Genomic DNA, 45,788 nt, shown 5'->3' with positions numbered 1-45,788 from the left:
AGACATCTCCACTAAGCCCGGAGGTCCTCCCTTCTCACAGCCAAACCGTCAACAACGTCCCTGCCGGGTACACCTAGCGCGCGCACACCAAGCAAGAGGCGCGGGAAAAAACGCCGAAAAAGAGAGACCGAAAGCCGCAACCTCTGTGGCCTCTCGCAGTGACCGCACACGTGCGGGATCCGCGCCTACCACAACCTAACCGCGCCACTGGCACGTTCGCAAGATCACCGCGCATACCGTAACGCCACCAACGACACCAGACCCATCTCCCGATACAACACCTCCGGCGGCAACTGCCGGAACCCACGCACTCCCGGCGCTCCCGTCGCCGCCTGCGCAATCTTCCGCGCGATCCGGTAATCCAAATCCTTCAGCGACCCACGGTCCGTCACCGTGTCGAGCAGCGCCGACACCCCCGCCACCGCGAACGGGCTAGACACATCGAGCATCACATTCGTCGCCGCCACCAGATGACCCGCCCGCTCCCGCACCGTCATCCCCGACAACGTCGGCGCCGCGGCGTCGATCCGCGCCGCAATCCGAGCCACGAACCGGCGCAACCGATACGGGCCCAACGTCACCGTCCCCGCAGCCGTGACCGACATGCCCAGACAGTCGATCCGGTCCCGGCCCCGGTACGCCGGATCAACCTCACACGGCCGGCCGTGCACCGACAGCGCCGTCCGCAACTCCTTACTCATCTTCCGCTTGACACCCAACTCCGCGACCAGCCCGTCGATCCGGGCATCCACCTCGTGGAGCACCGCGAGATCCCCATGGGCGACCATGAAGTCGTCGTTGTAGCGGGCGTAGAACACCCCGTCGATGTCGGTGATGGCCCGGTCCATCGGCACTACCGCCAGATTACCGAGCACCGGCACCAGCGGCGTCCCCATCGCAACCCCGTTCAGGCGGGTGAACTCGGTACCGTCCTCGTCACGCACCACCGGCCGGATCAGCGTAGTGATCAGATCCCAAGCACCACCGCTGATTTCACCGCGCGCGCTCCCGAGCGACGCCACCTCCCGCAGGGTCTTCCACAACACAGCGCCCGGCCCGACCGGCAGATTGTCGCCGTACTTCTCGAAATCAGACTGCAACACATACAGCGGCCCACCCCTCGGGCCCACCCGCTCCCGGTGGGCGCGGATGAACGCCGCGAACGCCCGCATCGCGCCGACGTTCGTCACCCCCGGCAGATACGAGTACACACCCGGTAGGCCGTAGCAGCGGGCGTTGTGCGACAACAACTTGAACAACGCCGACCCCACGATGTGATCGACGAACCCCGGCATGTGCGCGGCGCGGCGCTTGCCGCCCCGCTCCAGGAACCACAGGTCGACCGGCTGCGGCTCATAGCTGCCCTCGGCGATGCTCGCAGCGATAGCGCGGGACAATGTCTTGCGGTCGGCCGCCGCGTCGAAATACGTGACGCCGTCGGCGATGTCGTGGAATCCCATCCCGCGCTCGTTGCGCTTGGCGTAGATCCGCAGGATGGTCGACTCATAGGTCGCCGGGTCAATGAGGCATGCGTCGATGTCCACCGGTTCAAGCGCCATGGACGGCGACCTCCCGCTCCCAGTGCCCGAGCCGCCACGCCCGCAGCGTCCGCAGCCAGCGCTGGAACCGCGCCGGCTCGGGATGCGGCGGCAGCAGGAAGATCATCCGCACCTTATTGTCGTGGAAAATGGGCGATAGCCACCGCCCCGCCACCGACACCACCAACGCGTCGTCGTCGAGGCTCTTCATGGCCGCTGGCAGGATTGCGGGCACCAGGTCCTCGTCGAGCGTGCGCATGGCCTGCGTGCCCGCGCGGGTGTTCAGGTCGGCCACCACCCCGTCGGGAAACAACGCGAGAAACTCCGGCGCCAGGCATTCCGGGCTCTGCGGCTCTCGTGGCACACCGGCAATCGGAGTGAGCCACTGCGCGGCCATGATGCGGTCCAGCGCTGCACGCCCGTCCGGGGCCGGATCCCGCCAGTACTGAGCACGATTGGCCGCGCCGCCGGTGGCGGTCTGCACCTCGAGATGCGGCTCACGCGCGAGGTCCCTGCGCGTGTAGAACACCAGCGTCGTCGCCGAACAGAACGCCAGACATCCGTTGCTCGCCAACGAAGAACGCATCAAGTCGATCGCGGCGGCGCGCTGCCGCTGCGGGATCCACTCCGGCACGGTGATCGTCCCGGCACGCACCGGCCCCGGCTCGGCGGCCAGCGCCCGGATCCAGTCCCCGAGCGGCAACTGGCTGGGCGAGGGCGGGATGCGGTCGCGCAGGTGCTGCAGGTTGATGTGCACGATCAGCAGCGTGAGCATCGCCGCGGTGAGCTCGACGAGATCCGAGGCCGGGTTCGCGTCGATCCACACCAACGCGAACAACACCGCCGAGAACGCGATGGTGAGGTTCAGCGCGCGGAACTGCCCCTCGGCGAACAACCGGACCTGATAGGTGCCGATGAAGCTGCGCACGATGAACAACGGCAGCAGCGCGAGCAGGAACGTGAACGGGATGCCGGGCAGCACGAACAGGCCCAGCATCACGGCGAGTCCCCAGAAGTACAAAGTGACCACCGGCGTGACGATCAGCAGTCGGTGGAAGAACCACACCCGGTACTCGCGCAGCGCCGGAATGCGCCGCAGCCGAACGAAATCGAAGTAGAACACCGCCGTGGCCTCGTAGGCGCCGCGCAACAGCGGCAGCACCAGGTAGAAGAACTGGAAGGCGTCGATGTCGCGCCACGCTTCGAACCCGGCGGTCAGGTCGAAGGACCGGGTGCTGGTGCCGTAGATCCCGGCGATCGCGAGGACGGCGATCGCGTCGAGCCGCAGGCCCAGTCCGGCCACCGTGGCGTCGAAGCCCTGGCGAATCGGGATGCGCGGCAGACGATCCCGCAGTGACCGCGCCGTCCGGAGACGCGGCGAGACGCCGTTGAGGCGGTAGAGGCGCAGGGCGAAGTGGATGGTGATCCCGATCGACAGCGCGTTGGAGACGATGATCGCGAGGACCACCGCGGCGGCGGGGTAGAAGAACACCCCGGCGCCGATGACCACCATCTGCACCGCGGTCGGCGCGAACAGCGTCCACAGTGGCCGGTAGATCCGTCGGGTGGCATACATGCCGGAATGCAAGACCCGCACCGGCATTCGCAGCGCGAGCTCGAGGACCACCAGCAGCGCGTACAGCAGTCCGAGCGGATCGTCGGTGGAGGGCAGCAGCGACAACGCCACCGCCGCACCGGCGACCGCCACCGCCGTCGCCGCGATCAGCGACAACACCAGCCAGCTGCTGATCTCACGCTCGACGGCGTCGCGGTCGCGGGTCAGCGAGAGTCCGCGGAGGCGTTCGCGCATCACCTCGAGCAGACCCCACCAGGCGCCGCTGACGATGAAACTGCCGACCCGCAGGATCATCACCGTGAACGCCGCGAGCCCGCCGAGACTGGTGAGGATGATCAGGAACTCGGCGACGTGGACGACGAACGTCGCGCCGTCGACGATCAGCGCGTAGCGCAGGCGGTAGCGGAAGTACTCGAACATCCTGCCGGTCAGCAGGCAGCCGTACAGGGACACCGTGCGGTGCCGGCGGCGGCCGGTGCGCTCGAACCAGCGGTCGATGTCGTTCACCGCGAGGTACCCGGCCACGTCCACACGTGCGCAGCACCTTTCGTCGGCGATCACGCAACGCCGGCGCATCGTTGTGAGACGCTGTTGCCGTGCAGCGCGGTGATGGCTGCTCTCCCTGGTGAAAGGGTGCACCATGCGGCGAGGCGACGTAGCCGTATTGTCGATTTCCGCGGCGCTGGCCGCGATCGTCGTCGCCGCCGTCACCTACAGCATCACCGCCCTCGACAAGACGCCGAATCCGTCCGCGCTGGTGTCCGACGACGCCGCGTCCAGCTGGCTGGTGCTCACCTGGGCGCCCAGCTTCTGCACCGCCGAACCGGAGAACGCGGCGTGCGAATCCGACGAGGTCACCAGGGCGGGACAGACCCTGGTCCTGCACGGTCTGTGGCCGCAGCCGCGCGACCGCCAGTATTGCGGTGTGCCGCAACAGTTCCGCGACCGCGAGTCCGCGCTGCCACCGGTACAGGTGTCTGACGACCTCCGTGCCCAACTGGGCTCGACCACCGTTGACACCGCATCGCTGATGCACCACGAGTGGTACACCCACGGCACGTGCGCGGGCGTCGCGCCGGACACCTACTTCGGCGATGCGGCGACGCTGACCGGTGAGGCGCGCACCGTCCTCGACCCGGTGCTGCGGGAGGCGGCCGGTGGCCGGGTGACGTTGAGCGCTCTCCGCAACCGCGTCGACGAGGCGTTCGGTACGGGAGCGGGGGAGCGGGTGGCGTTCGGATGCCGGACGGCGCCGGGTGAGGGGTCGGTGATCGTGGAGGTGCGGCTGTCGCTACCGCCGGTCGTCGCCCTGCGCGACGGCGGCGAGCTGGCGCCGCTGGGGACGCTGCTCGGCGACGCTCCGCCGATGCCGGTGCAGTGCCGGCACGGCAGCGTGCCGTGACGGCGGTCTACTCCTCGTCCGCCCGGTCGCGAGATCGCCTCTTGCCGAACAACTTCGAACCCTCCCGCGTCGTTTTCGACAGGAAGCTGCTGACCGCGGTGTAGCCTTCGGTGGCGGCTTCGAGTGCCTGCGTCGCCGCGACGGAGGCCTTGTCGGCGGCGGCCTGCAGGGCCTCCTTCGGGGTGGGTGCGTTGATCTCCGACCATTCCAAGGCTTGCGCGCGACGGGCGTGGGCGAAGCGGTCGAGATCCTCGCGCAGCTTGGGCAGGTCGCGGGTCAGGCCCTGGACGGACCAGAAGCGGAACCCGTCGATCGCCTCGGTTCTCGCGACGGCGTCGAGCACGGTCTGCGCCCGCCGGTACAGCTCGCCGTCGGCGGCCATCTGGTGGGCGAGCAGCTCGCGCGCGTCGTCGAGCACTTTCTGAAGGTGTTGCGGCTCAGTAGCTTCCACGCGCGCGATGCGCAGCCGCTGCCACTGGAACAGCGACTCCTCGGCGACGACGAGCAGGCTCAGCGTCTCGCCCAGCTGCTGGTTCTCGACCGCGTTGACGACGAATTCGGCGCGGTCCTGGATCGGTCGGGAGGGGTCGAAGGTCTTGAGCGTAGCGAGGGCGTGCTGACGCAACTGCTCGACCGTCCGGTTCAGGCCCGGCCCGACACTCGAGATCCAATCCCAGTCGGTGTCCGAGAACGACCCGTGCGTGTCGAGGTAATTGACCATGCGGTCGATCGACAGGCGGTCGCCGAGGACATCACCCGAGCGGGTGGCCTGCGCGAGGCGCAGGACTTCCTCGACCTTGTTCTCGACGCGCTGGACGGCGTCCTCGACCTCGCTGATCGCTGTCTTGAGGGCGATCTGCACGGCGAGCATCTGCGCCGACATGAGCTTGGCCGGGTTGACGTTGGTCTCCCGCCACTGCAGTTGGCGAAGGAACTTCCCGTCCGGGCCGCGCGTCATCATCCGGTTGAACCCGTGTGTCCCGGGGACGAGCCGCTCGGCGTTGATCGCCTTGACGCTGTCGGGGTGCAACTGCACGAATTTCGCGGACTGTCCGAGGATGGACGCCGCACTGGCGGCCAGGCCGGTGGCATTGCCGAGGGACGCCTTGTCGAGCCCGACGACCTGGACGGCGTACCCGGCGCTCTCGGTGAGTCGCTGCAGGTAGGACTCGACGGCCTCGGGGTCACCGCCGACCAGGAGCCCTTCGGGCTGCGTGGACACCACCACCTCGCCGGGGCCAGGTTCGGCGGTCGCGGGCAGGTTGTCCGTCCCGTCCGCTGGTGTGGTGACCTCGCCGTCCGTCATCGTCGCCCTTCCGCGTCGCCCGCCAAGTCTTCATCGCCGCTGTTCGGTCGCGCTTCCAGTGTTAAGTTGCCGGTCCTCCTGGGGAGGCAAACATCGGCAGGGTGGATTCGGCAATTGGTGTGTAGGAACGGCTACGCGGCGTGACCCGCGCGGAATGACCGACCAATGAAGATGTGTGTACATTGTGTGTATGGCTCGGCTGAACGTGTATGTGCCCGATGACTTAGCCGAGCAGGCCAGAGCGCGCGGACTGAACATCTCGGCGCTGACGCAAGCCGCCATTCGCGCAGAACTGGAGTATGCCGCGACCGACACGTGGCTCGAGAGCTTGGACGCCAGGAGCACAGGTGCGCGGCATGACGACGTGTTGGCCGCCCTCGACGCCGCCCGCGAAGAACTGGGGACATGAGCGCGCCATCGGCGCCCCGGAAGCAGGTGGTCATCGACGCGAGTGCCATGGTCGACCTCCTCGCCCGCGCAGGCGATCGGTACTCGGCGGTGCGAAAGCGGCTGGCGCGGACGGTGATGCACGCGCCGGCCCACTTCGATGCCGAGGTGCTGTCGGCGCTTGGACGGCTGCAGCGCGGCGGTGCGCTCACCGTCGCGCAGGTCGATGCCGCGCTCGACGAACTCCGGCGCGCGCCGGTGACCCGGCACGATCTCACGCCGCTGGTGGTCGGAGCATGGGCGCGCCGCGACACGCTACGACTGGCCGATGCGCTTTACGTCGAGTTGGCAGATACCGCTGGTCTGAAGTTGTTGACCACGGATCAGAGGTTGGCACGTGCCTGGCCGTCGGCTGAGGCGATCGTCTGAGTCAGTCCTTCACCACGTCCCGACTCGAAATGGTCTGTGTCCGCTTGTACATCCAGAAAATGACCGCCGCGAACCCGACGAGCCCGATGATCGACGCGAGGTTCCCGTCGTTGCCGGTGAAGATCGCGAACGGGTCCTCGTTGCCGGTCCCCGCGACGAACCCGGCGAAGATGACGCCGTAGAGGCTCTCACCCACGATCAGCCCGGTCGCCAGCAGCACCCCGAGCCGCTTCTTGCGCTCCACATCCCCGCCGCTGCGTTGCGCCCACCGGTTGTAGAAATACCCGATCACCGCGCCCACCGCGATCACCAGGATCAGGCTCATCGGCAGGTACATGCCCATACCAACGGCCAACGGCGGCAACGCAAACCGTGTGGTGCGATGCAGGACCTCGTCGACCAGGACCACTCCGACACCGATCGCGGCGCCCAGCCCGATCAGCCCCCAGTCCAACGACCCGCCGAACACCCCCTTGGCCAGCGACGAGATCAACGCCGCCTGCGGCGCCGCCAACGCGTTCTCCGACGCACCGGGCGCGCCGAGGAACCCGAACGCCGTCTGCATCAACTCGAGCACCGGCGGGATGATCGCCGACCCGAACAACACACCAATGATCAACGCCACCTGCTGTTTCCACGGCGTCGCCCCGACCAGCTGACCCGTCTTCAAGTCCTGCAGATTGTCATTCGAGATGGTCGCCACCCCGAACGTGATCGCCGCCGCGAACAACGTGAACGCCACCAACGCCGTGGCCTGATCGTCGTTCGTCGGCCCGAACACGAGCTTGATCAGCAGCGCGGCGATCAGCACCGTCAGAATGCCCACGCCGGAGATCGGGCTGTTCGACGACCCGATCAGCCCGGCCATGTACCCGCACACCGCCGCGATCACCAACCCGATGACGAACACGAACACCAGGCTCGCCACGATGATCCCCGCCGAACTGCCCTGCAGCACCGTGCCGCGGCTGAAGTCCCACAGCAGCACCGCAATCGGCAGCAGCATCACCACGATCGTCGCCACCACGATGGGGAACGGGATGTCGCGCTGGGTGATGTCGACCAGCTGCCCCTGCCGCCGGTCGCGGGCCGACTTCAGCGCGTCGGTGATGCCCTTGACGATCGGGCGCAGGATCTTCAGCAGCGTCCACACCGCGCCCACCGCGATCGCCCCGGCGCCGACGAACCGCACCTCGCTGGCGAACGCGGTGGAGACGACGTCGGAAACGGCCTCGCCTGAGGCGAAGTCCCCGATGGTGCGGATCGGCAGGATGATCCCGATCGAGATGACCATTCCGACGAGCATCGCGAACCCGACGGCCATCCCGACCAGGTGACCCACGCCGATCAACGCCAGCGACAGGCTGGCCCCGAACATCGAGCCGCCCGCGCCCACCCGGAAATACGTCGAGATCGAATTCGCCAGCACCTTGAGGTTGGCCAGCAGCGCGAACCCGGCCGACACCAGCGCCCCGAGCGTGATGATCCGCAGGCCGATGCGGTTGTCGGCGGCGCCCTCGGTGCGCTCGCCGACCTTGAGCACCTCGGCGGCCGCCACGCCCTCGGGATAGGGCAGATCCGACCCGGTCACCAGCGCCCGACGCAGCGGGATCGAATACATCACGCCGAGGATGCCGCCGACCGCGCACACCGCGACCGTGATCCAGTACGGGAAGCCCGTCCAGTAGCCGATCATGATCAGGCCGGGCAGCACGAAGATGATCGCCGACAGCGTGCCCGCCGCCGACGCCACCGTCTGCACGATGTTGTTCTCGACGATGGAGTGGTTGGCGAAGTTGCGCAGGATCGCCATTGAGATCACCGCGGCCGGGATCGCTGTCGCAAACGTCAATCCGACCTTCAGACCCAGGTAGACGTTGGCGGCGGTGAACACCAGCGTGATCACCCCGCCGAGCAGGATTCCCCGGACGGTCAGTTCCCGCAGCGTGGGCGTGGCGGGCGTGTCGACGGTCACTCGGCTTCCTCTCGGTCGCGCACCGGGCCGGCGGGTCGCGCGGCCATCCGGCACTACACGCTATGCCTCCAACCTGGAAGTCCGCGCCCGGACCGCGGTGTTTCGCTGTCGCGACCGTGTTGCTCAATAGGCAACGGGCTTTGTGGGTATGAGGGCGTGATCATGGATGTTCACAACCTCGCTTTCGAATGGACAGAAACCAACAAACACTGGCTGATCGAAGTCCCCATCCGGGTTGTCGCCTACGTCGTCGTCGCGCTGATCGTCCGCTACCTGCTCCACCGGATGATCGACCGTGCCGTCACCGGGCGGCGAGGCAAATCCCACGACACGACCGTCGAGTCCAAGAAGCCGCCGCTGCTCCGCCACCTGCGTGATCGCGCGCCGTCAGGCGTGGCCGCCAAGACCGCCGAACGCCGGCAGCAGCGCGCCCAGACCATCGGCTCGGTACTGAAATCGACCGTGTCCATCGTCATGCTCATCTGGGTCGTGCTGGCGATCCTGAACGTGCTCGGCGTGAACATCGCCCCGTTCATCGCCTCGGCCGGCGTCGTCGGTCTCGCCATCGGCTTCGGTGCGCAGAACCTGGTCCGCGATTTCGTCACCGGAGTGTTCATGCTGCTCGAGGACCAGTACGGCGTCGGGGACACCGTCGACCTCGGCGAAGCCGTCGGCGAGGTGGAGAGCGTCGGCCTGCGCGTCACCACGGTCCGCGACATCGACGGCACCCTCTGGTACGTCCGCAACGGCGAGATCGCCCGCGTCGGCAACATGAGTCAGGACTACGCCGTCGCCCGCATCGAGATGCCCGTCGCGCTGACCGCCGACGTCCCCAAGGCCGAGAAGGTGGCCGTCGAGGCGGCCGAGGAGGCCCTTGAGGATCCGGCGCTCAAGGCCAAGGTGCTCGGCGAACCCGACATGCTCGGTGTGCAGGAGCTGTCCCCGGACCTGTTGACGCTGCGGATGACGATCAAGACCCGCCCGAACGCGCAGTGGTCGGTGCAGCGTCGACTGCGCCGCGAGATCCTGCGCGCCTACGACGAGCACGACATCGAGCTGCCGTCCCGCGGACGCGTCTACGCGATGGCCGACGAATAGCGCAGGTGCTCGCCTAGCATCCACAGCGAAACCGCGCGAGGGGGAGGCCTGTGTCGATCACGCCCGACGAGCATCCCCGCCTCAAGAGTTCCGAACGCAGCACCTATGCGGCGCTGATCGACCAGCTCGAGCCCAACGACCTCGTCGTGCCGGGCCAGCGCGTCACCGACCACCTCAAGGACCACGAGGTCGACTTCGTCGTCGCCATCGAGGGCGCGGGCATCGTGTGCATCGAGGTCAAGGGCGGTGAGGTCTGGCACGACGGCGTCGGGTGGCGGCAGATCCGCGGCGGACGGCAGTTCACCATCGAACCCGTCCGCCAGGCGCGCGAGGCCTGCTACGCGCTGCGCGACTTCGTCGAGAAGGACCCGCGGTGGACGCAGGGCCGGCTGCGGTGGGATCACGTCATCGTGCTGCCCAACGTGGAGCTGCCCGACGATTTCGGGTTGCCGGACTGTCCGCGGTGGAAGGTCGTCGACCGCACGGAGCTGCCGAAGCTGGTCGAGCGGCTGCGGTATGTGCTGGTGCGTCAGGAGCTCGACCGGCCGCTGCTCACCAAGGACGGAATCGACCAGCTGAACACGGCGCTGTCGGGGCGCGGGCTGCCGCAGCGCGACGTCGTGGCCCGCGCGCTGGCCAACGAGGACGCCGCCGACGCGCTGACCGAGCACCAGGCGATCGTGCTGGACGCGATCCGCCTGCTGAACCGCGTGGAGGTGCGCGGGGGAGCGGGCAGCGGGAAGACGTTCCTGGCCATGGAGCAGGCGCGCCGGTTGGCGCAGCGCGGGGAGCGGGTGGCGCTGGTCTGCTATTCGCACGGGCTGGCGTCGTATCTGGAGCGGATCGCCGAGACGTGGCCGCGTCGGCAGCGGCCGGCGTATGTGGGGGAGTTCCACGCGCTCGGGGTGCGGTGGGGTGCGCCGGAGGGGCCCGACGAGGCGTTGCGCACCGAGGAGACGGTGCAGTTCTGGGAGCACGATCTGCCGCTGCAGATGGCGTCGCTCGCCGAGGGATTGGAGCCGGGGCACCGCTTCGATTCGATCGTTGTCGACGAGGCGCAGGACTTCGCCGACGCGTGGTGGGATCCGCTGCTCGCCGCGCTGCGGGATCCGGTCGAGGGCGGGCTGTATGTGTTCAGCGACGAGGGGCAGCGGGTGTTCAATCGTGTTGGGTCACCGCCGGTTCCGCTCGTCCCGCTGATTCTCAACCACAATCTGCGCAACACGCGGCAGATCGCCAATGCGTTCCAACCGCTGGTGGACCACCCGATGCGGTTCCTCGGCGGGGAGGGCCCGGCGGTCACGTTCGTGGCGTGTGACCGTGCGGACGCGCTGGATGCCGGTGATGACCAGATCGACGCGCTGCTCGAACAGGGTTGGCGGCCCGAGGATCTCGCGTTGCTCACGACGGGTAGCCGCCATCCGGAACAGGCGGAGCGGCAGAAGGAAGGGCACAAAGCGTACTGGGATTCGTTCTGGGATGCCGATCAGGTGTTCTACGGGCACGTGCTCGGGTTCAAGGGCCTCGAGCGCCGGTGTGTGGTCCTGGTGGTCAACGAGGAGGGCAAGTTCGAACGCTCGCGGGAACGGCTCTATGTCGGGTTGTCCCGGGCGCGCGATCAGCTCGTCGTGTGCGGTGATCCGGACTTCATCCGTGAGGTGGGTGGGCCGGACCTGGCGCGACGGTTGAATGTGCCGGAGGGTCGGCACGGCGAAACTGATTGCGCGCAACCTCGAGCGTGCCCCGAGGCGAACCTCTGAGGTGTCGACTCATCTAGTACCTGTTTCGGTACCTAAACAGGTAGCCTTGTTGTGTGCCTTCGCTCAACGTGGACTTCGATGACGCCGAGATGGAGCAGATCCGGGCTGCGGCGAAGCAGGACGATGTGTCCCTGAAGAAATTCGTCCACGCCGCGGTCATGCAACGCGCGAGCATGCACAAACGCAGAGTGGCAGAGGCGGCACGCGTGGTGGCCGAGCGCTCCGCTGAGCTCAACCGTCGTCTGGCGTGACGGACTACCTCGACCGCGATGACGTTCTGACCGCCGGCTCTGTCGCCTTCGGCGCGGAATTAACGGTGCGTGACTACGGCTTGCTCGATGCCGCCGTGGCCCGACCCAAGGCGACCGTGTTCGGAGTCGATGCGTACCCGCAGGTGTGGGAGAAAGCCGCCGCGTTGTTGCAGTCGCTGGCCCGCAATCACGCCCTCGTTGATGGGAACAAGCGCACCGCCTGGGCTTCGGCGTGGACCTTTCTCCATATCAATGGCTTTCAGCTTGCCGAAGACTTCGATGTCGACCGCGCCGAGGAATTCGTGAACGACGTGGCGACCCGCGATCGCGACCTCACCCATATTGCAATGATGTTGACGACCTTTGCCGCGTCAGCACCCGGTGAGGCTTGACCCGAGGCATGATCTCTCCGTCAGCTTCCTGGTTCTACGGGATGGCGCATTCACACCGGCCGTCTGGGTGTAGGGCGCCTCTCACTCCGCGACGACGTACACCTGCTTGTTCACGAACTCGTCGATACCCAGCGCACCCAGCTCGCGCCCGAAGCCCGACCGCTTCACACCGCCGAACGGGATGTCCGGGCCTTCTCCGGCCGGGGTGTTCACGTTGACCATCCCCGCCTCGAGCCGCTGCGCCACCTTCTCCGCGCGCGCGACATCGGTGCTGAACACCGATGCGCCCAGCCCGAACGCCGACGAATTCGCCAGCGCCACAGCCTCGTCCTCGTCGCGCACCTTGTACACCACCGCGACCGGGCCGAACAGCTCCTCGGTATAGGCCCGCATCTCGGGCGTGATCCCAGTCAGCACCGCCGGGGTGTAGAACGCCGCCGGACCGTCGGCGAGGACCCCACCGGCGTGCAGCGTCGCGCCCTTCTCCACCGCGTCCGCGACCTGCCCGGCGACCGTCTCCGCTGCCGCCCGCGAGGACAGCGGCGCGACGTCGTCGGGCCCGAGATCGGCGGCCAGCTTCGTCAACTCGGCGACGAAGTCGTCATACACCCCGTCGAGCACGATCATCCGCTTGTTCGAGTTGCACGCCTGACCCATGTTGTACGTGCGGAAATCCCAAGCGGTGCGCGCCAATTCACCGGCGTCGCCGTCCAGCACGATGAACGGATCCGACCCGCCGAGCTCCAGCAGGCACTTCTTCAGCGCCCGCCCGGCTGTCGCCGCCACCGCGGCGCCCGCGCGCTCCGACCCTGTCACCGACACACCCTGCACGCGCCGGTCCTCGATCATCGTCTCCACCTGATCGAACGTCGCGAACAGGTTCGTGTACACACCCGCGGGCACACCGGCGTCGCGCAGCACGTCGGCGATCGCCAACGCGCACTGCGGCACCGACTCCGCGTGCTTGAGCAGAAGAGCGTTGCCCAGCACCAGGTTCGGCGCCGCGAAGCGGGCCACCTGGTAGAAGGGGAAGTTCCACGGCATCACGCCCAGCAGCACCCCGACCGGACGGCGGCGAACCATCGCCGTGCCACCGTCGAACGTCGGGATGGGCTGATCGGTCAGCAGCGTCGCGCCCTGATCGGCGTAGAACTCGAAGATCGACGCCGAGAACTCCACCTCGCCGACGGCCTCGTCGAGCTTCTTGCCCATCTCCAGACGCGCCAGCTCACCGAGTTCGGTCGCGCGCTCCCGCAGCAACCGCCCGACGTTGCGCACCACCTCCGTCCGCGTCTGCAGCGGTTCCTCACTCCAGGCGCGGTAGGCCTGATCGGCCGTGGCGAGCGCGGCGGGGATGTCGGCGTCGGTGGTGGTGTCGAACGTCGCGAGCACCTCACCCGTGGCGGGGTTCAGTGTCCGGTATGGCGGTTGCGTGGCGGTCACGTGTGTCCTTCTTCTACTTCGAGGTGGGGATGGCGTCGGCGTACGGCGCGGTGCTCTTACCGTGCAGCGGATGAATTGTCATGTACAGCAGGCCGACTCCGATGACGACGGCGGCCGACAGCGGGACGATCCAGTTGTCGTACCACGGCGCGTCCGGGGTGCGGGGCCACGCCATGTTGACCATCGCGATCACACCGTAGACCAGTGCGGCGACGTTCACCGGCACGCCCCACTTGCCGAGGCTGTACTTGCCGCTGGGCACCCAGCCCTTCAGGCGGGCCCGCAGCGCGGCCAGCACGACCATCTGGAAGCCGATGTAGATCCCGAGCGCGGCGAAGCTGATGATCTTGGTGATCGCGTCGGTGGAGAACTTCGACCCGATGATGATCACCGCGGGCACCGCGGCGGCCAGCAGCAGCGCGTACGGCGGGACGTGGCGGGTGGCCGAGAACTTCTTGAGCAGCGCATGGCCCATGATCATCTCGTCGCGGCCGTAAGAGTACGCCAGACGGCTCGCGGCGGCCTGCAGGCTCATCGCGCACGACAGGAACGACAGCAGCACGATCACCAGGATGATCTTCGAGCCGACCGGGCCGAACGCCTCGGCGAGCACGGTGCTGACCGGATCGGTGTCCTCCCCGGCGATCACGGCGGGGATGTCAGCAACGGCAAGCACGAGCGACAGGCACACGAAAGTGGCTGCGGCACCGCCGATGTAGATGGTGCGGCGCATGGCCTTGGGAATCAGGCGGCCCGGATCGGGCACCTCCTCGGCGACATCACCGCAGGCCTCGAACCCGTAGTACTGGTACAGGCCGATCAGCGCGGCCGCGGCGAACGCCCACATGTAGTTGCCGTCGCCGCCGGCGCCGAAGCTGTCGAAGATGACGCCGAAGTTCTGCTCACGGTGCGCGATCAGCAGCCAGCCGCCCACGACGAGCGCACCGATGATCTCGGCGGTGAAGCCGATGATCGCCGCTTTGGCAAGCACTTTCGTACCCATGAAGTTGATGACGGTGGCCAGCGCGAGCAGCACCAGCGAGAACACAATGACGTTGTTGACCGTGGCCTCGATACCGAACGCGGCGGCGATGAACGGCCCGGCCCCGTAGGTCACCGACGCGATCGTCACCAGCAGCGCCGCCAGATACACCCACCCGGTCATCCACGCGTACCGGCGGCCCCACAGCCGTCGGGCCCACGGGTACACCCCGCCGGCCACCGGGTACTGCGCCACGATCTCGGAGAACACCAGCGCCACGAGCAGCTGCCCGACGCCGACGATCAGCAGGCTCCAGATCATCGGCGGTCCGCCGGTGGCCAGCGCGAACGCGAACAGCGTGTAGATGCCGACGACGGGCGACAGGTAGGTGAAGCCGAGCGAGAAGTTCGCCCACGGGCTCATGTCCCGCTTGAACTCCGACTGGTAGCCCAGAGCGTGCAGATGCGCGGCGTCGGATTGTTCGGCGAGCGAATGAAGGGGATCGTCACCGCCACTTCGGGCGCTGGAGGTGGGTTGAGTTGTGGACATCAGCCTGCTTTCTGCCAAGTGGGTACGTGCAGGAACCCGGGTGTGCGGAAAACTACAGTCCTATGGTTTAGGCGGCAACAGGAACGGCGAAATTCGCCGACATTCCTGTAAATTCCGGTGACGGGTTCGCCGGATCGCGGAGGAGGGGTGGCCGTGTCGTCGTTGTCGCCGCTCGTCGCTGCCGAGGCGCCGGTGGGCCGTGCCGACGAGATCGTCCAACGCATCACCGAGGCCATCCACCTCGGCCTGCTCGACGACGGCGAGCGTCTCCCCGTCGAGATCGACCTCGCCGCCCAGTTCGGCGTCGCGCCGATGACCGTGCGCGAAGCGCTGGCGACGCTGCGCGAACAGGAGCTCGTCGAGACCCGCCGCGGACGCAGCGGCGGCTCGTTCGTGCGCCGCCCCGCCGGACCTCCGGTGGACAAGCTCACCGCGCGCCTGGCCGCGATGAGCGCCTCTGACCTGCGCGATCTGTTCGACGAGCACACCGCGATCTCCGGGCAGGCCGCCCGGCTGGCCGCCGAACGCGCGGCGCCCTACGCCGTTCGTCGCCTGTTCGCGCTGACCGACCAGCTCGGCTCCGCGGCGACGCTGGGGGACCGCATCCGCGCCGACAGCCGCTTCCACATCCAGGTCGCGATGGCCTCGCAGTCGGCGCGGCTGGCCCGCCGCGAAGCCAATCTGCAGGCCGAGGTGGCCGGGCTGGTGTGGCTGCCGATCCACCCGGAGATCGACGTCGACGCCCACGTCGAGGAGCAGCACGCGATCGCCGCCGCGGTGGCGTCGGAGAAGGGCGAGGAAGCGCGCAGGCTCGCCGAAGCGCACGTGATGGGCCAACTCGCGCGCCTGACCCAGGTCAACCTGGACCTCACCACCCAAGCGGGACCGCAATCATGACAACGCAATCGCCGGCCGCACTCCTGGCCGAGGCCGCGTCACAGTCGCTGACGCCCTTCTACGACCTGCTCGAAGAGGTCGCCGACGAGGTGCTGCGCTGCCGCCCGCCGCGGGCCGCGCTGAGCGAGGCGCACCTGACCAAACTGCACCGCCAACTGGCCGACCGGCTGCGCGACGAGCACGCGGTGTGGGGGATGGGCTTCGTCGCCGCGCCGTTCGTCGTCGAGGGCATGGAGCGCTACATGGCCTGGTGGCAGCGCACCAACGACCGGGTGGCGCGGCTGCGGCTGAACTTCGACCCGACCAGCATCGACGTCTACGACTACCTGCAGATGGACTGGTACCGGCTGGCCAAACGCGGTCAGCAGCGCGTGGCCTACGGCCCCTACGTCGACTACAGCGGTTCCGACATGTACACAATCACCGCGACGGTCCCGATCGTCGTGGGCGAGACGTTCCTCGGCGTCGCGGGTGCGGATCTGGTGGTCGGGGAGACCGAACGGCGCCTGCTCGACGTGCTGCGCCAAACCGACGAGAACGCCGTCATCGTCAACACCGAACGCCGGGTCATCGCCGCCAACACCCCGCGGTGGATCGTCGGATCGCGGCTGCCCGCCATGCCCGCCGCCGGCGACGATTTCCGGGATGTCGCCGAAATGCCCTTGGGCACCGGCTGGGTCGTGGCGATCGCGGGCCCCGAGACGGCGTAACGGGTTTTTAACGAGCAATCTCGCTCCAGCTGTTGACTTAAAGAACCCACTTCTAGAGTATTTAGTGACCAATCGGTCGCACTCTTGGAGGTAGCACTGATGTCGTCGGCCATTCTCGATTCCGTTCCAGAATTCACAGTCAGCGATCCGGGGTTCTCGATCACCTCGGACGAGGTGCACGCCGCCCGTGAACAGAGCTGGTACGCGACCACCGAATACGGGCTCGCCGTGCTGCGCTACGAGCAGGTGAACCGTCTGCTCAAGCATCCGAAGCTGCGGCAGGGCAGCGCGGCGTGGCCCGCGCACAACGGCGTCACCGAAGGGCCGTTCGCCGACTGGTTCGCCAGCTGGATCCTCAACAAGGAGGGCGAGGAGCACCACCGGCTGCGCCGGCTGATGAATCCGGCCTTCTCGCACAAGCTGATCGGCGGACTGGTACCCCGGTTCCAGGCGCTGGCCGAAGAACTCATCGCCGGGTTCGCCGAACCCGACCGCTGCGAATTCGTCAGCGAGTTCGCCGAACCCTATGCGGCCCGGGTCATCGCGATCATGCTCGGTATCCCGGAGAGCGAATGGCAGGTCATCGCCCGTGAATCGGCGACTATCGGCCTCGCGCTCGGCGTGACGATCCGCGAAGACCTGCCCCAGATCGAGGCCGCGCTGCAGACGCTGTACGACTACTGCGACGCGCTCATCGCCGACCGCCGAGCCAACCCGCGCGACGACTTCGTCACCACGCTGGTCAACGCGTCCCGGCCGGAGGACGGCCGGCTCAGCGACACTGAACTCCGAGATGCCATGGTGCTCTTGATCTTCGGCGGCTTCGACACCACCCGCAACCAGCTCGGCCTGGCGATGCAGACCTTCATGGCCCACCCCGACCAGTGGCGGCTGCTCGCCGAGCGTCCGGACCTCGGCGGCAAGGCCGTCGAGGAGGTCATGCGCGTCAACCCCACCGTGCGCTGGGTGACCCGCGAAGTGATCGAGGACTTCGAGTACGAGGGCATCACGCTCACCGCGGGCACCACCGTGCACCTCTACAGCGAGTCGGCGGGCACCGACCCCCGGGTCTTCGAACCAGGCTTCGACATCACCGCAGAACGCAAGCCGCACGCCGGTTTCGGTGGCGGAGCCCATCACTGCCTCGGCCACTTCGTCGCCCGCTCGGACATGAGCGAGGCGCTGCCCCTGCTCGCCCGCAGGCTGCGCGACCCCCACGAACTGCCCGGTGCCACCTGGTTGCCCGACTCCGGCAACACCGGTCCGATCACGTTGCCCATCGGCTTCACCCCCGCCCCCTGAAAGGAACGCCGACATGCACATCACCGTCGATCTCGCGAAATGTCAGGACCACGGCCAGTGCACGATCGCCGCACCCGCCGTGTTCACCCTCAACGACGAGGGGAACCTCGAATACAACGGCAGCCCGGATGATTCCGAGCGGGCCTACGTCGAAGACGCGGCCGACGTGTGCCCCGTCCAGGCCATCTTCATCGAGGACTGATCCGCGATGACCATCACCCCGCTCGACCTGCATCGCGAGGCCAACGCCTCCAGTCCCGACCTGGCCGAGGTCCTGTCCACGATCGCCGAGCGCGGTGTGGAGTTCGTGTACTTCCAGGCCATCACCATCACCGGCCGCGTCGTCGGTAAGGTCGCTCCCGCACGGCATTTCGAGCGGCTCGCGGTGCGGGGCGTGCAGCAGCATCAGACCGCGATCGCCAACCTGCAGGGCACCCGCGAGGGCATCCTGCTCGCCGGCGGGGTCAACGCGCCGGAGTACACCGCGATCCCGGATCTGGAGACCTTCGCGGTGCTGCCGTGGGACACCCGGTTTGCGCGGGTGTTCTGCCGCCTCTACGAACCCGACCACCTGCCCGAGCGGGCCGGCGCCGAATTCGCCTGTGACACCCGGGGACTGCTGCGCCGGATGCTCACGCGGTTCACCGACCGGACCGGGCTCGAGCTGCGGACCGGCTGCGAACCCGAGATGACCTGGCAGGGTGAGGGTCTGGAGGCGCAGTTCCGGCCCGGGTCGAGCCCGGCGTACCACATCGAGCACCTCGAGCGGAACCGGCCGATCGTCGCCAAGGTCGTCGAGTACGCGCAGGCACTCGGCCTGGACATGATCGAGGGCGACTACGAGGACGAGTTCCAGGTCGAGCTCAACTTCATGTACGACCGCGCCGACCTCACCGCCGACCGGCTCACCACCTACCGGCAGATCTGCAAGCAGGTGGCCCGCGAACTCGGCATCGAGGCCAGCTTCATGCCCAAACCCGCCACCGGCATGATGGGCAACGGCTGCCACCACAACTTCAGCTTCTGGCGCGACGGGGTCAACGTCCTCGCCGAACCCGGCGTGACCGAACTGCACTTGTCCGACCTCGGCAAGCACGCGCTCGGCGGGCTGCTCGCGCACTCCGCGGGTGCGATGCTGATCAACGGCTCGACTGTGAACTCATACAAACGCTATTGGGATGCCGGACAATTCGCGCCGTCGCGGATCAACTGGGGCCTGGACAACAAGACGTGCACCGTGCGGCTCTCGGCGGTCGGCCGGCTCGAATACAAGCTGCCCGACGCCGCGGTCAACCCGTACCTGTCGCACGCGGTGATCCTGGCCGCCTGCGAGGACGGGATGAAGAACGCGATCGACCCCGGCCAGCCCACCCAGGGTTCGTCCTACGACGCGCCGGTCGACGACCGGTTCCCGGCGCTGCCCCTGACACTCGGGGAGGCCATCGGCGCCTTCCGCGCCGACGAGGTGCTCAACCAGGCGTTCGGACCGGAACTGTCGGCATTGCTCGTCGACTTCCACGCCGACGAGTGGGCCCGATTCTGTGGACATGTGACCGAATGGGAGCGCGAAATGTATTGGAATGACACGCCATGACGAAACCCCTCAAGCTGGCCTGCCTCGACGCCGAAGCGCCGCCGCTGTTCTCGCTCTGGACCCCCGAGAACGGGCGCCAGGGCTACGAACCCGGTGTCGCCGAGGTCTTGGGCGCCGAACTCGGCCGGCCCATCGAATGGGTGCGGGTGCCGTGGGTCGACATGATCCCGTCGGTGCAGCGCGGCGACGCCGACGCGGTGCTGTGCGGTCAGGGCATCACCGCCGAACGGCAGGCGCAGGTCGACTTCACCCGGCCGTACGCGATCTTCCACGAGGGGGTGCTGGTCCGGCGCGGCTCGGGCATCCACGCCCCGGAGGACCTCGTCGGCCGCAAGGTCGCCGCGATCGAGAACAGCACGAATATGGCGCTGGCACAGACGTTCACCGGCGCAGAGCCCGTGCCGTTCGGCGCCGGGTCGGACGACGTGTACGCCGACATGCTCGCCGCGCTGCTGGCCGGTGAGGTCGACGCGGTGGTCGACGACGACGTCGTGTTCGTCCCGCTGGGCGCCACCCACCCCGATTACGAACTGGCGTTCACCGTGCAGACCGGCAACCGGTGGGGGATCGCGGTCTCGAAGGACCGGCCCGACACGCTCGCCGAACTCGACGGGGCGCTCGGTCGGCTCATCGAATCCGGGCGGCTGCGCAAGGTCTGGGAGGAGTGGTTGCCGACCCTCGACTACCCGTTCGCGGGGGACTGAGTGACCCGACCGCTGGTGGCGGTGGTGGGTCGCCGGGCCGCGCAGGTGCCGATCCTGCGCTTCTCGGCGACCCTCGCCGCCGAGGCCATCTGCGAAGCGGTGTGGGCGGCCGGCGGGGAACCGGTCATCCTGCACGGCCCCGCCGCCGACCCGCTGACCGAGATGCCGCACCGGCTCGCACGTTTCGACGGGGTGCTGCTGCCGGGCGGCGCCGACGTGGAGCCGCGGCGCTACGGCGCCGAGCCTGTCCCCGAGACGACCGGGACCGTCGCGTTCCAGGACGACTACGAACTCGGCGTCACCCGCGCGGTGCTCGAGCTCGACCTGCCCACCCTGGCGATCTGCCGGGGCATGCAGGTGCTCAACGTCGCGCTCGGCGGCACGCTGACCCAACACATCGTCGAGACATCGACGTTGCATCACAACGCGATTCACGATGTCCACGTCGAGCGGGAGTCCCGGCTGCACGGCATCGTCGGAGCCCAGACCATCGACGTCTCGTCGTACCACCACCAGGCCGTCGACCGGTTGGCGCCCGGCCTGGTGGTCACCGCCCTCGCGCCCGACGGCGTGATCGAGGCGGTCGAGCACCGTCACGCGGACATCGTGGCCGTGCAATGGCATCCCGAGGACCGCCACGCCGCCTCGGCGACCGACGCCGCGCTGTTCACCGACCTGGTGGACCGCGCCCGGAAACGAAGGGACTCCACGACATGACCGCCGAGACGGTGCGGCTGGAGGACGTCACCCCGGAGCGACCCGCCCCGGAGCACCCGCGCGCGCACGTCTGTGTGCTGGCGTCGCTGAACTTCCCCGACATCAGCGCCGAGGACGTCGCGCTGATCCGGCGGTTCACCCGCGTCGCGCTGGGCACCCTGGTCGACCTCGGCGCGTCCTACGAACTCTGGGACACCACCACGGCGCTGGAAAACCCGACGGCCGCGGGCGAATTCGACGGCTTGTTGCTGCTCGGCGGCGGTGACATCGACGCCTCCTGTTACGGCGGGGCGGCGCAGCACCCGAAGTCCTACGGCGTCGACGCCCGCGCCGACCGTGACGCGTTCGCCGCGATCGCCGCCGCCGAGGCAGCCGGCCGGCCGATCTTCGGGATCTGCCGCGGCTCGCAGTTGCTCAACGTCGCCCGCGGCGGCACCATCATCGGCGACATCGTCGACTACGCGCTGCACCACGGCGCTCCGGGCGAACCGGAGTTCGTCGACGAACCGGTCGACATCATGCCGGGCACACGGCTGGCGTCGATCCTCGGCACCGACCGGGTGACCGCGCGGTCCGGGCACCACCAGGCCGTCGACACCGTCGGCCGCGGCCTCGTGGTCGCCGCCCGCGCGCTCGACGGAATCACCGAAGGCGTCGAGGACCCCGAGAAGTTCTACCTCGGCGTGCAGTGGCACCCCGAGGACGACGACGGTCCCGAGGACGACCGGATGCGGCTGTTCGGGGCGTTCGTCGACGCCGCCGACGACGCGCGGCTCGGCCGCGTCGCGGTCGCCGCGCAGAGCTAGTTCTGCGGCCACCCCGTGAGCGCGAGATCCGCCACCGCGTGCAGTTCTTCGCGGGTGGCGCCGCTGCGGGCCTGGATCGCGATGCCCTGACACACCGCTGCGATCCAGCGCGCCAGAAGCAGTGTGTCCGTGTGGGAAAACGCATCGTCGGCATCGAAGCGTTCGGCGAGCCGGTGCACGGTCGCGTCGCGCCACTCGGCCAGACCGGGCGCCTCGCCGACCGTCATGCAGCCGTGGACGTCGCCGCTGACGGTCTCGGCGGCGCCGTGCACCATCGCCTCGGCGACCTCGCGGGCCGTGGACCGCGTCAGCGCTTCGGCCGTGTAGGCGCTCGGCCCTTCGAGGTAGCGCTGGAACGCCCGGTCGAACAGATTCTCCTTCGACCCGAACTCGGCGTAGATGCTGCGGCGGTTGACCCCGGTCGCGGCGGTCACGTCGGAGATGGAGACTGCGTCGAACCCCCGCTCCCAGAAGAGTTTCATCGCCGCCTGCTCGACCTGGTCAGGGTCGAATTCGCGTGGCCGGCCGATCGTCATTCCGGAACCACCCTTCTGTGATGCCAGTCACATCGGGAATGCCCCGCTTAGGAACCGGCTTGACCTCAGCGTACTAAGTAACACAGCGGTTCGTAATTACGAGGAGGCCATCGACATGACCACAGAACCCCTGACCGGGCGGCGCGCCCTGGTGACCGGCGGGTCCCGCGGGATCGGCGCGGAGATCGTGCGCCGACTGGCCGCCGACGGCGCCGCAGTCGCGTTCACGTACTCGGCCTCGGGCACGAACGCGGACAAGCTCGTCGCCGAGGTGACCGCGGACGGCGGCACGGCGGTGGCCATCCAGGCCGACGCGGCCGATCCCACCCAGACCGTCAGCGCCGTGGAGCGCGCCGTCGCCGAACTCGGCGGCCTGGACATCGTGGTGAACAACGCCGCCGTCGCGCACATGGCCGCGATCGACGACTATCCGGGCGAGGAGTTCGACCGCCAGGTTGCGATCAACATCGGCAGCATGTTCTGGACGACCCGCAGCGCGATCAAACACCTCGGCGAGGGCGCCCGGATCATCAACATCGGCAGCATCAACGCCGACCGCATTCCTGGGCCGGGGATTTCGGTCTACGGCATGACCAAGGGGGCGGTGGCGTCGTTCACCCGCGGGTTGGCACGCGAACTCGGGCCGCGCGGCATCACGGTGAACAACGTGCAACCGGGTCCGATCGACACCGATGCCAATCCCGCCGACGGGGGTGAGTTCGCCGAAAGCCTCAAGGCCGTCACCGCGCAGGGGCGGTACGGCCAGACCACCGACGTCGCCGCGTTCGTGAGCTTCCTCGCCGGCCCGGAGTCCGGGTACATCACCGGCGCCAACCTCAACATCGACGGCGGCTTCACCGTCTGAACCCTCTACGGCGCTGCGGCACTGGGATTCTCCTGGTGCCGCAGCGCCGACAGTGGACGTCTTCCGCACCCGGAAATGTCATACCGTGCTGGGAGAATCGGTAGGTGACGCAAACGATCCACCACCGCCTGCACATCATCGAGGCCGCCGACTGGAAAGACGGCATCATCACGCTGCTCGAGCCCCGCTCGCCGTACCGTCCGTGGCGGTATGCGTTCGCCGCAGCCCGTCCCGGCGACTACGCCCTCGTCATCCTGGGCACGGACCCGGTCTCGGCGCTGACCGTGCTGCCCCGCATCGGTGATGAGGGATTCGGCGGCGCGGTGGCCGCCTTGTGGGGGTACCGCGTCGACCTCGTCGATGTCAGCACATTGGCGCGCGTCCTCGACCTCGAGGACAACCTGTTCATGACGTGGCGCCTCGACGATGAGGACGCCGAGCGGGTGATCCTCGCGCTGCACGAGAGCCGGGTGATCGGTGACCCGTACGATCGGCTCGGACACTCGTCGCTGGTCGCTGCGCGAAACCTGTTGCGCTTCAGCGAAACCTGTCACGGGTGCGGGGACGAGATCGACTTGACGGGGGACGACGCCCGCGACCGGATCCACGTGCACACCGTCGCCCCACCTCGTCGCCCCGAGCCGGACTCGCCGATCCGGAGCATCGGCGACGCACCGGTTCGTTGCGCTCCGCCCTGGCTCAGGACCACCGCCACCGACTGGCCGGCCGTGGTCTGCCGCCGCTGCCGGGACGCCATGCGCGACAGCGGACGCGACAACTTCATCGAGTTCCGCTTCGCCGAACACCCGCAGTGCCCCTATTGCCACGGGCGACGGACACAACGAATCCAGTACGGGATGCCGGCGGAGCCGTGGGCGTGGGGACCGTGGCTCGCGATCGGCGGGTGCTGTCCCAAAGACGACCAGTGGCGTTGCACGCTGTGCGACCACGACTGGTGACGGCTCGACCTACGGAATCAGTGGCGAAAGGCTACGTGTTCATGCGTCAAACCGACTCAGGCCCGCTCAATTAGTTGCGTAACCAAAGTTTTACAGATCTATCCGTATTGGAAACAACTGTTCGAGTTACGTTCTAGGGGTCGCAGCAGTGCCCGGTAGTCAGGGCGGCGACGACGACATCGCTTCTCTCAACCGGCGCAACGATGCGCCCGTCGACTCCCCGGACGGAGAACCATGAAGGTCGCCATCGTGTGTGGCAATCCCAAAGCCGGATCCCGCACTCTTGCTGCGGCCAGGGCACTTTCATCCCGCCTGGCCGACGACGCCGACATCACCGTCATCGAGTTGAGCGACTTCGCCGCCGAGCTCTTCGACTGGACCTCCGAGCGGGTCGCCGCGGCGAAGCGGCAGGTGCTCGCCAGTGACGTCGCCGTCGTCGCATCGCCGACGTTCAAGGCCAGCTACACCGGCATGCTCAAGGCCTTCCTCGACCACTTCGAGGCCGGCGAACTGCGCGGCATCTTCGCGGTGCCGTTCATGACCATCGGATCGGACAAGCATTACCTCGCCGCCGAAACGCAACTGCGACCGGTGCTCGTCGAACTCGGCGCGACCGTGGCCACCGAGTCGTGCTGTATCAGCATGGCGCAGCTGGCGGACCTCGACGAGGTCGTCTACGGCTGGCTGGAGCGAAACAGCCACGGCGTGAGGATCTTCGCCGTCATGACCACCGTCGAGAAGCACTGACACAGCCGGCAACAGGCTCCACCACGTCCGCCGACCGCCACCGCAACGCCGCGGGGCCGTCGACCCCGCCCTCACCCCGCCCCTGAAGGAAGTCCTAGACGTGACCTTTGGTACTCGACTGCGCCCAAAAACTGCTCTGCTGGCCGCCATCGTCGCGGCGACAACGGTGTTCGCCGCCGGTTGTGGCGGCGCCCCAACCTCTCCCGCCGGCGGCGGAGCGGATGCCGGCCCACCGGAGGACGGCGGGACGTTGACCCTGTCGGCCATCGGTGGCGGGCAAGCCGAGACGCTGGACCCGACGAAATGGCTCAGTGCCCCCGACCAGACCCGAATCGGCGCCCTCTACGACCAACTGACGGCGCTGAGCCCCGAGGGCAGCCCGGAAATGTTGCTCGCCAAGGAGTTCACCCCGAACGCAGACGGCACCGAATGGACGGTGCGACTGCGCGATGACGTCACATTCCACGACGGATCACCCATGACCGCAACCGACGTCTTGTATTCGATTCGGCGGGTGAAAGATTCGGGTGCCGTCGCCTCGGCGACGCTCGCCACCGTCGACATGGACCGCTCGGAGAGGCTCGACGACCACACGATCGTGTTCCGCCTCAGTGCCCCCGTCGGCGACTTCCCCGCCTTCTTCGTGGACCCGTCGACCTCGATCGTGAAGGACGGCGCCACCGACTTCGAGAAACCCGTCGGCACCGGACCGTTCAAATTCCAGTCGTGGACCCGCGGCGACCGCAGCGTCTTCGTCCGCAACGATTCCTACTGGGGCCAGAAGGCACACGTCGACGAACTGGTCATCGTGCCGATGGCCGACGAGACCGCACGAACCAACGCCCTGCTGTCCGGCGCCATCGACATGGCGGTCGACGTGGCCCCCACCTCTGTGTCCACTCTCGAGCAGAGCGGTATGCAGACCACCAGCAAGACCGGTGCGGCGGCCTCCAACTTCTACCTGCGCGCCGACACCGAGCCGACGAAGAACCCCGCACTGCGCGAAGCGCTCGCGCTGGCCATCGACCGGCAGAAATGCGTCGACGTCGCACTGCAGGGGAAGGGCACCGTCGCGTCGGATCTCTTCGGGCTGAACTTCCCGTCGTTCCCGAAGGATGCGCCCGAGATCTCCTACGACCCAGCGCGCGCCCGGGCAGTGTTGGACAAGGCCGGTCTGGCACCGGTGACGCTCACGCTCACCATGGGTCCGGGCGGCGCCGGCATGGTCGAGTGCGCCCAGGTGTTCCAGGAATCCGCCAAAGCCGCCGGCATCACCATCAACATCGACACCATCCCCGGCCAGGACGTGTTCAACCCTGACGCCGGATACCTCAGCTGGGACTTCGGTATGACCAACTGGATCGGCAACTCCTTCCAGGACGTCGCCCGGCTCACCATGCTCAAAGACGCCTTCTTCGACGAGATCGGTTTCGCCAACCCCGAATTCGACCGGGCGTTCGCGGAGGCGCAGAGCATCCTCGACGACGACGAACGCAACGCCGCCTACGCCGACCTCGCCGAACAGGTCCAGGCCGCCCACATCTACATCGTCTGGGGTTACGGCGATTTCATCACCGCGCACTCGAACCGGGTGCACGGGCTGGACGCCTACGCCGGCGGCAAAGCGATGGGCTTCCGGATGGCCGGCCTCAACGAGGCCTGGGTACAGCAGTGACCGCGGAGTCGGTCGCGACGGCCGCACCGCCGGGCCCGGTCACCGCCCGACGCGCACCCTTGCTGACCAATGTGTTGTGGCGAGTCGGCGCCGCGCTGGCGCTGCTGTTCGTGGTACTGACCCTCGCCTTCTTCGCGACCGCCCTGCTCCCCGGCGACGCCGTGGGCGCGGTGCTCGGCCGCAACGCGTCTCCTGAACGGATCGCGCAGATCCGCGAGTCGCTCGGCCTCCACGATCCGATCCTGGTCCGGTACTGGTCGTGGCTGACCGATGCGGTCACCGGCGACTTCGGCGCCTCGCTGGTCTCCGGGCAAGCGGTCAGCGACATCCTCGGACCGAGGATCTGGAACTCGTTGGTGCTGGCCGGGATCGCCGCGGTCATCCTCATCCCGACCGCCGCCGTCCTCGGCACCTACGCCGGGGCCAACCCCGGCTCGCTGGCCGACCGGGTCATTTCCAGTTCCACCCTGGCCTTCCTGTCCATGCCCGAGTTCACGCTCGGCGCGCTGCTGGCGTACCTCATCGGGGTGCAGAGCGCCGGCGTCATTCCGGCGATCTCCCTGTTTCCCGCCGAGGTCGGGCCGCTATCCGACCCGAGGGTGCTCATCCTGCCGGTCCTGACGATGGTGCTGGTCAACCTCGGTTACGCGATGCGGATCGTCCGTGCCGGCGTGGCGGAGACGATGCGCTCGGAGTACGTGAAGATGGCCCGGCTCAACGGTGTTCCCGAGCGGCGGGTCCTGTTCGGCTACGCGCTGCGCAACGCGTTGGCGCCCTGTATCCAGAGCGTGTCGTTCGTTCTGGTCTACCTCATCGGCGGCGTGGTGCTGGTCGAGACGGTCTTCCAGTACCCGGGAATCGGGCTGCAGGCGGTGAACTCGACGCTGCAGCGCGACTCCCCGGTCATTCTCGGCGTGACAGCGCTGATCGCGGCGGTCTACGTCGTGGTCAACGCGGCCAATGACGCGCTGATCGTTCTGGTCACACCGCGTATGCGGGGCACGCGATGACGGCCCGACGCACCACCGGTCTGGTGCTTCTGGCCATCGTCCTCGGCATCGCGTTCCTCGGACCGCTTCTCGCGCCGCATTCCCCGACCGAGGTCCTCGGAGCGCCGTACAGCCGCGGCGCCGGGCTGCTCGGGCTCGACGGGCTCGGCCGTGACGTCTTCTCCCGCCTGCTGCACGGCGGCGCGGTCCTCGTGCTGAGCGGTCTCGGGGTCGCCGTCACCGCGTATCTGCTCGCCGCGCCGGTCGGCATGTTCATGGCGTTGCGCGGCGGCCGGCCCGAACAGGGACTGACCTGGCTCAACGATGTGCTACTGGCGTTCCCCCCGATCCTGCTCCTACTGCTGCTGGCCACCGCGAGCGGCAAGGGACACCTCGTCGTGCTCGTCGCCGTCGTCATCGGTCACTTCCCGCAGGTGTGCCGACTGGCACGCGCGGCCGCGTCGAATGTCGCACGCGCCAACTTCATCGACGCATCGCGACTGCGCGGCGAGCGCACCGCGGCGATCGTCCGCCGCGACATCCTCCCCAACGTCGTGCCCACCCTGGCGGCCGACTTCGGCACCCGCGTCGCCTCCTCCATCATGCTGATCGCCGGCGCGACCTTCCTCGGCCTCGGTGAGGCGCCGCCGTCGTCGAACTGGGCGCTGATGGTGTCGGAGAACCGCGTCGGCCTGCCGGCCCAGCCGCTCGCCACGCTCGCGCCCGCGATCCTGATCGGGTTGTTCGTGTTCGCGGTCAACCTCGTCGGCGATCGGGCGACCGCCGAGTCGCGGCGGCGCGGCCGATTCGCCTCCGCCACCCGTCTCGCCCCCACCGCCGGAGCGCCGACATGACCACACTGATCGACGTCGCCGGTCTCGATGCCACGCTCGCGGACGGAACCAAGATCCTCGACGGCGTCTCCTTCTCGGTCGGGCGCGGCGAAATCGTCGGGCTCATCGGGGAATCCGGTAGTGGAAAGACCACCACGGCCCTGTCCCTGCTCGGGTTCGCGGGCACCGGGGTCGAACTGTCCGGGCGGATCCAGGTCGGCGACCACGACGTGCTCGGTCTCACCGGTCCGGCGCTGCGCGATCTGCGTGGGCGAACGATCGCGTACATCCCGCAGGATCCGCCGTCGGCGCTGAACCCCGCCATGCGCGTGGAGAAGCTGATTCGGTCGATGCTGGCCGCGCACCCCGGGCGCGATGCCGGCCGCGCGTCCATCAAGGCGGCCCTGGAGCGAGTCGACCTCCCCAGCGGGGACGACTTCCTGCGCCGCTATCCGCACCAGCTCTCCGGCGGGCAGCAGCAGCGCCTCGCGATCGGCGCCGCCCTCGCGGCACAACCCAAGGCGGTCGTCCTCGACGAACCGACGACCGGACTCGACCTGCTCACCCAGGCCGTCGTGCTGCGCGAGCTCCGCAAGTTGCGAGACATGCTGAACGTCTCGATGGTCTACGTGTCCCACGATCTGCGTGTCGTCGCCGACCTGGCCGACCGCGTGTGCGTGATGTACCAGGGCTCGATCGTCGAACAAGGCGACACTGCACAGGTTCTCCGCACTCCCCAGCACCCGTACACGCGGCGCCTGATCGCGGCGATCCCCGACCACCGTCGCATCACCGCCAGCGTCCCCGCGGGCGTCAGTCGCTCGTCTCGGTTGCTCGAAATCGATTCCCTCCGAGCCGGATACCGCAAGAACGGGCGGTACGTGCCGATCCTCGACGACGTCGCCCTCAAGGTCGGGGTGGGGGAGCGCGTCGCGGTCGCCGGGCAATCGGGCAGCGGTAAGACCACACTCACCCGCTGCATCAGTGGTCTGGTCGCCGCGGAATCGGGCAACATGGTCTTCGCGAACCGCGAGTTGTCATTGTCGGTGCGCGACCGCACCCCACACGAGCTGCGTGGAATTCAGGTCGTGTTCCAGAACCCGACGCTGTCGCTGAACCCGTCTCTGACAGTGGGGGAGATCGTGGGACGGCCGATGCGGTTGGACCCGGACCGACGACTCGACCGCACGGAGGTCCGGGATGACGTCCTGCGCAGCCTCGATCTCGTCGAGCTCGCGGCGGCGACGGCCGACAAGCGGCCCGGCGAGCTATCCGGTGGGCAGCGGCAACGGGTGATGATCGCCTCCGCGCTCGCCGCCCGCCCTCGCCTGTTGATCTGCGATGAGATCACCTCGGCGCTCGACGTGTCGGTGCAGGCGAAGATCCTCGAGATGTTGAGGCGGCTCAGCGACGACCTGCACCTGGCGTTGTTGTTCGTCTCACACGACCTGGGCGTCATCGCCGAGATCGCCCACCGGACAGCCGTTCTGCGGGAGGGCCGGATCGTCGAGGACCGTCCGACCGCCGAACTCCTGGCTGATCCCCGTGAGGACTACACCCGTCGCCTGGTCGCCGCGGCGGACGAACTCAGTGGCGCCGCCCTGACCCCTGACAACCCTGCTTCGGAGAGGACCCCGCTATGACGACTTGCGACGAACTGGCCTATCTGTCGGCGGTTGACGCGCTCGACCTGTTCCGCAGCAAGCAGCTGTCGCCGGTCGAGTTGATGACCGCGCTGGTGGAGCGGGCCGAAGCCGTCGAACCGAAGATCAACGCGTTCACCGAGCAGTTCTTCGACCGAGCTCTCGAGCAGGCGAAGGCCGCTGCGGACGCCTACGCGGGTGACGGTTCCGCCGCCCGCCCGCTCGAGGGTATCGCCGTGGCGATCAAGGACGAGGTGTCGGTCGAGGGGCTGCTGCAGACGGAAGGCTCGCTGGTGCACGCCGGCGAATATGCCACGGCGACACATCCGCTGGCGCAGCGCATCTTCGACGCCGGCGGCATCATGCACGCCCGGACGACGACCCCCGAATTCTGCTGTGTGCCGTTCACCCACAGCCGCATGTGGGGCGTCACCGTGTCACCGTGGGACCTGTCCAAATCGGCCGGCGGATCCTCCGGTGGATCGGGCGCGGCACTGGCCGCCGGAACCACGACGCTGGCAACGGGTTCCGACATCGGTGGGTCGATCCGCATCCCGGCGGCGTTCTGTGGCGTCGTCGGCCTCAAACCGTCCTACGGCCGGGTCCCGGACGTGACGCCCTGGAACCTCGACCACTACTGCCAGAACGGGCCGATGGCCCGTACCGTCGCCGACACCGCGCTGCTGTTCGACGTCATGCAGGGCCCCCACCCCGACGACATCGCGACGCTGAGCCCGAAACTCGCCGTGCCCGCGACCCTGCCCGACGTGAGCGGTTGGCGTGTGGCCATGTGTGTCACGCTCGGCGACTACGAGGTCGAACGGGGCATCGTGGACAATCTGCGTGCGACGGCGGACCTGCTGCGCGGGCTCGGCGTGACCGTCGACGAGGTCGAGTTGCCGTGGACCCGCGAGCAGATCGAGACCATCCTCTTCGCCCATTTCGGCCACATCGCCGGCGCATCCGCCGCCAGCCTCTCTCGTGGCAAGCCCGAACTGCTCAACGACTACGTGGTCGAGTACATCGCACGCAGCACCGGTCGCTCGGCTTCGATGACCATGGCGGAGACCTTCGACGCGGAGACCGAGTTCTACCGGCCGCTCGCCGAGATCTTCAGCGGTTACCGGGTCCTGATGTGCCCGACGCTGGCCACGGTGTCGCTCGACGCCGGCGACCCCTACATCGGGCACGGACCGACCATCAACGGCAAGCCCACCGGCGACGTGGACCGCGACGGTCTCATGACGGGCCCGTTCAACATCGTGGGCCGCTGCCCCTCGACCGCGCTGCCGTCCGGTTTCGACGTCAGCGGGATGCCGACCAGCGTCCAGTTCGTCGCGCGCCCCTACCACGACATCGATTCGCTGGCCGTCGCCGCCGCCGTCGACCAGGCCCGTCCGCTGTACCGCGGCCCCGCCGCCCGCCCCATCGTCTAGCGCCCACGTCCTCGCCAGGAAGGTTCACATTGTCTGCCAACAAGTTTCACCTCGGATGGTTCTCCGGGTTCGTCGCCAACGATTTCACCGGGCCGTTCGCCCCGCCGGATGAGCCGTGGGACGGGAAGTTCTACGTCGAGATGGCGCAGGCGCTGGAGCGGGCGTGCTTCGACTACATCCTCTTCGAGGACACCGTCAGCGTCCCCGACGCGTACGGGCAGTCCTACGACGCCTACCTCAAGCACGCGCTGTGGGTGCCCAAACATGATCCGGTCCCGTTGGCCTCGATCATCGCCGCGGCGACCAGCCACATCGGGGTCATCGCCACGATGTCGACCGCGTTCTACCCGCCGTACATGCTCGCCCGCACGGTCGCCACCGTCGACCACATCGTCAAGGGTCGATTCGGCTGGAACATCGTGACCTCGGGTCAGGACCAGGCCGCGCGCAACTTCGGGATGGACCGCCTTCTGCCGCACGACAAGCGGTACGACGTCGCCCACGAATACGTCGACCTGGTACGCGATCTGTGGAACTCGTGGGACCCCGAGGCCATCGTCCGCGACCGCGAATCCGGTGCCTACATCGCCCCCGGCACCGTCCGGGCCGTCAACCACAACGGTGAGTACTTCCGCTCCGAGGGCCCGCTGACGACCGTGCATCCACCGCACGGGCAACCGGTCTTCGTGCAGGCCGGAGGATCTCCGAAAGGTCGCGATTTCGCGGCGAAGTACGCCGACTCGATCGTCGCCAATCCCGGTTCGGTGGAGAAGATGCGGGAGTTCCGCGACGATGTCCGCAGCCGGGCCAAGGCGCACGGCCGGGACCCCGACGAGATCAAGATCCTCTACATCATCATGCCCGTGCTCGGTGCGACGACAGAGGAAGCCGAGGCCGCGAACCTCCGAAACACGACCAACCCGAGAGCCATCGAGAACATCGTCGCTCAGATATCGTTCGTCACCGATATCGACTTCTCGCGGTTCCCGCTCGACGAGGTGCCGCCACAGGACCTCACCACCAACGGCGAACAGTCCTCCCTCGATACCTTCCTGCAGCGCGGCAGCGGAAAGACGTTGCGCGAGTTGGCGGTCGACTACCTGTCACCCGCGATCAGGCTGGTCGGCACCCCGGACGACGTGGCCGACCGCATGAGCGACATCATGGACGAGGTGGGCGGCGACGGTTATCTGCTCTACACCGGGTCGAACTCGGTGACCCGGCGGTTCATCGCCGAGATCACCGAAGGCCTCGTCCCCGCACTGCAACGCCGTGGGAGGACGCGAACCTCCTACTCGTCCGAGTATCTGCGCGACAACCTGCGCGAGTTCTGATGAGCGGCCCGCCGTCCTTCGTCGTCGTGGCGGCCACGTGCCGCCGCACGGCGGCGTTACCCAGGGGCCAGTTCGGGCACCAGCGGGAGCACGTGATCGTCGAGGACCGGTGTCGCGAGGCCACGGTGGTGTACGCGGCGGATCTCGGCCGGGCCCACTCCATGGCCAAGGCGGCGCGCAAGGCCGGCGGGGATTTCGTCCTCCTCGATCTGCACGTGGCGGTCGCCGAGTCGATGACCCACCTCCGGCATCTGTGCGCTGCGAAAGAGGCGCGAGAAGCGCACAGTAGGGCACAGAATCGACTGGTGTACTGCGGCACCGAGTCCGGACTGCGCTCCTACCTGGCGGATCTCGCCCGGCTGGGACTCGCGGACGGCGTGGTCGTATCGAGTGTTGGATAGGGGAGGGTCGCTATGGGGGGAGGGCACGATGGCCACAGGTGAGACCGACAGCGGGCACGACGCGCAATCCGCGGCGATCATCGGCATGCTCCGCGAGGACGGGCGCCGCTCGTATTCGTCGATCGCGAAGGAGGTGGGGCTGTCAGAAGCAGCGGTGCGTCAACGCGTCCAACGCCTGATCGAGCAGGGGCAGATGCAGATCGTGGCGATCACCATTCCGATCGAAGAGTTCAAACTCTCGTCGCTGCTGCAGATCCGCGTGAAGGGCAACCTTCGCGAGACGTCCGCCCAGATCGGGAAGATCCCAGAAGTCAGCTTCTGCGCGATCGTGTCCGGCGACTGCAACCTGGTGGCGGAGGTGATGTGCCGCGACGGGCAGCATCTCCTCACCGTGGTCCACGAATCGATCGAGTCGATCCCGTCGGTCGCCGAGGTACGGACGCTCGTGTACCTCGAGGTGGTGAAGCAGACCTATCAGTGGGGTACGTGGCCGCTGGCGGACCAGTTCTCCCGCGAGGAGACCTGACGGACGGGATGTAGGCGCGACATCGCTTGTCGGAACGCGTGGTTCGGGTAGGCGTCGGGCAGCAGGCGGCGGATGTCGTTGATCGCCTCGGCGATGCTGACGCCCCGTAGCCGCGCCCCGTACAGCGCACCGACCGCCGGTGTCCGGCTGTACGCGGCGACGCAGTGCACCAACACCGTTCGGCCCTGCCGTCGGAACGCCTCGACCGCGCGTACGGCGTCCAGCAGGACGAAATCGAGGTGCGGGTTCTCGTCGGCGTCGGTCCGGTCGATGAGCCGTACCTCCGCGTGCGGGATCCCATCCGGGACGTCCTCGTCGGCGACCCGGCACAAGGACACCACCGCGTCGACCTCCGTCGGCAGTCGGCGCAGGACGCCGACGCCGCCGAGCAGAACGTGGTCGTCGTACGGGTGGCGCATGACGGTGTCGATGGGGGAGCCCGGATACGTGTAGTCGAACGTGTCGCGTTGGCCGCGGCGATGGATCGCCGACGCGAGTGAAACGAGGCCGCGCGCCGTCAGCCCCGGCCATCCGTGCAGCAGCGCCCGCCACTGCACGGGCACCGCGGATGCGACGTACGCTGCCCCGAGTAACTCGCCCGCGATCGCGGCGACGGTGTCGGTGTCGTCGCCCGCCCGCACGGCCGCGTCGAGCGCCAGCCGTAAGTGGTCGGCGCGGAACACGCCGGCCGCCGGATCGTCCGTCGGCACGGCGGTGGTGCTGATCGCCGACCATGCCGCTTGCAGCGCCGCCACGACCCACCCGTTGTTGGCGAATGACGACGGTGTGCCCGCTTCGGCGGCGTCCATCCGCTGTGCCCACAGTGCTTGGCGTCCCTGGTCGATGCGGCGCAACCCGATCCGCACGTCGAGCGCACCGGTGAGGACGGCATGGCGGATGGCGCTGCACCACAGGACGCACGCGTCGCCGGCGTCCGGATCGGCGTGGGTGAGCTCGCTGAGGGCGCGGGCGGCTTCGACCATCGCGTCCTCGTCGTCGAGGTAGGCCAGGGCGACCGGGGCGGTGCGCATCAGGGAGCCGTTGCCCGCTGTGCGGCCGGTGCGCTCGTGCAGGCGCGCGGCCTCTGCGCGGGTGCGCGCGGTGGTGACCGGGCCACCCCGGGCGGCGGCGCTGAGCACTGACCGGGTCTGGATGCCGACGTCCTTGGCCGTGAGTGACCACTCGTGCCAGCGCGTGACGATCTGGTCCTGCGCCCCGGGTCCCCTCAGGTCGGCGCCGGTGGCCGCGACCTCGGCGATCGCGATGGCCATCGACGTGTCGTCGGTCCACTCGCCGGGCTCCCACACACCGCCGCCGACCATCGCGACGTCGAGGTGAGGCCCACGGGGAGGACCGAACTCGTATGGCGCGCCGAGGGCGTCACCGGCGGCGGTCCCCAATAGGACTCCTTCGATGCGATCGTGCAGTGATGCCATGACGTCCCCCGATCTCTATTTGCGCGATTCTGCGCTAATTCAGTGTGACTGTACGCTGGGGCACCGACATGGACAAGGACACGGGCGGTCGGCCGCTCACCGACTATCCGCGACCGTCGGTCGCGGTGGACACGGCGCTGCTCACGTTGGACGCGGAGAACGGGCTCGTCGTCTTGGAGGTGCGCCGGAACACCGGACGCGGGTGGGCGCTGCCGGGCACGTTCCTGCACGAGGGGGAGCGGTTGGCTGACGCGGTGGACCGGTCGCTGCGGGTGAAGGCCAATGTGGCGGGGCTGCGCCCGCGCCAGCTGCAGGTGTTCGACGACCCGGCGCGCGACGACCGTGGGTGGGTGCTGTCGGTGGCGCACGTCGCGGTGGTGCGGGCCGATGCGCTTGCGTCGCGGTTCGCCGATCGGACGCGCCTGGCGCCGGTGCTCAGCCCGGGGCGGTTGCCGTACGACCACGCCGACATCATCGGGCGGGCGATGGCGCACATTCGCGCTCGTTACGCCGATCACCCGGACCCGGACCGGCTGCTGGGGGAGGAGTTCACGCTGCGGGAGTTGCGGTTGGCGCACGAGGCGGTCCTCGGGGACGCGTTGCAGCGGGACACGTTTCGGCGGGCGATGGAACCGCATCTCGTGGCGACGGGTCGGATGACGGCGGGTGGGCGCGGGCGGCCGGCGGAGTTGTTTCGTCGCGCTGCGGGGTGAGGGCGCTCTTCGCCGTCGAAGTTGTCACCGGTGCTGAGTAGCGTCCGCGCCATGACCGACGGGCGAGCGCGACGGAAAGCCAAACAAGCGCGACGCGATGCGCGACGTAGGAGAGCGCGGGAGCGGCCTCCCGACGAGTCACCGCTGGTGAACTTGGTGCGTCCGATGCTGGCGCGGAAGCATCCTCTCGATCTCCTCGAATTCGTCAGCATGGTGATCGCGGAAACGACTCCGTCACCAATGATCCGGTTGAAGCGGCCGGAGTTCGAAGTGCGCTCGCTTGACGAGATCATTTCTGACCAGCGTGAAGTGCCCGGCCGGGAGGTAACCGCGTTCCTGGCCATCGTCGCCGAACTCGTTGTCGACGCCGAGTTGTCGGCGCAGTGTCGGCGCATGGTCGAGGCACGGGATGATCTGTTGCCCGCGTGGATCTCAGGGTTGTCGCGAATTCACGTGTATCGGACAGTGCGGTTGTCCCACGTCTTGGGTGATGTCAGCCAAGTGTTGATCGGAGCTCGCCTCGGTGGTGCGGAGATGACGTGCGTGGTCGACACCTACCACAACTCCGACTCGTGCGTCACTGGCGCGACGTTCGTCGAGGAAACGATCGAGCAGGTGCTGGAGCAGAGCCTTGATCGGGACATCCGTGTCTTCGAGATGGCATTGGCCGACGCTCGCGCATGGGTCCAGCAAGCGGTGAGCGGAACGCACGCCGCGCGTGGGGACGGTCCGTGGCCGGCCTGCCGGCCGCTCGTGCAGTGGCTGATCGGACACATGCCCGAAGGTGGCACCGGCTACCGGCCGTCGGCCTGGGAGTCTGCCGCCCGCGATGCCCTGCTCGACGAATTCTTCGCCTCGACTCACGGTGCGTACTTTGCGGATTCCGAGTACCGAGACATTCTGGAGGAGCTCATCGAGACGGGTGCCGGTGACCCGTTGCGGTGGAGCGCTCGGCGAGTCCGCTGGGCACTCGAGTATCCGCCGAGCGTCGGGTGCTGCGTCTCTGTCGAGTGCCTATTGGTTGTTCCAGACATGCTGCGAGCCTTCATCCCATTCGCGCACGCGAAGAGCGGAATTCGTGAGGGTTTGACCACAGAGGCGCTCGCTGTCATCGACCGAATGAGGCTCGCGTATGAGCAAGATGTATTGCGGGAGGCCGGTTATTACGATGCCGACGACGAGGGAGCCTGACCTCGCCGGGTCGCGCGTCAGCGCTCGCCCGGCACTGCCGACACCGAGAGCGCCGGTTCCCGCACCACACCGTTCGACGACTCCCGTTGCGGCACAACCAGCACCGGAGTGTCGGTATGCGCAATCACCGCCGCCGCCACACTGCCCTCGAAACGCCCCAGCAGTCCGCTGCGCCGATGCGGGCCAAGCACGATCATGCTCGCCTGGTGCTCATCGGCCGCCCGGACGATGCCCTTCCACGTCGGCGCGGCCTCGATCGCCTGATGCGACGCCGCGAACCCGGCCTCAGCCGCGAGTTCCGCTCCGTGAGCAGCGGTACGTTCGGCCGCGCGACGGACCTCGGGAGCCTTGTCGGCATCGAACCGCTCACCGCCGACGGGCGTGAACCCGACATCCACGGGCTGCCATACGCACACCACCAACGCCTCACGACCCGGAGGCAATTCGCTGGCGGCACGCTCGATTGCTCTTGTGGCCAAATCGGATCCGTCGTAGGCGATGACCACGGGTCCGGTGGCGCTGATCGGAACCGCACGTGTCGGCGTCGCGATCGCAGGTTCGGGCGTCGGCATCTCGCCGCGTAACCGCGCCAGCAGCGGCGGCGAGTACCAGGCCGGCGAGTCGCCGTCGATGAACCTATCCAGATTGGGTCGCTGCGGACGGGCCCCGCTGAGCGCGTACACCACAACCCCGAAGAGCGCCCCGACCACCGCGAGGCCGAACCCGATCCACAGCGCGATCGTCGTGCCCTCGACCAGGTCCTCCGACACCGTCGCCGCGAAGTACGCGAACACCGGCGCCACCAGGAACGCCGCGACCGCGCGCAACAACTCGATGATCGCGAACACCCGCTGCAGGCTGCTGGACTCCAACGAGAACCCGGCGACGAACAGCGCCGGGGCCACCGTCGCTCCGAGCGCCAGACCCGTCAACGCCGAACCCAGCAGCGCCAGTGGTTGATTGGCCGGTAGGGCGAGCAGGAACACCAGGATCCCGGCCGCCAGCAACGCCATGCCCACCAACGGGAGATAGTGCATGGCGCGGCGTGAGATGACGAATCCGAACACTACCGCCATCACGATGGCGCCACCGAGTTCGGGCAGGTAAAGCATGCCCACGTGCGCCGGGCTGAAAGATTCCAGGAACACGTTGGTGGTCAGCGCGGTCGCGGCCACCGACGCGGCGGCGGCGAACAACGCGACACCGACGCCGGCCACGGGGATCGAACTGGTGAGCATCGTCCGGATGGTGAGAAGCGGACGCCGCGCCCGGAATTGATACACGATCAGCGCGATGATGAGCGCGAGGCCGCCCAGCATCGGCAGCGTGACCGCCACGTCGCCGAACCCGTGCGTGGTGAGTTGGGAGGCGCCCACGAACGCCGCCGTACATCCGGCTGCGGCCAGCGCGATCGCATGAACGTCCCGCGGAGCGTCCCGGTCGGCCGGCGGGGCGTCATCGAAGGTCAAGGCGGCCAGCAGCAGCGCCAGCGTCGCGACGCCCGCGACGATCCAGAACAGCGGGCGCCACGCGTGCGCATCGGCCTGCACACCGCCGATGAACGGGCCCAGCGCGACCGCGCCGAACACGCACATGTTCATGATCACTGCGGTGTTGCGCAGCTTGTCACGGGGGAAACCGATGGTCAGCGGAGGTGCCGCCGCGATGAGCAACATGCTGGTCGACAGCCCCTGCAGCACGTGGCCCGCGATGAACATGCCGGCGTTCTGCGCAGCCGCGGCGATGATCGACCCGACAACGAGCACCACCGCGTAGAGCAGCAACATCCTGCGCTGGGGGAGGTGTTGGGCGAACTGGACGGCGAGCACCGTGCCGACCGCATAGGCGGCGTTACCCAGCCCCGAGCCCAGGCTCATCTGCTGGGCGGTCATGTGGAGTTGTTCGGAGATCACCGGCACCAGCGGATCCAGGGCCGCGGACAACGCCAGGTAGGGGATCAGCGCGAGTGTGACCATGGCGGCCACTGCCGGATAACGGCCGGCGAGAGGACCTTGACGCATCAGCACCCACCCAACCTGTGAGTTAGCTGGCAATTCAGTGCGGCGGTTGGGGCACCCGCCGCAGGCGGCATGGAAAGCATGAACAACTCCAACTTCGGCGAGGCGGGGGCCATTCCCGCGGGTCGGTTGGCGCGGCGTCAGCGCTCGAATCGAGTCCGAAACAGGTTGGGCCAGTGCACCTCTGACAAGGATGTGAACGTCGTCACAGCATCGTTGCTGGTCGGCGATGCATCAACCCTACCGGGTCGGATGATCATGGACGCGCTGAGCCATCATCGCGGCGACGCGGTCTACGCATTGTCCGCCTATGTAGCTATCGCCGTAGTCCGATTGCAGCGCGCGGTGATCTCGTCGGAGCCCACGATCGGGTGAAGCATGTCGGGAGATGGCGGGGATGGTGTGCCGTTTTCGTTCTTGCGCGCCGTACCTACACCAGGGCTGTTCGTGGAGCGGACGGCTGTGGATTCACAGCCCTGGTGTAGGTCGGGCGCACAGCGTTGCTCAGTGGAGTGCCTTCAAGAGCTAGTCGCGGCGTTTGAATCCGGCGACGTGACCGACTTGTCGGTGGCCTGTATCACACTCACACCAACCGGCGCGGGCGACCGGATCCGCGTCACACGGATTGGGGACGATATGGGTAACAGGGCGAACTTCATCGTCGTCGAGAACCAGGACTGGCGGCTGTATTACGCGCACTGGGCGGGTGGACGCATCCTCGACGCACTGGTCGGCGGGCCGGACCTGGCGCGGCGATACGTGCAGACGTTGCGGCCGTGTCCGAAGAACGAGTGGGTGGACCCCGTGTGGGCCGACGGCGGGGCGCTCATCGACTTCGATCGCGGGCGGGTGCTGTTCTTCGGCGACACCGTCATGGACGGTATGAACGAACGCCGGGCCGCGCTGGCCGTGCTCGGCGAGGTGTGGCCGGGCTTCGAGATCGGCTGGGCCTACGACGGCACTGTCGAACTGGCCGGCTACGTCGGCGCGGAGCTGCCGCCGTACCAGTGGGACAGGAAGCCGACCGTCCGGCTCGCGCGGGGACGCAACCATATGTGCCACTTGGTGTCCGTCGTCGGGGAGGACGGACAGCTGCGGATGTGGCCGCTGTGGTGGCACCTGAGCAAGGCCTGGCACGGCCCAGCGCTGATCGACATGCTTCCCGGTCGCGGTGTCACCACTTTGAAGCTGGGCAAGATCCCCGAAGGTGGGTGCCACATCGACATTCCCCGGAAACGGTTGGGCGCGTGGCAGACCGCCGACACGATGGGCTTCTTCCAGGCGCTGCCTGAGCTTTGGCCGGGCTGGCAGACGGAGTGCTGGGACGACCGCTACGACGAGCACGTACGCCACTGCAACGGCGCGCTGCGGCTTCCGGACCTGGACCTCGCCAGTGGCGCCGAGAACGTGCGGTCCTGGGTCGGCGAGCGGGTGTTCGAGAGTTTCGAGGACAGCCCGCAGGGTCACATCGTGAAGCTCGCCGGCATGTTGTCTCCGCTCGCACCCGGCTTCGAGGTCAGCAGTGACGCGGTTGCCGGAACGCCGGACCGACCCTCGCAGCAGGAGTGGGCGCGGTTCGAGGATGCGTGTGATCTGCTGGGGAGGCGTGAGGTGGCCTGACAGCCGAGTGCGTCGAGACTGCGGTGAGCGCGTCCTCCCACGTAAGAACGTGATCTCCCCGCAGTCTCGGCGACGCTCAGGGCTTCGTAGTGGGCTTGCCCGCGATCGGCTCGACGGTCAACGTCATCGACTTGCCCTCGCGCAGGATCTCGACCGGCGTGGGCTGGCCGATCTGCAACTGCCGCACCGCCACGACGAACGCGTCGAGATCGCCGACCTGCCGGTCGCCGATCTTCACGACGATGTCGCCGTCCTTGATCCCGGCCTTCTCCGCCGGCTCGCCCTGCTTGACCTCGGTGACCTTCGCCCCGGCCGCGGCCGTGTCGCTGACCGACTGCGCCGTCAAACCCAGTGTGGGATGGGCGATCACGCCGTTGCGCATGAGTGTCTCGGCCACATGTTTCATCTCGTTGACCGGGATCGCGAAGCCCAGGCCGCTCGCACTGTCCGACAACGACTTACCCGCGGCGTTGATCCCGATCACTTCGGCGTTCATGTTGATCAGCGGGCCACCGGAGTTGCCGTGGTTGATCGCCGCGTCGGTCTGCACCGCCGAGATCACGACGTCGTCGCCCGAGTCCGACTTCAACCGCACCGCGCGGTTGAGCGCGCTGATGATGCCTTGAGTATCGGTGCTGCGCAGCCCCAATGGCGCACCGGCGGCGATCACCTCCTGCCCGACCCGCAACTTGCTCGAATCACCCAGCCGCGCGACCGTCAGATGGTCGACATTGCTGACCTTCAGCACCGCCAGATCCGTCACGGGGTCCCGGCCGACCACATGCGCGGGCACCGTCTTGCCGTCATTGAAGATGACCGACAGCTTCCACTTCTTCGTGTCGCTCGCCGCCTCTTCCACCACGTGGTTGTTCGTGACGATGTAGCCGCGGCCGTCGACCACGACCCCCGACCCCTGCGAGCCGGACTGTTCGCTGATGGCCTCGATGGTCACCACCGAGTCGGCGACCGCGTCGGCGACCTTGGTGAACCGGCTGGCGGAGTCGTCGGCGGGCTCGGTGCTCGACACGTTGACCTTCGGCGTGGAGAACGCCGCGATGATCGTCGCGGTCCGGCTCCCCATCCATCCGCCGGCCATCCCCACCAGCAGCGCCAGCGCGATGATCAGCGCGAGCGCGGGCTTGGACACCTTCCCGCTGAACAGCAGATCGACCAGGCCGAGCTTCGGCCCGGGCGGGGCCGGATCCGCAGGCGCGGCCACCGGAGCGGGTGCCGGGGCCTCCTCTTCGACCTGCTCCGGCCACTCCGCGGCGTCGTCGTCCTCGGCCTTGGCGTGGCCGAAGACCTCATCGAGCACCGGAGCGGGGGACTGGTCGGTCGGGGTGTATTGCCCCTGGTCACGCCGGCGATCGGGCTTCGCGAAGGCGCCCTGGATGCCCTCCGGCCGGCCGAACGCCCGCTGCGTCGCCGGATCGACCGGATCACCGCCAGCGGGCCGTGCACCGCTGGGCTGGTTCGGCTCACTCACGCGCGCCTCGCTCCCTTCGCCCGATGTCGTCACCCACCATCATGCCGGGAGTGCCGAGCACCGCGGCTCGCACACGGCCATTGCGCGTGCAAGACGCCCCGCGAGCACACCGTAAGTGTTCCGCGAGCGCGGCGACGCCGGCACCTACGGCGCTACGCCGATCTTGACGTGCGGGCCGTCGGCCTGCGCCTGCCACGCCTTCTGCGCGTCCTCGAGCGAGTACCGCGTGGTCTCCACGGTGATGCGGCCCGCGGCGGCGTGGCTCGTCAGGTCCTCATACGCCTTACGCGTGATCTCGATCGGCAGGAAGTCGTTGAAATGCCCGATGTGAGTGCGGCCCATCATCCCGGGGAACGGCACCGCAGGCGCGCCCCCGGCGCCCTGCCCGACGGTGATCAGCGTTGCGCCCACCGCCGACGCCTCGAGCGCGGCCAGGAAGGGATCCCCGTAGACCATGTCGATGACCACGTCGTAGCCGGCGTCGGCTTGCGATCCGAGCGCCTTTGCGTCGTCATCGCCGCCCAACTGGACGATCGCGTCGGCGCCCAGGCGGCGGGTGCGGTCGAGCGCCTCCCGGTTCCGGCCCGCGGCGACGATCTTGCCCGCGCCGAGGATCTTCGCCGCCTGCACCGCGATGTGGCCCACGACGCCGGTAGCGCCGAGGACGAGCACGGACTTGTCGACCACCGAGGCGTGGTGGGTCAGGGGCAGCCACGCGGCCAGCCCCGCGATGCCCAGTGCGACGGCCATGTCGTCGTCGACGCCGTCGGGCACGGGGTAGACCCTGTCCGGGTCGACCCGCGTGCGCTGGGCCCACGAGCCGAACGGCGACGGCGGGGAGTCGAAGTACACGCGCGCCCCGTCGGCGTTGCGCCCGACGCCCTCCTTTCCGACGATCTTCGGTACTTCGGGCTCGCCCATCGCCCCGGAGGCGAGCGCCAGGTCCACGGGGTTGCACCCGGCGAGGGTGACGGTGACGACGTCACCGCGATCGGGCTCGTCGACGTCCTTCACCTGAGGCGTTCCTCCGGCCGCTTCCAGAACCGCCGCGCGCATTGAGTCCTCCGATCGTCGGGTGTACACGCGGACCTACCCGGGACCGGATGATCGAAACGGCGCGATACTGAGCCGGTGACCGCCGAACCATCGCGCAACTGGCTTCGTGACAACGGCCTGCTGCTGGCCTGCCTCGGACTGTTCGCGGTGTTCTTTGCGGGGATGATCGTCTCCGGAGCCGCCACCTACAACCAGGAACAGCACGATCACGGCTCACACGAGACGATTTCCGTTGTCGCCTACCTGACGACGGGTGACTTCCTCGAGGCGACCTTCGAGAACTGGGAATCCGAATTCCTCCAGATGGGGATGTACGTCGTGCTGACGGCGTTCCTGTATCAACGAGGTTCCTCGGAATCCAAACCGACCGGCAAACCGGCGCCGCAGGATGCCGATCCACATCGTGCGAACATCAAGGACACCACGCCGTGGCCCGTCCGCCGGGGTGGCTGGGCGTTGTGGGTCTACGAAAACTCCTTGGCCATCGCCTTTTTCGTGCTCTTCTTCGCCTCGTGGGCCTTGCACGCCGTCGGCGGCGTCGCCGCGTACAACGAGGAGGGCGCCCAGCACGGCCAGGATCCGATTTCGCTGTGGCGGTATGTGACGACCTCGCAGTTCTGGTTCGAGTCCATGCAGAACTGGCAGAGCGAGTTCATCGCGGTGGCCGCGATCGTCGGCCTGTCGATCTTCCTGCGCCAACGCGGATCAGCGGAGTCCAAGCCCGTGGCCGATCCGCACCGCGAGACCAGCGCGTGAATCAGTCGGTCTTGCGGCCGCGCTTCTTCTGCGTCTTACCCTTGTCCTGATCGGCATTCTCACGCGGCGTGAGGCCGGTGATCCGCCCGAAGGTACTCACGCCCGGCAGGTCGCCCACCACCCGGAATGCCGCATCGCGTTGTGCGGCAAGCGCTTCCAGTTGCGGCAGGATGCGGTCCATGGTCTGCAACGTAGGGTCGGCCAGCGCCATGTAGCGCTCGACGCGGTCCAGGGTCTTGTTGAGCCGTTCGGTCGCCGCGGCGAGGTTCTCGAGCAAACCGGGGAGCTGCGCGACGATCTGCGCCGAGGCGGCCGGGACGCGCAACGCCCCCGTCGCGGCATCCTGGGCGGCCTGCAGCGCGGCCTGCGCGGCGGCGCGGACGTCGTTCGGCTGCTGTTTCTTCGGATCGGCCATATCTCAACTGTGCCCCACTTCGGGCCGAATTCCACCTGCAAAACTCAAGCGTTACCGGATAGCCACCGGCGACCTGGCCCGCACCGCCACCAATCCGCCTCCGATCACGAGCGCCATCCCGAGGTACATGTACAGCGTCGGCGGGTGGTGCCAGACGATCCAATCGATCAGCGCCGTGAACACGATGACCGAATAGATGAACGGTCCGACCTTCTCCGCCGACGCGTACCGGTACGCCACCACGATGAGCATCTGCGAGAACAGCTGCGCGAAACCCAGCGCGATCAACCACACCCACGCCCGCGGCGGGAACGCCCGCCAGTCGACGGCGGCGATCGGGATGGACAACACCGTCGACAGCGCGAAGTAGTAGAACAGCACCCGGGGCATCGGTTCGGTCGCACCGAGCCAGCGCACCGACATCATCGCGATCGCCAGGAGCACCGCGCCGGCGAGAGCCGACACCTCCCCGATGTGGAACATGCGGGCCTGCGGCTGCAGAACCAGGACGACGCCGGCGAAACCGATCCCCGCACCGACCCACGTCGCCCGCGCCACCGGTTGCCGCGTCACCACCCACGCCACCAACGGCATCCACAGCGGCGCGGTGTAGGTCAGCAGCGTCGCGTTGGCCAGCGGGATCTGGGTGATCGCGAAGAACAGCGCGTACCAGCACGCGGTGCCGGCGACCGCGCGGGTGACGTGGAGGCCGATCTTTTTGGTGCGCAACGACGCCCAGCCGTCGCGCAGCACCACCGGCGCGATGAACAACAGGCAGATCAGGTTCTGGAACAGCAACAGCACCCCGGTCGAGGTGTACTGACCCGACACCTTCGCCAGCGTCCCGACCAGCGCCACGCAGAAGAAGGCCGCCGTGGTGAGCGCCGCGCCGAGGGTAAGGTTCTCGGGCCGGTGACCGACGGTCACTCAGTGCCTCGCAGCGACTTCGAGTGCATTCCGGTTCATCCGCGCGGTCTCGCGTTCCAGAATGGTGTTGAGCGCGCGCGGTGCGACGACGTCGAGCGCCCGCAGCGCCAACGCCTTCCGCGGCGCGATGCGCACCGGCCGGGTGCGAGCCGCGGTGACCATCCAGTCGGCGGCCTCCTCGGCGGACAGCGCTGCGACACCCGAATATGCCTGTGTCGGTGCGATCATCGGCGTGGCCACCAGCGGGTAGTACACGGTCGTCGAGTGCACGCCCGACCAACCCCACTCGGTGTCGATCACCCGGCTGACCGCGCTCAACGCGGCCTTGGAGGCGTTGTAGGCCGCGAACATCGGCGAGGACTCCGGCAGCACCCGCCACGTCGCGACGTTGATGATGTGGCCGTCGCC

45 protein-coding genes (1 of these 45 only partly in view) are annotated in these 45,788 nt (G+C 68.0%); 31 read left to right on the top strand and 14 right to left on the bottom strand.

Going from position 1 to position 45,788, the window contains the following annotated elements:
• Positions 1-224: 224 nt before the first annotated feature.
• Both AU194_RS04240 and AU194_RS04235 read right to left on the bottom strand, forming a co-directional pair.
• Positions 225-1,559 (bottom strand): hypothetical protein, encoded by a 1,335-nt coding sequence (locus tag AU194_RS04240; protein WP_059087974.1) that lies wholly within the window; start codon positions 1,557-1,559, stop codon positions 225-227.
• Positions 1,549-3,645 (bottom strand): hypothetical protein, encoded by a 2,097-nt coding sequence (locus AU194_RS04235; protein WP_231743157.1) that lies wholly within the window; start codon positions 3,643-3,645, stop codon positions 1,549-1,551. Before AU194_RS04235 ends, AU194_RS04240 begins: the two co-directional genes overlap by 11 nt.
• A 109-nt stretch (positions 3,646-3,754) precedes the next feature.
• On the opposite strand from AU194_RS04235, the gene AU194_RS04230 reads away from it, so the two are divergent.
• Positions 3,755-4,516, top strand: coding sequence for a ribonuclease T(2) (locus AU194_RS04230; RefSeq protein WP_059087973.1), 762 nt, complete (start codon positions 3,755-3,757; stop codon positions 4,514-4,516).
• A gap of 7 nt (positions 4,517-4,523) precedes the next feature.
• Here the strand turns inward: AU194_RS04230 and AU194_RS04225 are convergent, their stop codons facing one another.
• Positions 4,524-5,822: a hypothetical protein gene (locus tag AU194_RS04225; RefSeq protein ID WP_157575888.1), complete on the bottom strand. Its 1,299-nt coding sequence runs from the start codon at positions 5,820-5,822 to the stop codon at positions 4,524-4,526.
• A gap of 190 nt (positions 5,823-6,012) precedes the next feature.
• On the opposite strand from AU194_RS04225, the gene AU194_RS04220 reads away from it, so the two are divergent.
• Together AU194_RS04220 and AU194_RS04215 are read left to right on the top strand one after the other, a co-directional pair.
• Positions 6,013-6,231: a type II toxin-antitoxin system CcdA family antitoxin gene (locus tag AU194_RS04220; protein WP_059087972.1), complete on the top strand. Its 219-nt coding sequence runs from the start codon at positions 6,013-6,015 to the stop codon at positions 6,229-6,231.
• A complete protein-coding gene (locus tag AU194_RS04215; protein ID WP_059087971.1) occupies positions 6,228-6,638 on the top strand; it encodes a type II toxin-antitoxin system VapC family toxin in 411 nt (136 codons plus the stop codon). The genes AU194_RS04220 and AU194_RS04215 overlap by 4 nt, the downstream gene beginning before the upstream one ends.
• Before the next feature lies 1 nt (position 6,639).
• On the opposite strand, the gene AU194_RS04210 is transcribed toward AU194_RS04215, so the two are convergent.
• The gene (locus tag AU194_RS04210; protein WP_059087970.1) at positions 6,640-8,613 is read right to left on the bottom strand and encodes an OPT family oligopeptide transporter; all 1,974 of its coding nucleotides are present in this window, start codon (positions 8,611-8,613) and stop codon (positions 6,640-6,642) included.
• A gap of 162 nt (positions 8,614-8,775) precedes the next feature.
• Between AU194_RS04210 and AU194_RS04205 the strand changes: the two genes are divergently transcribed.
• The 4 genes from AU194_RS04205 to AU194_RS04190 are packed head-to-tail and all read left to right on the top strand — an operon-like array spanning position 8,776 to position 12,114.
• A complete protein-coding gene (locus AU194_RS04205; protein WP_059087989.1) occupies positions 8,776-9,711 on the top strand; it encodes a mechanosensitive ion channel family protein in 936 nt (311 codons plus the stop codon).
• Between the two features lie 50 nt (positions 9,712-9,761).
• The gene (locus tag AU194_RS04200) at positions 9,762-11,471 is read left to right on the top strand and encodes a nuclease-related domain-containing DEAD/DEAH box helicase (protein ID WP_059087969.1); all 1,710 of its coding nucleotides are present in this window, start codon (positions 9,762-9,764) and stop codon (positions 11,469-11,471) included.
• 53 nt (positions 11,472-11,524) lie between these two features.
• Entirely contained in the window at positions 11,525-11,722 is a 198-nt protein-coding gene (locus tag AU194_RS04195; RefSeq protein WP_157575887.1) for an antitoxin Phd, read from the top strand.
• Positions 11,719-12,114 carry a type II toxin-antitoxin system death-on-curing family toxin gene (locus AU194_RS04190; protein WP_059087968.1) on the top strand — a complete coding sequence of 132 codons (396 nt, stop codon included), beginning with the start codon at positions 11,719-11,721 and terminating at the stop codon, positions 12,112-12,114. The genes AU194_RS04195 and AU194_RS04190 overlap by 4 nt, the downstream gene beginning before the upstream one ends.
• Before the next feature lie 81 nt (positions 12,115-12,195).
• Here the strand turns inward: AU194_RS04190 and AU194_RS04185 are convergent, their stop codons facing one another.
• Both AU194_RS04185 and AU194_RS04180 read right to left on the bottom strand, forming a co-directional pair.
• The gene (locus tag AU194_RS04185) at positions 12,196-13,557 is read right to left on the bottom strand and encodes an NAD-dependent succinate-semialdehyde dehydrogenase (protein ID WP_059087967.1); all 1,362 of its coding nucleotides are present in this window, start codon (positions 13,555-13,557) and stop codon (positions 12,196-12,198) included.
• A 13-nt stretch (positions 13,558-13,570) separates the two neighbouring features.
• Positions 13,571-15,088 carry an APC family permease gene (locus AU194_RS04180; protein ID WP_059087966.1) on the bottom strand — a complete coding sequence of 506 codons (1,518 nt, stop codon included), beginning with the start codon at positions 15,086-15,088 and terminating at the stop codon, positions 13,571-13,573.
• A gap of 153 nt (positions 15,089-15,241) precedes the next feature.
• Here AU194_RS04180 and AU194_RS04175 point away from each other — a divergent pair, with 153 nt between their 5' ends.
• The 8 genes from AU194_RS04175 (at position 15,242) to AU194_RS04140 (ending at position 21,818) form a co-directional block, all read left to right on the top strand.
• A complete protein-coding gene (locus AU194_RS04175; RefSeq protein WP_059087987.1) occupies positions 15,242-15,985 on the top strand; it encodes a FadR/GntR family transcriptional regulator in 744 nt (247 codons plus the stop codon).
• The gene (locus AU194_RS04170) at positions 15,982-16,695 is read left to right on the top strand and encodes a cache domain-containing protein (RefSeq protein WP_059087965.1); all 714 of its coding nucleotides are present in this window, start codon (positions 15,982-15,984) and stop codon (positions 16,693-16,695) included. Before AU194_RS04175 ends, AU194_RS04170 begins: the two co-directional genes overlap by 4 nt.
• A gap of 99 nt (positions 16,696-16,794) precedes the next feature.
• Positions 16,795-17,997, top strand: a complete 1,203-nt coding sequence (locus tag AU194_RS04165) for a cytochrome P450 (RefSeq protein WP_059087964.1) — start codon at positions 16,795-16,797, stop codon at positions 17,995-17,997.
• A 13-nt stretch (positions 17,998-18,010) separates the two neighbouring features.
• On the top strand, positions 18,011-18,199 hold the full coding sequence (locus AU194_RS04160; RefSeq protein ID WP_059087963.1) for a ferredoxin: 189 nt from the start codon (positions 18,011-18,013) through the stop codon (positions 18,197-18,199).
• Positions 18,200-18,205: 6 nt separating this feature from the next.
• The gene (locus AU194_RS04155; RefSeq protein ID WP_059087962.1) at positions 18,206-19,591 is read left to right on the top strand and encodes a glutamine synthetase family protein; all 1,386 of its coding nucleotides are present in this window, start codon (positions 18,206-18,208) and stop codon (positions 19,589-19,591) included.
• The gene (locus tag AU194_RS04150) at positions 19,588-20,295 is read left to right on the top strand and encodes an ABC transporter substrate-binding protein (protein WP_059087961.1); all 708 of its coding nucleotides are present in this window, start codon (positions 19,588-19,590) and stop codon (positions 20,293-20,295) included. Before AU194_RS04155 ends, AU194_RS04150 begins: the two co-directional genes overlap by 4 nt.
• A complete protein-coding gene (locus AU194_RS04145) occupies positions 20,296-21,012 on the top strand; it encodes a gamma-glutamyl-gamma-aminobutyrate hydrolase family protein (RefSeq protein WP_059087960.1) in 717 nt (238 codons plus the stop codon).
• The gene (locus tag AU194_RS04140; protein ID WP_059087959.1) at positions 21,009-21,818 is read left to right on the top strand and encodes a gamma-glutamyl-gamma-aminobutyrate hydrolase family protein; all 810 of its coding nucleotides are present in this window, start codon (positions 21,009-21,011) and stop codon (positions 21,816-21,818) included. The genes AU194_RS04145 and AU194_RS04140 overlap by 4 nt, the downstream gene beginning before the upstream one ends.
• On the opposite strand, the gene AU194_RS04135 is transcribed toward AU194_RS04140, so the two are convergent.
• A complete protein-coding gene (locus tag AU194_RS04135; protein ID WP_059087958.1) occupies positions 21,815-22,354 on the bottom strand; it encodes a TetR/AcrR family transcriptional regulator in 540 nt (179 codons plus the stop codon). The two genes, AU194_RS04140 and AU194_RS04135, sit on opposite strands and share 4 nt — an antisense overlap.
• A 115-nt stretch (positions 22,355-22,469) precedes the next feature.
• Between AU194_RS04135 and AU194_RS04130 the strand changes: the two genes are divergently transcribed.
• The 11 genes from AU194_RS04130 (at position 22,470) to AU194_RS04080 (ending at position 33,762) form a co-directional block, all read left to right on the top strand.
• On the top strand, positions 22,470-23,219 hold the full coding sequence (locus AU194_RS04130) for a 3-oxoacyl-ACP reductase family protein (protein WP_059087957.1): 750 nt from the start codon (positions 22,470-22,472) through the stop codon (positions 23,217-23,219).
• Positions 23,220-23,323: 104 nt separating this feature from the next.
• A complete protein-coding gene (locus AU194_RS32460; protein ID WP_231743156.1) occupies positions 23,324-24,178 on the top strand; it encodes a hypothetical protein in 855 nt (284 codons plus the stop codon).
• A gap of 234 nt (positions 24,179-24,412) precedes the next feature.
• Complete coding sequence (locus AU194_RS04120) at positions 24,413-24,925, top strand: NADPH-dependent FMN reductase (RefSeq protein ID WP_059087956.1); 513 nt, start codon at positions 24,413-24,415, stop codon at positions 24,923-24,925.
• 100 nt (positions 24,926-25,025) lie between these two features.
• On the top strand, positions 25,026-26,600 hold the full coding sequence (locus tag AU194_RS04115) for an ABC transporter substrate-binding protein (RefSeq protein ID WP_157575886.1): 1,575 nt from the start codon (positions 25,026-25,028) through the stop codon (positions 26,598-26,600).
• Positions 26,597-27,610 (top strand): ABC transporter permease, encoded by a 1,014-nt coding sequence (locus AU194_RS04110; RefSeq protein WP_059087954.1) that lies wholly within the window; start codon positions 26,597-26,599, stop codon positions 27,608-27,610. Before AU194_RS04115 ends, AU194_RS04110 begins: the two co-directional genes overlap by 4 nt.
• Positions 27,607-28,443, top strand: a complete 837-nt coding sequence (locus AU194_RS04105) for an ABC transporter permease (RefSeq protein ID WP_059087953.1) — start codon at positions 27,607-27,609, stop codon at positions 28,441-28,443. The genes AU194_RS04110 and AU194_RS04105 overlap by 4 nt, the downstream gene beginning before the upstream one ends.
• Complete coding sequence (locus AU194_RS04100; RefSeq protein ID WP_059087952.1) at positions 28,440-30,065, top strand: ABC transporter ATP-binding protein; 1,626 nt, start codon at positions 28,440-28,442, stop codon at positions 30,063-30,065. Before AU194_RS04105 ends, AU194_RS04100 begins: the two co-directional genes overlap by 4 nt.
• On the top strand, positions 30,062-31,501 hold the full coding sequence (locus AU194_RS04095; RefSeq protein ID WP_059087951.1) for an amidase: 1,440 nt from the start codon (positions 30,062-30,064) through the stop codon (positions 31,499-31,501). Before AU194_RS04100 ends, AU194_RS04095 begins: the two co-directional genes overlap by 4 nt.
• Before the next feature lie 29 nt (positions 31,502-31,530).
• Entirely contained in the window at positions 31,531-32,835 is a 1,305-nt protein-coding gene (locus AU194_RS04090; protein WP_059087950.1) for an NtaA/DmoA family FMN-dependent monooxygenase, read from the top strand.
• The gene (locus AU194_RS04085) at positions 32,835-33,236 is read left to right on the top strand and encodes a hypothetical protein (RefSeq protein WP_059087949.1); all 402 of its coding nucleotides are present in this window, start codon (positions 32,835-32,837) and stop codon (positions 33,234-33,236) included. Before AU194_RS04090 ends, AU194_RS04085 begins: the two co-directional genes overlap by 1 nt.
• Positions 33,237-33,264: 28 nt before the next feature.
• Complete coding sequence (locus AU194_RS04080; protein ID WP_059087948.1) at positions 33,265-33,762, top strand: Lrp/AsnC family transcriptional regulator; 498 nt, start codon at positions 33,265-33,267, stop codon at positions 33,760-33,762.
• On the opposite strand, the gene AU194_RS04075 is transcribed toward AU194_RS04080, so the two are convergent.
• Positions 33,711-35,198: an ADP-ribosylglycohydrolase family protein gene (locus AU194_RS04075; RefSeq protein ID WP_059087947.1), complete on the bottom strand. Its 1,488-nt coding sequence runs from the start codon at positions 35,196-35,198 to the stop codon at positions 33,711-33,713. The genes AU194_RS04080 and AU194_RS04075 overlap by 52 nt on opposite strands.
• Positions 35,199-35,266: 68 nt before the next feature.
• On the opposite strand from AU194_RS04075, the gene AU194_RS04070 reads away from it, so the two are divergent.
• Together AU194_RS04070 and AU194_RS04065 are read left to right on the top strand one after the other, a co-directional pair.
• A complete protein-coding gene (locus tag AU194_RS04070; protein ID WP_059087946.1) occupies positions 35,267-35,911 on the top strand; it encodes an NUDIX domain-containing protein in 645 nt (214 codons plus the stop codon).
• A 51-nt stretch (positions 35,912-35,962) separates the two neighbouring features.
• Complete coding sequence (locus AU194_RS04065) at positions 35,963-37,102, top strand: hypothetical protein (RefSeq protein WP_157575885.1); 1,140 nt, start codon at positions 35,963-35,965, stop codon at positions 37,100-37,102.
• Between the two features lie 17 nt (positions 37,103-37,119).
• Here the strand turns inward: AU194_RS04065 and AU194_RS04060 are convergent, their stop codons facing one another.
• Positions 37,120-39,123: a universal stress protein gene (locus AU194_RS04060; RefSeq protein WP_059087985.1), complete on the bottom strand. Its 2,004-nt coding sequence runs from the start codon at positions 39,121-39,123 to the stop codon at positions 37,120-37,122.
• Positions 39,124-39,201: 78 nt separating this feature from the next.
• On the opposite strand from AU194_RS04060, the gene AU194_RS31625 reads away from it, so the two are divergent.
• Both AU194_RS31625 and AU194_RS32455 read left to right on the top strand, forming a co-directional pair.
• Positions 39,202-39,495 carry a hypothetical protein gene (locus AU194_RS31625; protein WP_157575884.1) on the top strand — a complete coding sequence of 98 codons (294 nt, stop codon included), beginning with the start codon at positions 39,202-39,204 and terminating at the stop codon, positions 39,493-39,495.
• 261 nt (positions 39,496-39,756) lie between these two features.
• Entirely contained in the window at positions 39,757-40,740 is a 984-nt protein-coding gene (locus AU194_RS32455; protein WP_231743155.1) for a hypothetical protein, read from the top strand.
• A gap of 76 nt (positions 40,741-40,816) precedes the next feature.
• Here AU194_RS32455 and AU194_RS04050 read toward each other — a convergent pair whose 3' ends face one another.
• Positions 40,817-42,226 carry a S1C family serine protease gene (locus AU194_RS04050; protein WP_059087944.1) on the bottom strand — a complete coding sequence of 470 codons (1,410 nt, stop codon included), beginning with the start codon at positions 42,224-42,226 and terminating at the stop codon, positions 40,817-40,819.
• 144 nt (positions 42,227-42,370) lie between these two features.
• The gene (locus AU194_RS04045) at positions 42,371-43,240 is read right to left on the bottom strand and encodes a zinc-binding alcohol dehydrogenase family protein (RefSeq protein WP_231743154.1); all 870 of its coding nucleotides are present in this window, start codon (positions 43,238-43,240) and stop codon (positions 42,371-42,373) included.
• Positions 43,241-43,357: 117 nt separating this feature from the next.
• Here AU194_RS04045 and AU194_RS04040 point away from each other — a divergent pair, with 117 nt between their 5' ends.
• The gene (locus AU194_RS04040; RefSeq protein WP_059087942.1) at positions 43,358-44,038 is read left to right on the top strand and encodes a DUF6766 family protein; all 681 of its coding nucleotides are present in this window, start codon (positions 43,358-43,360) and stop codon (positions 44,036-44,038) included.
• 1 nt (position 44,039) lies between these two features.
• On the opposite strand, the gene AU194_RS04035 is transcribed toward AU194_RS04040, so the two are convergent.
• The 3 genes in view from AU194_RS04035 to AU194_RS04025 are tightly spaced (at most 51 nt apart) and all read right to left on the bottom strand, a layout consistent with a single transcriptional unit that may run on beyond the window.
• Complete coding sequence (locus AU194_RS04035; protein ID WP_059087941.1) at positions 44,040-44,453, bottom strand: hypothetical protein; 414 nt, start codon at positions 44,451-44,453, stop codon at positions 44,040-44,042.
• A 51-nt stretch (positions 44,454-44,504) separates the two neighbouring features.
• Positions 44,505-45,380 (bottom strand): DMT family transporter, encoded by an 876-nt coding sequence (locus tag AU194_RS04030; RefSeq protein WP_059087940.1) that lies wholly within the window; start codon positions 45,378-45,380, stop codon positions 44,505-44,507.
• Positions 45,381-45,788 carry the 3' end of an SDR family oxidoreductase gene (locus AU194_RS04025; protein ID WP_369804020.1) on the bottom strand. Its footprint extends 468 nt past the window's final position, so the window shows 408 of its 876 coding nt (coding positions 469-876); the start codon falls outside the window, past its right edge; the stop codon is at positions 45,381-45,383.

The sequence above is a fragment of the Mycobacterium sp. GA-2829 genome (assembly GCF_001499965.1).
GTDB lineage: Bacteria > Actinomycetota > Actinomycetes > Mycobacteriales > Mycobacteriaceae > Mycobacterium.
The sequence above is the reverse complement of the archived record's forward strand: the minus strand, read 5'-3'. Positions and strand labels throughout refer to the sequence as shown.

Coding starts and splice junctions, on each gene's coding strand:
- AU194_RS04240 (WP_059087974.1), bottom strand. CDS start 1,559: ATGGCGCTTGAACCGGTGGACATCGACGCATGCCTCATTGACCCGGCG.
- AU194_RS04230 (WP_059087973.1), top strand. CDS start 3,755: ATGCGGCGAGGCGACGTAGCCGTATTGTCGATTTCCGCGGCGCTGGCC.
- AU194_RS04225 (WP_157575888.1), bottom strand. CDS start 5,822: ATGACGGACGGCGAGGTCACCACACCAGCGGACGGGACGGACAACCTG.
- AU194_RS04220 (WP_059087972.1), top strand. CDS start 6,013: ATGGCTCGGCTGAACGTGTATGTGCCCGATGACTTAGCCGAGCAGGCC.
- AU194_RS04215 (WP_059087971.1), top strand. CDS start 6,228: ATGAGCGCGCCATCGGCGCCCCGGAAGCAGGTGGTCATCGACGCGAGT.
- AU194_RS04205 (WP_059087989.1), top strand. CDS start 8,776: ATGGATGTTCACAACCTCGCTTTCGAATGGACAGAAACCAACAAACAC.
- AU194_RS04180 (WP_059087966.1), bottom strand. CDS start 15,088: ATGTCCACAACTCAACCCACCTCCAGCGCCCGAAGTGGCGGTGACGAT.
- AU194_RS04170 (WP_059087965.1), top strand. CDS start 15,982: ATGACAACGCAATCGCCGGCCGCACTCCTGGCCGAGGCCGCGTCACAG.
- AU194_RS04165 (WP_059087964.1), top strand. CDS start 16,795: ATGTCGTCGGCCATTCTCGATTCCGTTCCAGAATTCACAGTCAGCGAT.
- AU194_RS04160 (WP_059087963.1), top strand. CDS start 18,011: ATGCACATCACCGTCGATCTCGCGAAATGTCAGGACCACGGCCAGTGC.
- AU194_RS04155 (WP_059087962.1), top strand. CDS start 18,206: ATGACCATCACCCCGCTCGACCTGCATCGCGAGGCCAACGCCTCCAGT.
- AU194_RS04150 (WP_059087961.1), top strand. CDS start 19,588: ATGACGAAACCCCTCAAGCTGGCCTGCCTCGACGCCGAAGCGCCGCCG.
- AU194_RS04140 (WP_059087959.1), top strand. CDS start 21,009: ATGACCGCCGAGACGGTGCGGCTGGAGGACGTCACCCCGGAGCGACCC.
- AU194_RS04135 (WP_059087958.1), bottom strand. CDS start 22,354: ATGACGATCGGCCGGCCACGCGAATTCGACCCTGACCAGGTCGAGCAG.
- AU194_RS04130 (WP_059087957.1), top strand. CDS start 22,470: ATGACCACAGAACCCCTGACCGGGCGGCGCGCCCTGGTGACCGGCGGG.
- AU194_RS04120 (WP_059087956.1), top strand. CDS start 24,413: ATGAAGGTCGCCATCGTGTGTGGCAATCCCAAAGCCGGATCCCGCACT.
- AU194_RS04105 (WP_059087953.1), top strand. CDS start 27,607: ATGACGGCCCGACGCACCACCGGTCTGGTGCTTCTGGCCATCGTCCTC.
- AU194_RS04100 (WP_059087952.1), top strand. CDS start 28,440: ATGACCACACTGATCGACGTCGCCGGTCTCGATGCCACGCTCGCGGAC.
- AU194_RS04095 (WP_059087951.1), top strand. CDS start 30,062: ATGACGACTTGCGACGAACTGGCCTATCTGTCGGCGGTTGACGCGCTC.
- AU194_RS04085 (WP_059087949.1), top strand. CDS start 32,835: ATGAGCGGCCCGCCGTCCTTCGTCGTCGTGGCGGCCACGTGCCGCCGC.
- AU194_RS04080 (WP_059087948.1), top strand. CDS start 33,265: ATGGCCACAGGTGAGACCGACAGCGGGCACGACGCGCAATCCGCGGCG.
- AU194_RS04075 (WP_059087947.1), bottom strand. CDS start 35,198: ATGGCATCACTGCACGATCGCATCGAAGGAGTCCTATTGGGGACCGCC.
- AU194_RS04070 (WP_059087946.1), top strand. CDS start 35,267: ATGGACAAGGACACGGGCGGTCGGCCGCTCACCGACTATCCGCGACCG.
- AU194_RS04065 (WP_157575885.1), top strand. CDS start 35,963: ATGACCGACGGGCGAGCGCGACGGAAAGCCAAACAAGCGCGACGCGAT.
- AU194_RS04060 (WP_059087985.1), bottom strand. CDS start 39,123: ATGCGTCAAGGTCCTCTCGCCGGCCGTTATCCGGCAGTGGCCGCCATG.
- AU194_RS31625 (WP_157575884.1), top strand. CDS start 39,202: ATGAACAACTCCAACTTCGGCGAGGCGGGGGCCATTCCCGCGGGTCGG.
- AU194_RS32455 (WP_231743155.1), top strand. CDS start 39,757: ATGGGTAACAGGGCGAACTTCATCGTCGTCGAGAACCAGGACTGGCGG.
- AU194_RS04035 (WP_059087941.1), bottom strand. CDS start 44,453: ATGGCCGATCCGAAGAAACAGCAGCCGAACGACGTCCGCGCCGCCGCG.